Raw genomic sequence first — 57,671 nt, forward strand, 5'->3', positions numbered from 1 at the left:
GTCGTCGTAGTCGTAACGCTCGCTTTCCCCGGCGGCATTGATCGCTTCGATCAGGCGTTGTCGAGCGTCATAGCGGTAGAAAACCAGCGTCTGCTCTGTGCGCCAGGCTTCACCCAAGTCATCGTTGGGGCGAAATGACTGGTATTCGACGGCGACGAGGTGCCTGCGCTCGTAACACAACAGCAGCGAACGGCCAGCGCCGTTATCGAGGCGTTGAATGCGACCCTGACGGTCGCGAGTGACGTGGAGGCGGTTGTCGTAGGCGTCGCTGATCACCGTCAGCTGCCCGTTATGAAAGTGGTAGAACCGGCTCGTCTCACCGGCCAGCGCGAGAATCAACTCATCCGGTTCACTCCCGAGGTAAATGGCCGCCCGGGACAGGCTGTTGTGGATCGCCGGGCGCTCGCTGTTCGGCAGTGGGAAGCGGGTGCGACGGTTCTCATGGTCGATCCAGACGACCTGTTCATCGTCGAGCTCCAACCGTTGTGCCAGCGAATGACTCCAGCCCCAACCCAGCCCGCAATCGATGTCCACCGCGCTGGTGCGGTACAACCGGGTGAAGACAAACGGCAGCAGCCCATCCAGTGAACCGTCGGTGAGGGTCAGCAGTTCTTCGCCGGTGACCATCGATACCGGACAGCCGTTGGTGCAGGTCAATGCCGCGCAATCGGCGCTGTCGCCGTTGGGGTTTTTCGCCTGATCCGGTGAATCGTCGTGAGGTTCGTGACGTCCCAGGCGGGTCATGGCTTCGGACTTGTCCCGAGCAATGGCGACCGGATTGTTCACCCGCACAACCGGTGAGTTGCTGGCACTGATCTGCAGCGCAGCCGTCGGTGCAGGTTTCACTGGTGCATTGCGCGCGCTGACCATGAGCGGTTTGAGCGCGCCAGCGTGGGCTGTCAGGTCGGATTTGGCCGTCAGTCCGGCCAGTCGCAAACTGGCCGCCGCCAACCACTGCCGAGCCCGCTGGGATTTGAGCTTGTCCAGTACTTTGGCGCTCATGCCGAGCGTCAGGCCCGTAGGGCCGGTGAGACGCACCAGCAGGAAACTGATCAATATTTCCGTGCGAATTTGCGCCACGACTTCGGCGATGTACTGCGGCGGCAACATCCTCAGCCAACTGGTGAAGGCCGCGAGATGGATGAACATCAACGGCTCATCGCTCAACATCAGCAACACATTGGCGATGGTTTCAGCCGAAGCGTTCAGCAGCGTCTCAAGCTCGCCTTGGGTCAGGTATTCGAGGAGTTTTTCGCTGTTGCCTTGCAGGTCCGCCACCAGGGCGTAGACCTGTTTCACGTCATCCCACAAACCGTGCAGCGACTGTTCGAAGCCGCGCCAGTCGGCCTGTTGCAGCAGGCCGTAACGCTGGGTGAAGCCTGCTTCTGAAAAACCTGCCCATAAAGGCGCGAATTCGCTCGTCCATTCGTTGCGCAACCAGCCTTCCAGCTCGCCGATCACGCCTTGATAGGAGGCGTAAAGCGCTTTGACGTGTTCAGTGGAGACATGGGGGAAAAAGGTGATGCGATAGCGCTGGCCGCGCCAGCATTCGGGGATTTCGAGGATGCCGCTGGGGCCGATGGTTTTGTGGACGGGCTCACCGAACGTCAGTTCGCCATTTCGCTGCGAGATAACCGGTTCGAGCATCACCGGTGTATCGCCGATCGGCACGAAGCGCGCGGCTTCAAACATATGGACCAGGGTCAACGGACCACTGGCCGGGCACATGGCGAGCGTCTTACTGACAGGGGCGGTGGAATCCTTCGGCGCGCTGAGCCGGACTTCGTTGCCGACCTTGAACACCTGCTCGACATTCAGCGCCCCACCGGTCCAGAAGTTTTCCGCCCAGGCCTCGTAGTCGTTGAGGCAGAGCCGAAAATCATCGAGCAGCGCTTCGATGTCCGGCTGCTCGGGATTCATGGCCGCGACCACCAGCAGGCCGATGGCGTTGTTCAAGGCCAGGACCTTGTCAGGTTCGAACATTCGCAATCCCTCGCGCCGATCAATTTGGAGCGAGAGACTTTGCGGGGGATCAAAAAGGAAAGAAGTCGGGAAAAGAGGCGTTTTGTGTAGGGGAAATCGCTAAATCATTGCGGGCACTCGATACAGGTTTTTGCATCCGCCGGACATTGCCCGTTGCTAGCTGCCAACCACGCTCGCTATGCTGCTGAACCCTTTAATCCATCACAGACCCGGTCGGGGATGTCATGAGAAACGGATCAGATGCGATGAATGCACCCTTGGATGAGTTCGGCCCGATCAAGGCCGTGATTTTTGATATGGACGGCTTGCTGCTGGACACCGAGGGCATTTATACCGAGGTCACGTCTATCATTGCCGAGCGTTACGGCCGGACCTTCGACTGGAACGTCAAACAAAACATCATCGGCCGTGGCGCGGGTGACCTGGCACGCTATGTGGTCGAGGCGCTGGATCTGCCGATCACTGCCGAAGAGTTTCTGGTGATCCGCGAACCGCTGATGCGCGAGCGTTTTCCGACGGCGTTGGCGATGCCCGGCGCAGAAGAGCTGGTTCGGCACTTGAAGGCCAACCATATTCCTATCGCGGTGGGCACCAGTTCTTCACGGCAGTCGTTCGGCCAGAAAACCACCTTGCATCGCGACTGGTTCGCGCTGTTCGACTTCATCGTCACGGCTGACGACCCGGAAGTGGGGGCGGCAAAACCGGCACCGGATATTTTCCTGACGGCGGCACGACGCCTGGGTGTCGCGCCCCAGGATTGCCTGGTGTTCGAGGATTCACCGTTCGGCGTCACCGCAGCGAAAGCGGCGGGAATGACGGCGATTGCGATACCGGATGCGGCGATGGCCGACGAAAAATACGCACACGCCGATGGGATTCTTCGTACGTTGAAGGCGTTCAAGCCCAGTGCCTGTGGTTTACCGGCGCTTGAGTGGGCCTGACCATTCGATAATCCCTGACAGACAAATACGCCGGTAATCGATTGCCGGCGTTTCTGTCTCGGTCGAGCGGTGTATCAGGCGCCGAACCCACCGTCGATGGTCAGGCTGGCACCGGTGATGTAACCGGCTTCAGGGCCGACAAGGTAAGCGACAAAGCTGGCGATTTCTTCCGATTTGCCATAGCGACCCACGGCCATCAGGGGGATCAGGCTTTCGGCGAAGTCACTGTCGGCCGGGTTCATGTCGGTGTCGACCGGGCCCGGTTGCACGTTGTTGATGGTGATACCCCGTGGGCCGAGGTCACGGGCCAGGCCTTTGGTCAGGCCGACCAGCGCCGATTTACTCATGGCGTAAGGGCCGCCACCGGCGAAAGGCATGCGCTCGGCATTGGTGCTGCCGATGTTGATGATGCGACCGCCTTCGGTCATATGTTTGACGGCTTCCTGGGTGGCGATGAACACGCTGCGGACGTTGATGGCCAGGGTCTGGTCGAAGTCTTCGAGTTTGAAGTCTTCCAGCGGTGCGATGGCCAGGACGCCTGCGTTGTTGACCAGGATGTCCAGGCGACCGAAGGCTTGGACGGTGGCGTTGACGGCATCGCGAATGGCGGCGGCATCGGCGCTGTCGGCCTTGATGGCCAGGGCTTTGCCGCCGGCGGTGGTGATGCTGTTTTGCAGGTCTTGAGCTTTGCCGGTAGAGCTGACGTAAGTGAAGGCGACGCTAGCGCCCTCGGCGGCCAGGCGTTTGACGATGGCCGCGCCGATGCCGCGTGAGCCGCCTTGAATCAGAGCTACTTTACCGCTGAGGTGTTGAGTGGTCATGTCGATCTCCAGATGTTCAAGGCGGGCTGCCTTGTTGTTGGAGTCGAGTATCGGCTTCGCATTACCCTCCCGGTAGACCGTCATTGCTATAGTCTGTGTAAACCAGAAGTTTATAGTGGCGCTTATGGAAACCTTCAGCAGTATCGAATGCTTCGTGCGCAGCGCTGAGGTCGGCAGCTTTGCCGAAGCCGCGCGGCGCTTGAGCCTGACGCCGGCGGCGGTGGGCAAGAGCGTCGCGAAGCTGGAGGCGCGACTGGGTGTGCGGTTGTTCCAGCGCAGTACCCGTAGCCTGACGCTGACCGAGGCCGGCCAGCTGTTTCTCGGCGAAGTCAGCGCCAGCCTGCACACGATCCAGAATGCCGTGGCCAACCTGGCCAGCGCCGAAGGACGTCCGGCGGGAACGCTGAAGGTCAGCATGGGCACGGTGTTCGGGCGCTTGTACATTGTGCCGTTGCTCGGAGAGTTTCTGCGGCGCTTTCCGGCGATCAATCCGGACTGGCATTTCGACAACCGTCAGGTCGACCTGATCGGCCAGGGTTTCGATGCGGCGATTGGTGGCGGATTCGAGCTGCCCCAGGGCGTGGTGGCGCGCAAGCTGACGCCCGCCCATCGAGTATTGGTGGCTTCAGCCGAGTACCTGGCGGGGCACGAGGCGATCGTCGAGCCCGACGACCTCAAGCGCCACGATGGCATCCTGATAAGGTCGCCGCAGACGGGGCGGGTGCGTTCCTGGCAGTTGACCAGTCGCACTCGGCAACACAGCCCGTTGACACTCAAGCCGCGGATGACCATGAGCGATTCGGAAGCTGCTTGCGCCACGGCGACCCAAGGGGTGGGCATTGCGTTGGTGAGCATGCCGTTTGCCGTAGGGTATCTGGATGCCGGGACGTTGCAGCGGGTGTTACCCGATTGGTACGTCGACGATGGCAACATCTCCATCTACTACGCCGAGCACAAACTACTGCCAGGCAAGACCCGGGCGTTTGTCGATTTCATCATTGAGCAATTTGCGCAGCAGGGGTTGGGGCAGCGGTTCAGTGCGCTTTGAACCTACCAGCCCAACCGTCCCGGCCAGCCTTTAATCTTTGGATTTGCTGATGATGTTGCCCGCATGCAGCCCGCATTCTTTCTGCGTGGCTTCTTCCCACCACCAACGACCTTCACGCTCGTGCTGGTTCGGCAATACCGGGCGGGTGCAAGGTTCGCAGCCGATGCTGATGAACCCGCGCTCATGCAGGCTGTTGTACGGCAGCTCCAGCATGCGGATGTAACCCCAGATCTCTTCGCTGGTCATCTGTGCCAGCGGGTTGAACTTGTACAGGGTCCGTTCCGGGGTGGAGAAGGCGGTGTCGATTTCCAGCACCGCGACAGCGCTGCGGGTGCCAGGGCTCTGATCCCGACGCTGGCCGGTGGCCCAGGCGGTCACGCCGGACAGCTTGCGACGCAGCGGCTCGATCTTGCGAATGCCGCAGCACTCGCCATGGCCATCCTTGTAGAAGCTGAACAGACCTTTTTCTTTCACGAAAGGTTCGAGCTTGGTGTAGTCCGGCGACACCACTTCGATGTCGATTTTGTAGTGCTCGCGCACCTGTTCGATGAAGCGGTAGGTTTCGGGGTGCAAGCGGCCGGTATCGAGGCTGAACACTTTGACGTTCTTGTTCAGCTTCCAGGCCATGTCCACCAGCACCACATCCTCGGCACCGCTGAAAGATATCCACAGGTCGTCGCCGAACTCGGCGAACGCGAGTTTCAGGATGTCCTGGGCGGATTTGTTGGCATAGGTCGTGGCGAGTTCCACGACATCGAACGATGGGCTCATCAGGGCGGCTTCCTACAGGTCGGTGGCGCTGGGCGCTCTATATGCGCCGATGGTAACAAAATCCTGCGGTAACTGGCGCGCCCTCTGCATTGCACAGGTGGGGGCGAGTCGCTAGAGTTCGGCAGTCCTTTTGCTCGCTCGACTCATCAACAATACCAATGGGAGTGTCTTGTGGAAATTGCCTGTCTGGATCTTGAAGGTGTGCTGGTCCCGGAAATCTGGATCGCCTTTGCCGAAAAAACCGGGATCGAGTCCCTCCGGGCCACCACTCGGGACATTCCCGACTACGACGTGTTGATGAAGCAGCGCCTGCGGATTCTCGACGAGCACGGTCTGAAACTTTCCGATATCCAGGAAGTGATCGCCACGCTCAAGCCTCTGGAAGGTGCCAGCGAATTTGTCGACTGGCTGCGTGAGCGCTTTCAGGTGGTGATTCTGTCGGATACTTTTTACGAGTTTTCCCAACCGCTGATGCGTCAACTGGGCTTCCCGACGTTGCTCTGCCATCGTTTGATCACTGACGATGCGGGTCGGGTCACGGGCTATCAGTTGCGTCAGAAAGATCCCAAGCGGCAGTCGGTTTTGGCGTTCAAGAGCCTCTATTACCGGGTGATCGCGGCGGGGGATTCTTACAACGACACCACGATGCTGGGCGAGGCGGATGCCGGGATTCTGTTCCATGCGCCGGATAATGTGATTCGTGAGTTCCCGCAGTTCCCGGCGGTGCACAGCTTTGTCGAGCTGAAGCAGGAGTTCATCAAGGCTTCGAACCGCAATCTAAGCCTGTAAACCCGATCCCTGGAGCTGCCGCAGCCTGCGGCAGTTCCTACGGTTACAGGTTTTGCAACGTATCGAGCAGCACCTTCACCTTGGTGATCGATTCCTGATACTCGGCCTGCCAATCAGAATCCGCCACGATTCCGCCGCCACCCCAGCAGCACACCTGCCCATCCTTGACCAGCAAACTGCGGATAGCGATGGAGCTGTCCATCTCCCCGCGCACGTCCAGATACAGCAATGAACCGCAGTACAGCCCGCGACGGGTCGGTTCCAGTTCATCGATGATCTGCATGGCACGAATCTTCGGTGCGCCGGTAATCGAGCCGCCAGGGAAGCTGCCGGCGATCAAATCCAGTGCATCCTTGTCATCCGCCAGCTCACCGGTAACGCTGCTCACCAGGTGATGCACATTCGGATAACTTTCCAGGCTGAACAACTCCGGCACCCGCACCGAGCCGATGCGGCAGGTACGACCCAGATCGTTGCGCAGCAGATCGACGATCATCAGGTTTTCCGCGCGATCCTTGGGGCTGGCCAGCAGTTCGGCGGCGTTCGCCGCATCTTCGGCAGCGCTCAGACCGCGGGGGCGGGTGCCTTTGATCGGGCGGGTTTCGACGTGACGCTCGCTGACTTTGACGAAACGCTCTGGCGACAGGCTCAGCACGGCGTCGCCGTCGGGCAGGCTCTGGAAACCGGAAAAGGGTGTCGGGCACGCTGCCCGCAGCGCGCAGTAAGCGGCCCACGGATCGCCGTGGCATTGCGCGCGAAAACGCTGGGCGAAGTTGACCTGATAGCAGTCGCCGGCCTGGATGTACTGCTGAATGCGTTCAAAGGCTTGTCGATAGTCGTCAGCGCTCAGGTCGGCACTCATCGGGCCGTCCAGTTTGAAAGGCTGGATTTTCTGAGTTGCGGGTTGAGTGAACAGTTCGATCAGCCGTTGTCGTTCGCTGTCGATCAGCGTCGGGTGGAACACCAGTTGACTGGTGGCCAAGTGGTGATCGCTGATCAGCGCCCAGTCGTACAGCCCGAAACGGGCATCGGGCAATTGCAGGTCGTCCCGCGCCTGGCTCGGCAGGTTTTCCAGATGCCGGCCGAAGTCGTAGCTCAGATAGCCGATCAGACCGCCGACGAAGGGCAGGTCATAGGACACAGGCAGGGTCGCGTTGCCGAGTCGGGTCAGGTGGTCGCGAAGGCGTTGCAGGAAATGGCTGCCGCTTTCATCCGGCAACACCGCCAGTTGCTCCAGCGGCCAGGCACTGAGCAGGTCATAACGCCCACGCTCGGCACTCGGTCGGCCACTGTCGAGCAGCACGGCACCGGGGGCATGACGAATCGCCGCGAAGTACTCGGCGGGGTTGGCGCGATAGGGCAGCGGGTGTACGGAACAGGTCAACATGGGCGGGGTATATCAGCCATCGAGGCGGGGGAGCGATTGTAGTCCTCTGCAGGATTTGCTCCTAGTGGGGATGTCGGCAAGAGATACATCGGTGGCGAGGGGGCAAGCCCCCTCGCCACCGGTCAGCCCTCAACCGCTGGAATATGCCCAAACAATTCCTGAACGAACTCCACGCGTTCCTGCACGGTTTCGGTAATCCCGCGGGCCTTCAACTCTTCGAGCCGCGCTTCGACCGCGTGGGTGCGCAACGTCAGCCCACAATCGTTGGCAATCTGAATGTTCAACCCGGGCCGGGCGTTGAGTTCAAGAATCAGCGGTCCTTTCTCCTGGTCGAGCACCATGTCGACCCCGATGTAACCCAGCCCGCACAGCTCGTAACAGCCAGCGGCGAGTTTCATGAAGCCGTCCCAGTAGGGCAGTTGCACGCCGTCCACCGCGTTGGTGGTGTCCGGGTGTTTGGTGATGATGTTGTTCAGCCAGGTGCCGCGCAATGTCAGGCCAGTGGCCAGATCGACACCGACGCCAATGGCGCCCTGGTGCAGGTTGGCCTTGCCGCCGGACTGGCGCGTTGGCAGGCGCAGCATGGCCATCACCGGATAACCCATCAGCACGATGATGCGAATGTCCGGCACGCCTTCATAGCTGATGCTTTTGAAGATCTGGTCCGGGGTCACGCGGTACTCGATCAATGCACGGTCACGGTGGCCGCCCAGGGAATACAGGCCGGTCAGGATGCTGGAAATCTGGTGTTCGATTTCATCAAAACTGATGATCTTGCCCGACACCGTGCGATAGCGCCCCTCGAAGCGGTCGGCGATCACCAGAATGCCGTCGCCACCGGCGCCCTGGGCCGGTTTGACCACGAAGTCGGTGCGCCCGCCGATGATCTTGTCGAGGTTGTCGATTTCCTTCTCGGTGGAGATCACGCCATACAATTCCGGCACGTGAATGCCCGCCGCGATGGCGCGTTCCTTGGTGATGATTTTGTCATCGACGATCGGGTACAGGCTGCGCTTGTTGTACTTGAGCACGTAGTCTGCGTTACGCCGATTGATTCCCATGATGCCCCGGGCCTCCAGGGCTTTCCAGGTCTTCCAGAGACCGAACATCAGGCGTCAACCTTCTTCAGAAAAGCCTTGAAACGCACCAGTTCGGTCAGGCGGTAGCCGCGATAGCGACCCATGGCCAGCATGAAGCCCACCAGGATCAGCAGAACCGCCGGGAAGGTGAACACGAAGTACACCAGCTCCGGCACGCTCATGATCAGGTGCGCCAGGGAAGCGGCGAACAGCGTGCCGATCGCCACTTTCATGGCGTGGCCGCCGCCGCGCTCTTCCCAAGTGATCGACAGGCGTTCGATGGTCATGGTCAGAATCACCATCGGGAACAGCGCCACCGACAACCCGCGTTCCAGGCCGAGTTTGTGGCTGAACAGGCTGATCGCCGCGATCAGCACTACCACAAAGGTCAGCACCACCGACAGTCTCGGCAGCATTTGCAGTTTCAAGTGTTCAAGGTAGGAACGTAGCGACAGCCCGAGCGCCGTGATGATGGTAAACAGCACAATGCCGAACCCGAGCTGGGTTTCCCGGAAGGCGAGGGCGATCAGCACCGGGGTAAAGGTGCCGAGTGTCTGGATGCCGATCAGGTTGCGCAGGATCAGGATCACCAGCACGCCGATCGGGATCATCACCATGATCATGAAGGTCTGCTGGGTTTCCAGCGGCAGGCCGTACAGCGAGTAATCGAGGAAATTGGCGTCGGAGTTTTCGTCGGTCAGCTTGGCCAGGCGAATGGCGTTCATTTCGCTGTTGTTCAGGCTGAAGGTGACATTGGCTTTTTTGCCGCCATCGACGGTGATCAGGTTCTCGTCGCCGGTCCACCACAGCAGGCGGTCGGTGGGCAGACCCTGTTCGCCGGTTTCCGGGTTGAAGTACAGCCAGTCAGTGCCGTTGAAGCTGCGCAACCAGAGTTCAGGCATTTGCGGCTGATCGGCCACCAGGCGGATGGTGTGGACCTTTTCCACCGGCACGTGGGCGATGGACAGTACTAACTCGACGATTTTGGCTTTGTTCGCGGTGGACGGATCGCCGGCCAGCAGCAGTTTCATGTTGTCGTCGTTGAGGTTGTTGACGCGCTTGATGGCTTCGCTGATGAAGGTTTCGACGTCGGCCGAATGCTGGCGGATTGGCGCGAGCAGGGCTTCGGCGGCGATTTTTTCCGGGCCTTCGACGGCGATGCTGTCGCGGAAGGTCGGGCCTTTGACCTTGGATTTTTCGCCGCTGTAGCGCTTGGTCAGCACCAGACGGTAATAAACGGTCTGGTTGCCCTTGGCCCGACGCGCCGACCAGGTGACTTTGCGGTTGCCGTCGACACGGTTCACCGCCACGCCGTAATTATTGGAGATGAAACTCTCGTTGAGGCTCACGTAGTCGCGGCTCAGGGGCGGTACGAACATCTGGATCTTGATCGGATCCTTGGGGTTGGCGACGAACTCGACCTTGGCGTCGATGTTCCACAAGTCGTCGGTGGCGTCTTCGGTCACCGGAATACCGAGCACGAAAATCTGATAGGCCGTAACTGAAATGCCCAGCACCACCAGGATGGCGATCAGCAATTTCAGATGAAGGGTAAGAGAGCGCATTGGGATTACTCTGCGGTATGTGCGTCGGTGGCGCAGGCAGGTTTGCCAGCAGCGTATTTAAGACTGGGGTCGACCAGCGCGTCGAAACGCTTGAGCGCTTCGGAGCCGATCAGGAGCGGGTATTGGAAGGCACTGCGGTCGGTCAGGTTCACTTCGATGCTGCGCAAGGCCGAACCCATGCAGATATCCAGCTCGATGACCGGACGGGCGGTGTACTTCTTGCCTTCTTCCGGGTCGTAGTCGCCGGCCCGGCGCTTGATCTTGCTGACACGGGCCAGCGGTCGTTCGATCGGGTGCGAATGCGCGGCGTCGATGGCCAGATAGAAGCGCACCCAGGATTCGCCGTTGCGTTTGAAGCGTTTGATGTCGCGGGCGCTCAGCGAGGCGGTTTTCGCCCCGGTGTCGAGTTTGGCGGCGACTTGCAGATTGATGCCGTCCAGCGAAGCGTACTCATTGAGGCCGTACACAGTCTTTTCCCCTGCCGCGGCAAAACCTGACAGGCCGAGAAGACAAAGGAATGTGGTGAAGAGCTTGAGTCTCATAAATCCTGATGCGCAGCGGTCCGTTCTTCAATTCAAGGCCCTGGCATTGCTGCACAAGCTCCCTCGTATGCCTGTGCGCTTTTGATGACAGGCAATGCAGATGACAAGCAAATGCGGGCGGCATTCTAGCACGGTGGTTTTATGGCGCCAGCGCCGGCGGACGGCTATACCCTGAGGTGTCGCTTCGTAATGGTGCAGGCGGTTATTAGACGATTGTCGACAATATCTATTTATCCTTTGACGCGACCGGCCATATTCGCTAGTTTTTGCGGCATTGGTTTTCAAGGTGTCGACAATATGCTGGATCAACTCGATCCCCCGGTCACAGTTCAGGACGACTCGGAAACACTTTCCGAAAACGTCTTCCGACGCATTCAGGCGGCCATCGTCAAGGGCGAGATCGCCCCGGGCAGCAAGATCTCCGAGCCAGAGCTGGCGCGCACCTACGGCATCAGCCGCGGGCCGCTGCGTGAGGCCATTCACCGTCTGGAAGGCCAGCGCCTGCTGGTTCGTGTGCCGCACGTCGGGGCGCGGGTGGTGTCGCTGAGCCACGCCGAATTGCTGGAACTCTACGAAATTCGCGAATCCCTGGAAGGCATGGCGTGCCGTCTGGCGGCTGAACGCATGACCGTTGAAGAAATCGACGAACTGCGCCGGGTGCTGGAAACCCACGAGCGCGATGCGGCGTTTCAGGCAGGCGTCGGCTATTACCAGCAGGAAGGCGATTTCGACTTTCATTACCGGATCATCCAGGGCAGCGGCAACCGCACTTTGACCCAGATGCTCTGCGGCGAGCTGTATCAACTGGTGCGCATGTACCGCATCCAGTTTTCCACCACGCCCAATCGGCCGCGCCAGGCGTTTGCCGAGCACCACCGCATTCTCGACGCCATCGCCGACCGTGACGGCGAACTGGCCGAGTTGTTGATGCGCCGTCACATCGGCGCCTCCAAACGCAATATCGCCCGTCACTACCAGGACGGCGCTAACCCGACAGCCACTGAACGAGGTGAGTCATGAGTTCCAACAAGAGCACTCCAGGCCAGCGTTTCCGCGATGCGGTCGCCAGCGAGCATCCGCTGCAAGTGGTCGGCACGATCAACGCCAACCACGCGCTGCTGGCCAAGCGCGCCGGTTTCAAGGCTATTTATCTGTCGGGGGGCGGGGTGGCTGCCGGCTCCCTCGGCGTGCCGGACCTGGGCATTACCGGCCTGGATGACGTGTTGACCGACGTGCGCCGTATCACCGACGTCTGCGACCTGCCGCTGCTGGTGGACGTGGACACCGGTTTCGGCTCCTCGGCGTTCAACGTCGCCCGTACCGTCAAGTCGATGATCAAGTTCGGCGCGGCGGCGATTCACATCGAAGACCAGGTCGGCGCCAAGCGCTGCGGCCACCGTCCTAATAAAGAGATCGTCTCGCAGCAGGAAATGGTCGACCGCATCAAAGCCGCCGTCGATGCCCGCACCGACGACAGTTTCGTGATCATGGCCCGCACCGATGCCCTGGCGGTGGAAGGTCTGGAGTCTGCACTGGATCGCGCCGCCGCGTGCATCGAGGCCGGCGCCGACATGGTGTTCCCGGAAGCGATCACCGAGCTTGAAATGTACAAACTGTTCGCCAGCCGCGTGAAAGCGCCGATCCTGGCCAACATCACCGAATTCGGCGCGACGCCGCTGTACACCACCGAACAACTCGCCGCTGCCGACGTGTCGCTGGTGCTGTACCCGCTGTCGGCGTTTCGCGCGATGAACAAGGCGGCGGAAAACGTCTACACCGCGATTCGCCGCGACGGCACGCAACAGAACGTCATCGACACCATGCAGACGCGCATGGAGCTTTACGATCGCATCGACTACCACACCTTCGAGCAGAAGCTCGATGCGTTGTTTGCGGCGAAGAAATAATGAAGCACGTATTCCCGTAGCAGCTGCCGAGCCCGCGAGGCTGCGTTCGAGGCCGAAGGACTCGCCAAGTCGTGCAACCGTGTTTACAGGTTTTACGACTGCTTCGCAGCCGAACGCAGCCTCGCGCTGCTCGACAGCTGCTACGAGCGAACGCAGCCTCGCAGGCTCGGCAGCTGCTACGAAAACAAGATAACCGTGTAGAAGTTGCAGATTCCCTAACAAATTCAAGAAAACTGGAGACAGCAATGGCCGAAGCAAAAGTACTCAGTGGCGCCGGGCTCCGTGGCCAGGTTGCCGGGCAAACCGCACTGTCCACCGTGGGCCAGTCGGGCGCCGGCCTGACCTATCGCGGTTACGACGTGCGCGAACTGGCGGCTGACGCACAGTTCGAAGAAGTGGCTTACCTGCTGCTGTACGGCGAACTGCCGACCAAGGCGCAACTCGCCGCCTACACCCAGAAGCTGGGCAAGCTGCGCGACCTGCCGCAAGCGCTCAAAGAAGTGCTGGAGCGCATTCCCGCCGACGCCCATCCGATGGATGTGATGCGCACCGGCTGCTCGTTCTTGGGCAACATCGAGCCGGAGAAAGACTTCTCCGAGCAACACGACAAGACCGACCGCCTGCTGGCGGCGTTCCCGGCGATCATGTGCTACTGGTACCGCTTCAGCCACGACGGTAAACGTATCAACTGCGTGACCGATGAAGCCTGTATCGGCGGCCATTTCCTGCACTTGTTGCATGACAAGAAGCCGAGCGAATTGCACGTCAAGGTGATGAACGTTTCGCTGATTCTTTACGCGGAACACGAATTCAACGCCTCGACCTTCACCGCCCGGGTGTGCGCCTCGACCCTGTCGGACCTGTTCTCGTGCGTTACCGCCGCCATCGGTTCCCTGCGCGGCCCGCTGCACGGCGGGGCCAACGAAGCGGCGATGGAAATGATCGAGCGCTTCAGCTCGCCGGAAGAGGCGGTCGAGGGCACCCTCGAGATGCTCGCGCGCAAAGACAAGATCATGGGCTTCGGTCATGCGATCTATAAGGACAACGACCCGCGCAACGAGGTGATCAAGGGCTGGTCGAAAAAACTCGCCGACGAAGTGGGTGACACGGTGTTGTTCCCGGTTTCAGAAGCCATCGACGCAACCATGTGGGAACAGAAGAAGTTGTTCCCGAACGCCGACTTCTACCACGCCTCGACGTACCACTTCATGGGCATTCCGACCAAGTTGTTCACACCGATCTTCGTCTGCTCGCGCCTGACCGGCTGGGCGGCCCATGTGTTCGAACAACGTGCCCACAACCGCATCATCCGCCCGAGCGCCGAGTACGTCGGCGTCGAACAGCGCAAGTTCGTGCCAATCGAACAGCGCTGAATGGTGGTGGCCGGCACCGGGTGCTAAGCGAACCGGAGCCCCGTAGGAGCCGGCTTGCCGGCGAAAGCGACTGTCATCAACCTTTTCGTTGACTGACCCACCGCCTTCGCTGGCAAGCCGGCTCCTACAGGGATTCGGTTTCTATTCAAGCCCGGTGCAGCACCTCACCTTATGTAACCACCGTGACCGAGTCCTGACGATGAACACTCAATTCCGCAAACCGCTGCCCGGCAGCTCTCTGGATTATTTCGACGTCCGTGCGGCGGTCGATGCCATTGCGCCCGGCGCCTACGACACTCTGCCGTACACCTCCCGCGTGCTGGCGGAAAACCTCGTGCGTCGCTGCGACCCGGCCACGCTCACCGATTCTTTGAAGCAACTGATCGAGCGCAAACGCGACCTCGATTTCCCGTGGTTCCCGGCCCGTGTGGTGTGCCATGACATTCTCGGCCAGACCGCCCTGGTGGACCTCGCCGGCCTGCGCGACGCCATCGCCCTGCAAGGCGGCGATCCGGCGCAAGTGAACCCGGTGGTGCCAACGCAATTGATCGTCGATCACTCCCTGGCCGTCGAGTCCGGCGGTTTCGATCCCGAGGCGTTCGAGAAGAACCGCGCCATCGAAGACCGTCGCAACGAAGACCGTTTTCACTTCATCAACTGGACCAAAAAGGCTTTCAAGAACGTTGATGTGATTCCGCCGGGCAACGGGATCATGCACCAGATCAACCTGGAGAAAATGTCGCCGGTGATCCAGGTGCGTGACGGCGTGGCTTTCCCTGATACCTGCGTCGGCACCGACAGTCACACGCCTCACGTCGATGCACTGGGCGTGATCGCCATTGGCGTCGGCGGTCTGGAAGCGGAAAGCGTGATGCTTGGCCGCGCATCGTGGATGCGGCTGCCGGAAAGCGTTGGCGTCGAACTCACTGGCAAGCTGCAACCGGGCATCACCGCCACCGACATGGTGCTGGCGCTGACCGAATACCTGCGCACACAAAAAGTCGTCGGCGCATGGCTGGAATTCTTCGGTGAAGGCGCATCAAACCTGACCCTCGGCGATCGCGCGACCATTTCCAACATGGCTCCGGAATACGGCGCCACCGCGGCGATGTTCTACATCGACCAGCAGACCATCGACTACCTGAAACTCACCGGCCGTGAGGACGAACAGGTGCAGCTGGTCGAGAACTACGCCAAGCAGACCGGCCTGTGGGCCGACAGCCTCAAAGGCGCGCAATACGAGCGCGGGCTGAGCTTCGACCTGTCCTCGGTGGTGCGCAACATGGCTGGCCCGAGCAATCCGCACGCCCGTGTCGCGACCTCGGATCTGGCCGCCAAAGGCATCTCCGGGAAGTGGGAAGACGTACCGGGCCAAATGCCGGACGGCGCGGTAATCATCGCCGCCATCACCAGTTGCACCAACACCAGCAACCCGCGCAACGTCATCGCCGCCGGCCTGCTGGCGCGTAACGCCAACAAACTCGGGCTGACCCGCAAGCCGTGGGTCAAATCCTCGCTGGCGCCGGGTTCGAAAACCGTGGCGCTGTATCTGGATGAAGCCGGCCTGACCAAAGAACTGGAGCAACTGGGCTTCGGCGTCGTGGCCTTCGCCTGCACCACGTGCAACGGCATGTCCGGCGCACTGGACCCGGTGATCCAGCAAGAGATCATCGACCGCGACCTGTACGCCACCGCCGTACTCTCCGGTAACCGCAACTTCGACGGGCGGATTCATCCGTACGCCAAACAAGCGTTCCTCGCATCGCCGCCATTGGTGGTGGCTTATGCCATCGCCGGCACCATTCGTTTCGACATCGAGAAAGATGTGCTGGGCGTGGTCGATGGCCAGGAAATCCGCCTGAAAGACATCTGGCCGAGCGACGAAGAAATCGACGCGGTGGTCAAGGCCTCGGTCAAGCCGGAGCAGTTCCGTCAGGTGTACATTCCGATGTTCGCCATCCACGAAGACACCGGTCCCAAGGTTACGCCGCTGTACGACTGGCGCGAGATGAGCACCTACATCCGCCGTCCGCCGTACTGGGAAGGCGCGCTGGCCGGGGCGCGTCCGCTCAAGGGCATGCGCCCGCTGGCGGTGCTGCCGGACAACATCACCACCGATCACCTGTCGCCTTCCAACGCGATCATGCTCGACAGCGCGGCGGGCGAATACCTGGCGAAAATGGGCCTGCCGGAAGAGGACTTCAACTCCTACGCCACCCACCGCGGCGATCACTTGACCGCGCAACGCGCCACCTTCGCCAACCCGAAACTGTTCAATGAAATGGTTCAGGAAAACGGCAAGGTCAAGCAGGGCTCGCTGGCTCGCGTCGAGCCGGAAGGCAAAGTGATGCGCATGTGGGAAGCCATCGAAACCTACATGGAACGCAAGCAGCCGCTGATCATCATCGCGGGTGCCGATTACGGTCAGGGTTCGTCCCGGGACTGGGCGGCCAAGGGTGTGCGTCTGGCGGGAGTGGAAGCGATTGCCGCCGAAGGTTTCGAGCGCATTCACCGCACCAACCTGGTGGGTATGGGTGTGTTGCCGTTGGAGTTCCTGCCGGGTACCAATCGTAAAACCTTAGGGATAGATGGCAGCGAAACCTATGACGTGATCGGCGATCGCACCCCGCGCGCGACGTTGACGCTGGTGATCAACCGCAAGAACGGTGAACGCGTCGAAGTGCCGGTGACCTGCCGCCTCGACACCGCCGAAGAAGTGTCGATCTACGAGGCCGGCGGCGTGTTGCAGCGTTTCGCTCAGGACTTCCTCGAAGAGTCGGCGGTTGCCGTTTAACACGACGAGCCGCGCGGGATTTCAAGTCCCGCGCCGGCCGAAAAGGAACACTATGGCTCACTTACCTCAAGTCAAGATTCCCGCCACCTACATGCGCGGCGGCACCAGTAAAGGCGTGTTCTTCAGCCTCAAGGATTTGCCTGAAGCGGCGCAGGTTCCTGGCCCGGCTCGCGATGCTTTGTTGCTGCGGGTGATCGGCAGTCCCGATCCGTACGAAAAGCAGATCGACGGCATGGGCGGAGCGACGTCCAGCACCAGCAAAACCGTGATCCTGTCGAAAAGCATCAAGGCCGATCACGACGTCGATTACCTGTTCGGTCAGGTCTCCATCGATAAGCCCTTCGTCGATTGGAGCGGCAACTGCGGCAACCTGTCGGCGGCGGTCGGTTCGTTCGCCATCAGCAACGGTTTGGTGGACGCCAGCCGCATTCCGCACAATGGTGTGGCGGTGGTGCGCGTGTGGCAGGCCAACATTGGCAAGACCATCATCGCCCATGTACCGATCACTAATGGCGAGGTTCAGGAAACCGGCGATTTCGAACTCGACGGCGTGACCTTTCCGGCGGCCGAAGTGCAGCTCGAATTCATGGACCCGGCGGCGGAAGAGGAGGGCGGCGGTGGTTCTATGTTCCCCACCGGCAATCTGGTGGATGACCTCGAGGTGCCGGGCGTCGGTACGCTCAAGGCAACCTTGATCAACGCCGGCATTCCGACGATTTTCATTAACGCTAAAGACATCGGCTACACCGGCACCGAGTTGCAGGGCGCGATCAACAGTGACCTGGAGGCTTTGGCAATGTTCGAAACCATCCGCGCTTACGGTGCGCTGCGCATGGGCCTGATTCAACACTTGGATGAAGCCGCCAAGCGCCAGCACACGCCGAAGGTCGCGTTCGTCGCCCCACCTGCGGATTACATTGCGTCCAGCGGCAAGAAAATCGCAGCCACCGACATCGACCTGCTGGTGCGCGCCTTGTCCATGGGTAAGCTGCACCACGCCATGATGGGCACCGCAGCGGTGGCCATCGGCACGGCGGCGGCGATTTCCGGCACCCTGGTCAACCTGGCGGCGGGCGGCATCGAACGCAACGCCGTTCGCTTCGGCCACCCGTCCGGCACCCTGCGCGTGGGCGCCGAGGCTAGCCAGGTCAACGGTGAATGGACCGTGAACAAAGCCATCATGAGCCGCAGTGCGCGGGTGTTGATGGAAGGGTACGTTCGTGTGCCGGGGGATTCTTTCTAAATAACGCATATCCCCCTATAGGAGCTGGCTTGCCAGCGAAGAGGCCGTCACATTCAACATCATTGTTGCCTGTTCTACCGCCTTCGCTGGCAAGCCAGTTCCTACAGGGGATTTCATTTCAAAACACGAATTCGGTGAATCGAACATGAGCGCCAACGTCGACCTGAACACCCGCCCCGACTACGACACGGTCCTGCAGGACATCGCCGACTACGTCCTCAACTTCAAAATCGATTCCCCAGAAGCGCTTGATACCGCCCGCAATTGCCTGATGGACACCCTCGGCTGCGGTCTGCTGGCCTTGCGATTCCCCGAATGCACCAAACATCTGGGGCCGATCGTCGAAGGCACGATCGTTCCTTTCGGCGCCCGCGTGCCGGGCACCAGTTACCGTCTCGATCCGGTCAAGGCCGCGTGGGACATCGGTTGCATCGTCCGTTGGCTCGATTACAACGACACCTGGCTCGCCGCCGAATGGGGCCATCCGTCCGATAACCTCGGCGGTATTCTCGCGGTGTCTGATCACCTGTCGCAAAAACGCCTGGCCAATGGTGATGCACCGCTGACCGTTCGCGCGGTGCTGGAAGCCATGATCATGGCTCACGAAATTCAAGGCGTGATCGCCCTGGAAAACTCGTTCAACCGCGTCGGCCTCGATCATGTAATTCTGGTGAAAGTCGCCTCGACCGCCGTCACCGCCAAACTCATGGGCGCCAACCGCGAGCAACTGTTGTCGGCGTTGTCCCATGCCTTTGCCGACGGCCAGGCGCTGCGCACTTACCGCCATGCGCCGAACGCCGGGTCGCGCAAATCCTGGGCGGCGGGGGATGCGACCAGTCGAGGCGTACGGCTGGCGGACATCGCAATGCGTGGTGAAATGGGCATCCCCGGCGTACTGACCGCCAGGCAGTGGGGGTTCTACGACGTGCTGTTCAGCCACACCAACAACGACCTGGCGCTCAAGCCTGACGAAAAGCGCGCCTTCGGCTTCCCCCGGCCGTTCGGTAGCTACGTGATGGAAAACGTGCTGTTCAAGATCAGCTTTCCCGCCGAGTTTCACGCTCAAACCGCCTGCGAGGCGGCCGTCACCCTGCATCCATTGGTCAGGAACCGCCTGCACGAGATCGACAAGATTGTCATCACCACTCACGAATCGGCGATCCGCATCATTTCCAAGGTCGGTCCGCTGGCCAACGCCGCGGACCGCGATCACTGCCTCCAGTACATGACCGCCGTACCCCTGGCGTTCGGCAATCTGGTGGCCGAGCAGTACGAGGATGACTTCCATGCCGCGCACCCGATTATCGATGTGCTGCGCGACAAAATGGTCATCGTCGAAGACCCGCGCTTCACCCGTGAATACCTGGAGGCGGACAAACGCTCCATCGCCAACGCGGTGCAGGTGTTCTTCAAGGACGGTTCCAACACCGATAACGTGATGGTGGAGTACCCGATCGGCCATCGCCGTCGCCGTGCCGACGGCATCCCGTTGCTGGAGGAAAAATTCAAGGCCAATCTGGCGACGCGCTTCACGGCTCAGCGAAGCGCCGAGATCCTTGCGTTGTGCAAGGACCCGGCAGCGCTTGAGGCGATGCCGGTGAACCGGTTTGTGGATTTGTTGGTGATCTGAAAGCAGCTTCGAGCGGCCAGCTTCAAGCGGCAAGTAAAAGCACGCGTTTGACTCTGCTTGCAGCTTGAAACTTGCAGCTTGTGGCTGCTCCCCTTACTTAAATCGCCGCTCCACACCTTTCTCCACCAGAATCTTCGCCGAAATCTCTTCCACCGAGAAATGCGTGGAATTGATGTGCGGAATGTTCTCGCGGCGAAACAGATTCTCCACCTCGCGCACTTCGAATTCGCACTGCGCGTAGCTCGAATAACGGCTGTTGGGCTTGCGCTCGTTGCGGATCGCGGTGAGGCGGTCCGGGTCGATGGTCAGGCCGAACAGCTTGTGCTGGTGGGCGCGCAGGGCGCTCGGCAGTTGCAGACGCTCCATGTCGTCTTCGGTCAGCGGATAGTTGGCCGCGCGGATACCGAATTGCATCGCCATGTACAAACACGTCGGCGTTTTGCCGCATCGCGACACGCCTACTAGTATCAGGTCGGCTTTGTCGTAATAGTGCGTGCGGGCGCCATCGTCATTGTCGAGGGCGAAGTTCACCGCCTCGATGCGCTCCATGTAATTGGAGTTGTGGCCGATGGAGTGGGATTTGCCGACCGTGTAGGAAGAATGCTCGGTCAGTTCCTGTTCAAGGGGCGCCAGGAAGGTCGAGAAAATGTCGATCATGAAACCATTCGACGTTGCGAGAATCTCACGAATGTCCTGATTGACAATGGTGTCGAAAATAATCGGACGAAAACCATCGTTTTCGGCGGCTTTGTTGATTTGTTGTACCATGGCCCGCGCTTTATCTGCGTTGTCGATGTACGGCCGTATGATTTTGCTGAAGGTAATGTTTTCGAACTGCGCCAGCAGGCTTTGGCCAAGGGTTTCGGCCGTAATACCCGTGCCATCGGAGATAAAGAAAGCGGATCGTTTCATTTGCACCTTGGGCCTTAAGTGAGTGTCCTGTTGTAACGATTCTTGGATATAGTAGGCGCGATTTGTCGGCCGCCAATGGCCCGCATTCTCACTTATTTTCCAGGTCCAGGCCATACAGCCGGCAAAGGCTCCCCCGAGTCGCCGGTTTCTGAGCTTTTCCAACACAGTTAGTGGAGAGATCACCTTGGTAGAGTACGTAGTTTCCCTCGATAAGCTCGGCGTCCATGATGTAGAGCATGTGGGGGGCAAGAACGCATCCCTTGGCGAGATGATCAGTAACCTTGCAGGTGCCGGTGTATCGGTGCCCGGTGGCTTTGCCACGACAGCTCAGGCTTATCGTGATTTTCTGGAACTGAGCGGCTTGAACGATCAGATCCACGCCGCCCTCGATGCCCTGGACGTCGATGATGTCAACGCTCTCGCCAAGACCGGCGCCCAGATCCGTCAATGGATCATGGAAGCCGAGTTCCCCGAGAAGCTCAACGCCGAGATCCGCACCGCGTTCGCCACGCTGTCGGCCGGCAACCCTGACATGGCCGTGGCCGTGCGCTCTTCCGCTACCGCCGAAGACCTGCCGGACGCTTCCTTCGCCGGTCAGCAGGAAACCTTCCTGAACATCCGTGGTGTCGAAAACGTCATTCGCGCCGCCAAAGAGGTGTTCGCCTCCCTGTTCAACGACCGCGCCATTTCCTACCGCGTCCACCAGGGCTTCGACCACAAGCTGGTGGCTCTGTCGGCCGGTGTGCAGCGCATGGTCCGCTCCGAAACCGGCACCGCCGGCGTGATGTTCACCCTCGATACCGAATCGGGCTTCCGTGACGTGGTGTTCATCACCGGCGCCTACGGCCTGGGTGAAACCGTCGTACAAGGCGCGGTGAACCCGGATGAGTTCTACGTCCACAAAGGCACGCTGCAAGCCGGTCGCCCGGCCATCCTGCGTCGCAACCTGGGCAGTAAAGCCATCAAGATGATCTACGGCGACGAAGCCCGCGCCGGTAAATCGGTCAAGACCATCGACGTGGACAAGGCCGATCGTGCGCGTTTCTGCCTGACCGACGCCGAAGTCAGCGAGCTGGCCAAGCAGGCGATGATCATCGAGAAGCACTACAAGTGCCCGATGGACATCGAATGGGCCAAAGACGGCGATGACGGCAAGCTCTACATTGTGCAGGCCCGTCCGGAAACCGTGAAGAGCCGCACCCAGGCCAACGTCATGGAACGTTACCTGTTGAAAGAAACCGGCACCGTGCTGGTGGAAGGTCGCGCCATCGGCCAGCGCATCGGCGCCGGCAAGGTGCGGATCATCAAGGACGTGTCCGAGATGGACAAAGTCCAGCCGGGCGACGTTCTGGTTTCCGACATGACCGACCCGGACTGGGAACCGGTCATGAAACGCGCCAGCGCCATCGTCACCAACCGTGGCGGCCGTACCTGCCACGCGGCGATCATCGCTCGCGAGCTGGGCATCCCGGCCGTGGTCGGTTGCGGCAACGCCACCCAGCTGTTGCAGGACGGCCAGGGCGTGACCGTGTCCTGCGCTGAAGGCGACACCGGCTACATTTTCGAAGGCGAACTGGGCTTCGACATCAAGAAAAACTCCGTGGATGCCATGCCGGAGCTGCCGTTCAAGATCATGATGAACGTCGGCAACCCGGACCGCGCATTCGACTTCGCGCAACTGCCGAATGCCGGTGTGGGCCTGGCCCGTCTGGAATTCATCATCAACCGCATGATCGGCGTGCACCCTAAAGCGCTGTTGAACTACGACGGCCTGCCGCAGGAAATCAAGGACAGCGTCGACAAGCGCATCGCCGGTTACAACGACCCGGTCGGCTTCTATGTCGACAAACTGGTCGAAGGCATCAGCACCCTGGCGGCGGCGTTCTGGCCGAAAAAGGTCATCGTGCGTCTGTCGGACTTCAAGTCCAACGAATACGCGAACTTGATCGGCGGCAAGCTCTACGAGCCGGAAGAAGAGAACCCGATGCTGGGCTTCCGTGGCGCTTCGCGTTACATCAGCGAATCGTTCCGTGACTGCTTCGAACTCGAATGCCGCGCCCTCAAGCGCGTGCGTAACGACATGGGCCTGACCAACGTTGAAATCATGGTGCCGTTCGTCCGTACCCTGGGAGAAGCGAGCCAGGTGGTCGATCTGCTGGCCGAAAACGGTCTGGCCCGTGGCGACAACGGTCTGCGCGTGATCATGATGTGCGAACTGCCGTCCAACGCGATCCTGGCTGAAGAGTTCCTCGAGTTCTTCGACGGCTTCTCCATCGGCTCCAACGACCTGACCCAGCTCACCTTGGGCCTGGACCGTGACTCCGGGATCATCGCGCACCTGTTCGACGAGCGAAATCCTGCGGTCAAGAAGCTGCTGGCCAACGCCATTGCCGCGTGCAACAAGGCCGGCAAGTACATCGGCATCTGCGGTCAGGGCCCTTCGGACCACCCGGACCTGGCCAAGTGGCTGATGGAGCAGGGCATCGAAAGCGTTTCGCTGAACCCTGATTCCGTGCTGGAAACCTGGTTCTTCCTGGCTGAAGGTCAGGCTTCGGCTTGACGTGTTGAGTGAAGAGGCCGGTCGGTGAGCGGCCTCTTTAGGATTCAAGTAGGGCGGGCTCCATTTGGATGCCGCCCTTTTTTGTGCAAGAGCATTATGCAAAGCAGCAGCAACCTATTTCCTGTCGCCCTGATCAGCGCCGAGCGGCGCGGTGATCTGAGCGAAGACGTCTATCGTTTGAAACCCGGCAACAGCCCCGACGGCACCGTCGAACTGGCTGTGACGCGCCTGGGCATGGCCGATGAGCCGGCGGTGCGTGGCGTGCCGGTGATTCTGTTGCACGGCAGCTTTTCCAATCGGCGGTTCTGGTTCTCTCCCAAAGGTTTGGGCCTGGGCGCTTATCTGACGCGCCTGGGATTCGATGTGTGGATTCCGGAAATGCGCGGCCACGGCCTGTCTCAGCGCAATCAGGGCTATCGCCAGAACCGCGTCGCCGACTATGCGCGTTACGATTTGCCGGCCATTGGCGCATTCGTGCGCGAGCAAAGCGGCCAGATCCCGCACTGGATCGGTCATTCGCTGGGCGGCATTACCCTGGCCGCGGCATTGGGCGGTCAATACCTGGGCGAGCCCGTCGTGGCTTCTGCGGCGTTTTTCGGCACGCAGGTCAGCCGCACCTACTGGCCGTTGAAATTTCCGCCGGTGGAGTGGAGCGGGCGCTTCATTCTCAAGCGGTTTGCCCAACTGTCGGGTTCACGGCTCAAGCGCGGCCCGGAGGACGAGCCGATAGGCCTGGCCCTGGAAAGCATGCGCTGGTATGGGCTGTTCGGTCGTTTTGGCGATGCCGACAAAGACTGGTGGGCGGGTTTGGCTGACGTGCAACTGCCGGTACTGGCCGTGAGTGCCGCGGGCGATCATCAAGACCCGACCTGGGCCTGCCGCAAGCTGTTCGATCAAGTCGGCTCCGAGCACAAGCAGTTCATCACCCTTGGCCGCGAGCAAGGCTTTGGCGATAATTTCGGGCACGTGGAAATGCTGGTCAGCAAGGCTGCGCAGACTGAAGTCTGGCCGTTGGTGGCACGCTGGCTGGCGGATCAACAGACGCCTTTGCTGGGTGGAAAGCCGGATTTGGCTGCTGCGATTTGAGCTTGGTGCTCTAACAAGGGCATTTCGTTCGGATCGGCTTGCGGCTAAGATGTGACGCGCTGAGTGGTTCTGGTCACTTTGAGTGACTGAATCGGTCGTGATGTTCGTGCGAGCGGAGTGATTTACACCGCCCGACCCTGGCCCGAGTATGCTGCATACTCGATTGTCTTCCTTGTTACAGGAGTTTTTCGATGAACCATTACCTCACGCCTGACCTGTGCGATGCCTATCCGGAGCTGGTGCAGGTGCTGGAACCGATGTTCAGCAATTTCGGTGGCCGTGATTCGTTCGGCGGCGAAATCGTGACCATCAAATGTTTCGAAGATAACTCGTTGGTCAAGGAGCAAGTCGAGCTCAAGGGCAACGGTAAAGTGCTGGTGGTCGACGGCGGCGGCTCCCTGCGCCGCGCACTGATGGGCGACATGCTGGCCGAGAAAGCCGCGAACAACGGTTGGGAAGGGCTGGTGATCTACGGTTGCATCCGCGACGTCGATGTCATCGCGCAAACCGATCTGGGGGTTCAGGCCCTGGCCAGTCACCCGATGAAAACCGACAGGCGCGGTGTTGGCGATCTCAACGTTGCCGTGACCTTCGCGGGTGTGACGTTCCATCCGGGCCACTACATCTACGCGGACAACAACGGCGTGATCGTTTCGCCAAGCCCGCTTGCAATGCCTGAATAAAGCACCGTATCAACCAAGGGGTGAGGATGTTCGAGGAAGAAAACGCGCAATGGGGGCTGGTGCATGCCCTGGTGCTGGATGGTAAAGGCGGTGCGCGTTCGATAGCCCGGACTGAACTCGATGACTTGCAGCTGCAGGCCCATGAAAGCCTGTGGCTGCACTGGGATCGCAGTCACCCGCAAACCCAGACCTGGCTGCGAAAATCCAGCGGGCTGAGTGAATTCAGTTGCGACTTGCTGCTTGAAGAGAACACCCGACCGCGTCTTTTGCCGCTGCCGGACTCTGAACTGCTGCTGTTTCTGCGCGGGGTCAACCTGAACCCGGGCGCGGAGCCGGAAGACATGGTCTCGGTGCGGATCTTCGGTTCGGCCCAGCGGGTGATTTCCCTGCGTCTGCGGCCGTTGCGCGCCACCGAAGAGTTGCTGGTGCAGCTGGCCGACGGCAAAGGGCCGAGAACCGCCTCCGAACTGATCCTCTATATGGCGCAATACCTCACCAACAAGGTGCAGGATCTGGTCAGCTGCCTCTCGGAAATCGTCGATGAGGAAGAAGAAAAGCTGGATGCCGACGAACGGTACACGCCCGAACATGGCGCCGTTTTGCAGATCCGTCGCAGAGCCGCTGCACTGAAGCGCTTTCTGGCGCCGCAGCGAGATATTTTCGGTCAGCTGACGCGGATAAGACTGCCATGGTTCTGTGAAGACGATGGTGATTACTGGAACGAATTGAACAACAGCCTGACCCGCTATCTCGAGGAGCTGGAATTGACCCGGGAGCGTGTGGGGCTGGTCCTGGAAGCTGAAGACCGGCGTTTGAGCGTGCGCATGAACCGCACGATGTACCGCTTCGGGATCATCACCGGGATCTTTTTGCCGATGAGTTTTCTGACTGGTCTTCTGGGCATCAACGTCGGCGGTATTCCGTTCTCTGCCAGCCCTTACGGGTTCCTGATCGCTTGTCTGTTGATGGTTTCGGTGGCGCTGGGGCAGTGGTGGTTATTCCGACGTTTGCGCTGGGTCTGACAATGAGCCATGTGACCCGAGCAAATTTGACCGCGTCTTTCACAGATATCACGAGAGGTGCGTATGCACGATCCGTTTGAACAGTCTTTGCGTGACATGCTTAAAGCTTCGCCGTCCACCCGTGACGACGATGCTTGTCTGGGGCGTGTGCTGAAAACCGCCAACCGCCAGGTCGGTGCCGGCGATCTGTTCAGCCTGCTGGGCCGTTGGCTGCCCGCGCTGATGATCGCCCTGAATAACGGATCGGCCCATGTCGCGCCGGTTTCCCGTCTGCGTAAACCTACTGCTCGCACTGCTGATAAGGCTGATTGAATATGGAACTAGATCTCTGGACTCAGAGCCTCGTCACTGCAATGACTGCGTTGTGGACCAAAGTTGCGAACTTCATTCCGAACCTGTTTGGCGCACTGGTTGTACTGCTGCTGGGTTTTGTCGTGGCCAAGCTGCTGGACACGCTGCTCTCCAAATTGCTCGCCAAACTGGGCCTCGATCGCCTGATGGGGGGTACCGGGCTGACCAAATTGATGTCCCGCGCCGGCCTCCAGGTGCCTATTTCGACGCTGATCGGCAAAATCGTCTACTGGTTCGTTCTGCTGATTTTTCTGGTTTCTGCCGCAGAATCCCTTGGACTTGAGCGAGTTTCGGCTACGCTGGACATGTTGGCGCTGTATTTGCCGAAAGTATTCGGCGCGGCGCTGGTGCTGCTGGTCGGTGTCTTGCTGGCGCAACTGGCCAATGGGCTGGTGCGTGGCGCGGCAGAAGGCGTAGGGCTCGATTACGCCGCGGGTTTGGGGCGGATTGCCCAGGGCCTGGTGATCATCATCAGTATTTCGGTTGCGATCAGCCAGTTGGAGGTCAAAACTGACCTGCTTAACCATGTGATCGTGATCGTCTTGATTACCGTTGGTCTGGCGGTTGCGCTGGCGATGGGATTGGGAAGCCGGGAAATTGCCGGTCAGATTCTTGCGGGAATCTATGTGCGCGAGTTGTATCAGGTTGGGCAACAAGTGCGTGTTGGCGAGGTCGAAGGTCAGATCGAAGAGATCGGCACGGTTAAAACCACCGTGCTGACCGACGAGGGTGAGCTAGTCTCTCTTTCGAATCGGATTCTCTTGGAGCAGCATGTGAGTAGCCGCTAACCCGGCAAATCCTGCTAATGTATGCCGCCGCAAAAATGCCCTGAAGGGCTGCGGCGGACATTGACCTGACTGTCGGCCCGACTTGTTTTGAATAAAGCTCAATCGCTCTCCACGCGCTACGACCCCCGCGAGCTCTCTGATGAGGAGTTGGTCGCGCGCTCGCACACCGAGCTGTTTCACGTAACGCGCGCCTATGAAGAACTGATGCGGCGTTACCAGCGGACATTATTTAACGTTTGTGCACGGTATCTCGGGAACGATCGTGATGCAGATGATGTCTGTCAGGAGGTGATGTTGAAGGTGCTGTACGGTTTGAAGAACTTTGAGGGCAAATCGAAGTTCAAGACCTGGCTCTACAGCATCACGTACAACGAATGCATCACGCAGTATCGGAAGGAACGGCGTAAGCGTCGCTTGATGGACGCATTAAGTCTGGACCCCCTTGAGGAAGCGTCTGAAGAAAAGGCGCCGAAACCCGAGGAGAAGGGCGGGCTTGATCGCTGGCTGGTGTATGTGAATCCGATCGACCGTGAAATTCTGGTGCTACGATTTGTCGCAGAGCTAGAGTTTCAGGAGATCGCAGACATCATGCACATGGGTTTGAGCGCAACAAAAATGCGGTACAAGCGCGCTCTAGACAAATTGCGTGAGAAATTTGCAGGCATCGCCGAAACTTAGTTCGGCGCAAATATCTCTTACGTGTAGGCAAGTTCTGATAGACTTGCCGCCGAGTTGTCCCCCGGTTTGCGGGACTGCTTCACAATCACCAGATGGGGATTTAACGGATGAAACTGAAAAACACCTTGGGCTTGGCCATTGGTTCTCTTATTGCCGCTACTTCGTTCGGCGCTCTGGCACAAGGCCAAGGCGCAGTTGAAATCGAAGGCTTCGCCAAGAAAGAACAATTCGACAGCGCTCGTAACTTCAAGAACAACGGCAACCTGTTCGGCGGTTCGATCGGTTACTTCCTGACCGACGACGTTGAACTGCGTCTGGCCTACGACGAAGTGCACAACGTACGTGCCGAAGACGGCCGTAACATCAAGGGCTCCAACACCGCTCTGGATGCTCTGTACCACTTCAACAACCCGGGCGACATGCTGCGTCCGTACGTATCGGCTGGTTTCTCCGATCAAAGCATCGGTCAGAACGGCAAAAGCGGTCGTAACGGTTCCACCTTCGCCAACGTTGGCGGCGGTGCCAAGCTGTACTTCACTGAAAACTTCTACGCCCGTGCTGGCGTTGAAGCTCAGTACAACATCGACCAGGGCGACACCGAGTGGGCTCCAAGCGTTGGTATCGGTGTGAACTTCGGTGGCGGCTCCAAGCCTGCTGCTGCTCCAGTTCCAGCACCAGCTGAAGTGTGCGCCGACAGCGACAACGATGGCGTTTGCGACAACGTTGACAAGTGCCCTGACACCCCAGCCAACGTAACTGTTGACGCTGATGGCTGCCCGGCAGTTGCTGAAGTTGTTCGTGTTGAGCTGGACGTGAAATTCGACTTCAACAAGTCGGTAGTCAAGCCTAACAGCTACGGCGACATCAAAAACCTGGCTGACTTCATGAAGCAGTACCCATCCACCACTACTGTTGTTGAAGGTCACACTGACAACGTCGGTCCTGACGCTTACAACCAGAAACTGTCCGAGCGTCGTGCAAACGCCGTTAAGCAAGTTCTGACCAACCAGTACGGTGTTCAGTCGTCCCGCGTTCAGTCTGTTGGCTACGGCGAATCCCGCCCAGTTGCTGACAACGCCACTGAAGCTGGCCGCGCTGTAAACCGTCGCGTAGAAGCGAAGGTTGAAGCTCAAGCTAAGTAATTAGCTCGCAGCTCTGGAAAAGCCCGGCTCAGGCCGGGCTTTTCTTTGTCTGCGATTTGATGATGAGGGGTTGGATCAGGCAGGTTCAGGCTGATTGATTGGCCGTCATCGCGGGCAAGCCAGGCTCCCACAGCGATGACGTTGCACGGGCTGCCACGGTTCCGATCACTAAGATGGCTGGGCTTTTCAATTCAAAGGCGCAGGCATCGTCTTCCATCGCCGTCAGGTTGCTCCGGCATTCCCGTTGGTGCGGCAGTGAAGCATTTTCGATCATCGCCACGGGTGTATCAGCTGCCATTGCGCCGGCCAGCAGTTGCTCGCGAATTTCACTGAGCTTCGCCACGCCCATGTAGATCACCAGCGTGGTGCCGCCTTGAGCCAGGGCCTGCCAGTTCAGGCTGCTGTCATCCTGAGTGTGCGCCGTCACCAGTGTCACGCCTCGCGCGACGCCCCGGAGCGTCAGCGGAATATCGCATTGGGTCGCGCCGGCAAGGCCAGCGGTGATGCCATTGACCAGCTCAACCTCGACGCCACGTTCACGCAACCACTGCGCCTCTTCACCGCCGCGGCCGAAGATGCACGGGTCGCCGCCCTTGAGCCGCACCACGCATTTGCCGTGGCGGGTATAACGCAGCATCAGGCGATGAATGAACGCTTGAGGCGTGGAGCGACAGCCGCCGCGCTTGCCCACAGGAATGATTCGCGCGCCAGGGCAATGCTCAAGCACCGCAGGATTGACCAGATCGTCGATCAACACCACGTCCGCTTCGCGCAACGCGCGAACCGCCTTGAGGGTCAGCAATTCAGGGTCGCCGGGACCCGCACCCACCAGCCAGACTTTTGCGCTCATAGTGTTTTCCTCACGAGGTGACGGCGACTGGCTGCGCGGTGGCGGCCAGCAAACGCTTGATTTCCGGGACGCAGGAGCCGCATTGCGTACCGCAGCCCAATTCTTGTTTCAAGCCCTGCAAGTCCAGGCCACGGCTGATGCCGGCACAGACCGCGTTTTGACTGACGTTCATGCAGTTGCACAGGGTTTTGGTGCCGGATGCCGGGACGCCAACGTTGCCTGGTGGCGCACTCAACGGTGCCAGCAGCCAACGGCGCAGCTGTTCGTCGGCGCGACCTTCGAGCCACAGGCTTTGCAGCCAATGTTGAGCGAGTGTTTCGCCAGCCAGGCGAATGGCGGTAATCCGGCCGTTCTCGATCCGTACCCGTTTGCCGATCGAGCGCCGAGGATCGTCATAGGCCAGCACCGGGCCGTCGTTGAGTTCCAGGCATTGATCGATATCACGCAACAGTTGCGGATCTGGCGCGGTGGCGTTGGCGGCGCGTATCAGCAGCGCAGGACGGTCACGGCCGGCCAGGCTGAGGCTGGCGTAGGAAAAAGCCTCACAGAGTGGTCGCAGCGTCTCCAGGTGCTGTTGAACATCGCCCTCGATCAGGGCGAAAAGCTGCCAGGGCAATTGCACAGGCTCGAGGCGCACACCGCTGTGTTTGAGTTCCGGTTGTTTCGACAATGGATCGAAGGCGGGAAGGGTAAGGGAATTCACGCCGCCCTTGAGAAAACGATCGCCCCAATGCATTGGCAGAAAGGCCTGGCCCGGACGCACGTTGTCGTCGCTGCTGACCGGCAGGATCACCGAGCCTCGACGGCTTTTCAGATTGATCAGATCGCCAGGTTGCAGACGATGCCGGCGCAGTTCATCCGGGTGCAGGCTCAACACGGCTTCGCTGACATGGCCGAACAGCTGCGCGGCGGTGCCGGTGCGGCTCATGCCGTGCCATTGATCACGCAGGCGGCCGGTGATCAGGGTCAGCGGGAAACGCGCATCACGTTGCTCCTTGGCGGCGCGATACGGGTCGGTCACGAACTGTGCACGCCCGCTGGCGGTCGGGAAAACCCCATCGAGGTACAACCGCGCCGTGCCTTCGCGGGCACCGGCGGGGAAGGGCCATTGCTGTGGACCGAGCTGGTCGATTAACTCATGACTGATTCCGGACAGATCGAGGTCGCGACCACGAGTCAGTTGTTTGTATTCGTCAAAGACCTGCGCCGCGGTTTCAAAGGCAAACAGGCTGGTGGCGCCGGGACGCAGATGTTTTTCCAGGCGCTGTGCGAAATCCACCGTGATTGCCCAGTCGGACCGTGCTTCACCGGGTGCGCCGATGGCCCGGCGGACGTGGGAAATGCGCCGCTCGGAGTTGGTGACCGTACCGTCCTTTTCGCCCCAGCTGGCGGCAGGCAGCAGCAGGTCGGCGAACGCGGCGGTTTCGGTGGTATGGAAGGCTTCCTGCAACACCACGAACGGGCAGGCTTGCAGTGCCTCGCGCACAGCGGTCTGGTCTGGCATCGACTGCGCCGGATTGGTGCAGGCGATCCACAGGGCTTTGATCTTGCCGCTGCGCATTTGCTCGAACAGTTCGATGGCCGTGAGCCCGGTGTTCTCGGGCAGTTGATCAACGCCCCAGTAGGCGGCCACTTGTTCGCGGTGTTCGGCGTTGGCCGCTTCGCGATGACCTGGCAGCAGGTTCGACAAACTCCCGGTTTCCCGGCCGCCCATGGCATTCGGCTGACCGGTCAGTGAGAAAGGTCCTGCACCGGGACGGCCGATTTGCCCGGTGGCCAGGTGCAGGTTGATCAGCGCGCTGTTCTTCGCGCTGCCGGCGGTGGACTGATTCAGGCCCATGCACCACAGCGACAGAAAACTCGGTGACGTGCCGACCCATTGCGCGCATTGCTGCAGCTGCTCGACGGTGATGCCACAGAGTTGCGAAACCATTGCCGGGGTGTAATCGCGTACCAGTTTTTTCAGCTCGGCCAGGCCTTCGGTGTGGGCCTTGATGAAGTCGCGGTCGATCCAGTCTTCCCACAACAACAGATGCAAAATCCCATGGAACAAGGCGACATCGGTGCCGGGCAGAATTGCCAGGTGCAGGTCAGCCAGATCGCAAGTGTCAGTGCGTCGTGGGTCGATGACGATGACTTTCATCTGTGGCCGGCGGGATTTGGCTTCTTCCAGGCGACGAAACAGGATCGGGTGGGCGTAGGCCATGTTACTGCCGACGATCATCACGCAGTCGCTCAGTTCCAGGTCTTCGTAGTTGCAGGGCGGAGCGTCGGCGCCGAGGCTGCGCTTGTAGCCGACCACCGCTGAAGACATGCACAGCCGTGAATTGCTGTCGATGTTGTTGGTGCCCACCAGCGCCCGCGCCAGTTTGTTGAAGGCGTAGTAATCCTCGGTCAGCAATTGCCCGGAGATATAGAACGCGACGCTGTCCGGGCCGTGCTCGGCAATAGTCTTGGCAAAGACGCTGGCGGCGTGATCGAGGGCGCTGTCCCAATCGGTGCGGCTGCGGGCCAAGCCCTTGCCCAGGCGCAGTTGTGGGTACAAGGCCCGGGCCGCCAAGTCGCCGGTCAGGTGCAGGGTCGAACCTTTACTGCACAATTTGCCGAAGTTGGCCGGGTGCGCCGGATCGCCGCTGACGCCGAGTATGCGCTCGCCGTCGTGCTCGATCAGCACGCCGCAGCCGACCCCGCAGTAGCAGCAGGTGGAGGCGGTGATTTGACGGTCCATCAGCTTGCTTCCCGCAGGGCCAAGAGCACCCGGCCATTCTCGACCCGTGCCGAGTGATGGTGGGCGCAGCCGATATCGGGGGCCTGGGCCTCGCCGGTTTCCAGGTCGATCTGCCAGTTGTGCAGCGGGCAGGCCACACGTTTGCCGTAAATCAAACCCTGGGACAGCGGCCCGCCCTTGTGCGGGCAGCGGTCGTCGAGGGCGAAAACCTCATCGTCGCTCGTACGAAAAATCGCGATGTCGCCTTTCGGGCCCGCGATGATTCGCGAGCCAAGGGTATTGATTTCTTCCAGTGCGCAGATATCCAGCCAGTTCATGCCGACACCTCCAGGTTCTTCACGGGAATGACCTCGAATTCTTTTTTCAGCAGCGGCTGTTCGAGGCGTTCCTTCCACGGGTCCTGTTCGAACGACAGGGAAAATTGCAGGCGATCGTTCAAGGCCTTGCGCCGCTCCGGGTCTTCCAGCACCGCTTTCTTGATGTGTTCCATGCCGACCCGTTGCAGGTAGTGCACGGTGCGTTCGAGGTAGAAGGCTTCTTCGCGGTACAGCTGCAGGAAGGCGCCGTTGTATTCGCGAACTTCTTCGGCGGTTTTCAGCTTGACGAAGAACTCCGCGACTTCGGTTTTGATCCCGCCGTTGCCACCGATGTACATCTCCCAGCCGGAATCCACGCCGATAATGCCGACGTCCTTGATCCCTGCTTCCGAGCAGTTGCGTGGGCAACCGGAGACGGCCAGTTTCACTTTGTGCGGCGACCACATGTTGAACAGGTCGTGCTCCAGCTCAATGCCCAATTGCGTGGAGTTCTGAGTGCCGAAGCGGCAGAACTCGCTGCCGACGCAAGTCTTCACGGTGCGGATGGATTTGCCGTAGGCGTGGCCGGACGGCATGTCCAGGTCTTTCCAGACGCCTGGCAGGTCCTGTTTTTTGATCCCCAGCAAGTCGATGCGCTGGCCGCCGGTGACCTTGACCATCGGCACGTTGTATTTGTCGGCCACGTCGGCAATGCGCCGCAGCTCTGAAGGATTGGTCACACCGCCCCACATCCGCGGGACTACAGAGTAAGTGCCGTCTTTCTGAATGTTGGCGTGTGCGCGTTCGTTGATCAGGCGCGATTGCGGATCGTCCTTGGCCTCGCCCGGCCAGGTGGAAATCAGGTAGTAGTTGAGCGCCGGGCGGCACGTGGCACAGCCGTTCGGGGTGCGCCAGTTCAGGTAACTCATGGTACCGGCGATGGTCAGCAGGTGCTGGTCGCAGATGGCCTGGCGGATTTGCCCGTGGTTGAGGTCGCTGCAACCGCAGATGGCTTTTTCGCTTTTCGGTTTGACGTCTGCCGCACCGCCCACGGTGTTGATCAGGATCTGTTCGACGAGGCCGGCGCAGGAGCCGCAGGAGCTGGCAGCCTTGGTGTGTTTCTTCACGTCGTCGACACTGAACAGCCCATGTTCCTGAATGGCTTTGACGATGGTGCCTTTGCACACGCCGTTACAGCCGCAGACTTCGGCGGTGTCGGCCATGCTCATGGCTTTGTCCTGACCTTGATGTCCTACATCGCCCAAGGCGTTTTCGCCGAACATCAAATGATCGCGGATCTCGCCGATGGCATGGTTCTCACGGATCTGCCGGAAATACCAACCGCCATCTGCCGTATCTCCGTACAGACAGGCGCCGACCAGCACGTCATCCTTGATCACCAGTTTTTTGTAAACGCCGCCGATCGGGTCGGAGAGGGTGATGGTCTCGGTGCCTTCGCCGCCCATGAAGTCGCCGGCGGAGAACAGGTCGATACCGGTGACTTTCAATTTGGTCGACGTCACCGAGCCCTTGTAAGTGGCGAAGCCCAGTTGGGCGAGGTGGTTGGCGCACACCTTGGCCTGTTCGAACAGCGGCGCGACCAAGCCGTAGGCGGTGCCGCGGTGGCTGGCGCATTCGCCGATGGCATAGACCCGAGGGTCGTAGGTTTGCATCGTGTCGTTGACCAGAATTCCACGGCTGCAAGGGATGCCGGCTTTTTCCGCCAGTTCGGTGTTGGGGCGAATGCCGGCGGCCATCACCACCAGGTCGGCTGGGATAATGTCGCCGTTCTTGAACTGCACCGAGCCGACCCGGCCATTGCCGGCGTCGTGCAGGGCTTGGGTCTGTTCGCACAGGCGGAAATGCAGGCCGCGGGCTTCCAGGGCGGTTTGCAGGAGTTGGCCGCTGGTTTTGTCCAGTTGGCGCTCCAGCAGCCATTCGCCGATGTGCACCACGGTGACGTGCATGCCCCGCAGCATCAGGCCGTTGGCGGCTTCAAGGCCCAGCAGGCCGCCGCCGATGACCACGGCGTGCTTGTGGGTCTTGGCGGTGTCGATCATCACTTGGGTGTCGGCAATGTCGCGGTAGCCGATCACGCCCTGCAAGGTATTGCCGGGGATCGGCAGGATGAACGGGGTCGAGCCGGTGGCAATCAGCAGGCGGTCGTATTCGGCCTCGGTGCCGTCTTCGGCAATGACCCGGCGTTTGACCCGGTCGATCTCCACCACTTTGCGGTTGAGCAGCAGCTTGATGTTGTTTTCCAGGTACCAGTCCAGATCGTTGAGCACGATCTCTTCGAACGTCTGTTCGCCGGCCAGCACGGGGGACAGCAGGATGCGGTTGTAGTTGGTATGGGGTTCGGCGCCGAAGACCGTGATGTCGTACAGCTCGTTACTCAGCTTGAGCAGTTCTTCCAGGGTACGAACCCCGGCCATGCCGTTGCCGATCATCACCAGTTTTAGTTTTTTCATCAGGTTCTCCGGGGAGCTCGGGCCTGCCTCATCAGGGCATTCAGGCCTTGCTCGACAAAATTTTGCGCAAACAAAAAAAGGCGTCCCGCTAGCTAACTAGCGAGGACGCCTTTGTCCTTGTCCCGTTCTCTCGGGCAGCGCAGCCTTCTACGTTGAAGGCTGGGCTTTATGTCTGTTGGGAAAGGTAATGCAGTGGTTGTGCCAAGTCTGGCAAGGGCCGGATTTATGGGCTCTCGTCATGGGTGGAGGGTGTTTTCGTGCACCGGTTCAAGGCGCAGTGCCCGGTTTTGAAGCAGAAAATCAAAAGATCGCAGCCTGCGGCAGTTCCTGCAGGAGATCGTGGGCACCCATAGGCGCTGGCGCAGGCTGCGATCTTTTGATCTTTTGATCTTTTGGGTGCAGTGAATAACTCAGCCATGAAACAACAAAAACAGCAGCACCAGATTCACCAGCAACGACACCAGTGCCAAGGTCCGCCAAACCTTCAACGGTTCACGCTCCAGCAACGGTCTGGGGCGTACGCTCAAACTGCGTCGTTCTCCTTGTTCCAGCACTAGCAACCATTCTTCCGCCGTTTCAAAACGCTGATCCGCAGCCGCCGCCACCGCGCGCTCCAGACTTTGCGCGATCCATTCCGGCAGGTCGGGTCGATAGCGACTGGCGCTGACCGGCACACCAAACCGTGGACGCTGAAACGCTTCGATTTCGCCGTAGGGATAATGCCCGGTGAGCAGGTAATACAAGGTCACGCCCACCGCATACAAATCCTGCTGGGGTGTCGGCGGGTCACCGCGAAAGGCTTCCGGCGCGATATAGCTGGGCGTTCCGGGCAGGGCGAACGCTTGATCTTCGGACAGCCCGGGACAGTAGGCGAGGCCGAAATCCAGCAGGCGCAATTCGCCGTCGTCTCCCAGCAGCAGGTTTTCCGGTTTGATATCGCGGTGCAGAATCTGCCGTCGATGCAGGATGCCGACGGCCCGCAGCAGGCGTTCGGCCAGGTCCTGCCATTGCGCCAGGGGCAGCGTTCCGACACGCTCATACAGCTCCGCCAGAGTAGACCCGGAATATTCACGCATCACGTAGTACAAATGCTGACGCTGACTGGCGGCATGGACTTCAGGGAAATGCCGACCGGCCACGCGCTTGAGAAACCATTCCTCCGACAACAAGGCCTGTCCGGCCTGGTGATCGTCTCGTAGCGCGCCGGGCAAGGTTTTCAGTAGCCAGGGCTGTTGTTGTGCGTCGCGCACCCGGTAGAGCAGCGATTGCTGGCTCTGGCCGAGGATCCCTTCGACCTGCCAGCCTTCGAAGGTCTGGCCCGGTTTCAGCGCAGGCGGAAGTGGCCATTGCTGCAGATGAATCAGTGCATCGCCAATGCTGGTCTCACCCAAGGCATCGACCCGCACCAGCAGGGCGCTGGCATTGTCCTGGCTGCCGGCCAGGTGCGCAGCGCTGACCAAGGTCTGCGCGGCACTGTTCAGGTCGGGTTGATCGCGCAGAATCGCCGCAATGGCGGTGTCGCCCAGCACGGCCCAGATGCCGTCGCTGAGCAGCACGAAACTCTCGTTCAGGCGCAGTTCGCCATCCAGAAAATCCAGCACCAGATGTTGATCCAGCCCCAGGGCCCGCTTGAGCACATGCTGCATGCCCGGTTGGTCCCAGACGTGATCCTCGCTCACCCGTTGCAAGGTGTCGGCGTGCCAGCGGTAAACCCGGCAATCGCCGACATGCGCCAGGGTGAAACGCCTGCCGCGCATCACCAAGGCACTGACCGTGGTCAGCAGCGGTTGCCCGCCGCCATTGGCCTGCAGCCAGCGATTTTGCGCCATGAGCAGGCGATCGAGTGCCTGGGCGACACCCCAGGTCTCCGGGGTGGCGTAGTAGTCCAGCGCCAGGGCCTGCAAGGTCGAACGGGCCGCGAGACCGCCATCGGCGCATTGGCTGACACCGTCGGCGATGGCGAACAGGTAACCCTTGCTCGCCGCCAGTGCCGGGGCCGGAGTGACCAGGCGCAGAGCGTCCTGGTTCTCTTCGCGAGGCCCGATGGCACTGGCTTCGGCAAAACTCAGTTGCAGGCTCATTCAGCCCTCACACTCGAGCAGCGGTGACGGCTGCCGAACCCCAAGTGGTTCTCCAGCGACGCTTCACGCCATGCAGGCCGAACCAGGCGAGGACGCCGAGGCTGGCGAACAACCACAAGGCCATTTGGTAGCTGCCGGTGCTTTGCTTGATCGCGCCCATGCCGGCCGCCAGTGCGAAGCCACCGATGCCGCCGGCCATGCCGATCAAACCGGTCATCACACCGATCTCCCGACGAAAACGCTGCGGCACCAACTGGAATACGGCGCCGTTGCCTGCACCTAAACCGAGCATAGTGCAGACGAAAAGCGCCAATGCTGCGTAGGAACTTGGCAGATTGAAACCCACGGTCGCAATGCAGATCGCTGCCACGGTGTACATCGCCAGCAGGGTACGAATCCCGCCGAAGCGATCCGCCAGTGCGCCGCCCAACGGACGCATGAGGCTGCCACCGAACACGCACGCCGCAGTGTAGTAGCCGGCAGTCACCGGGCTCAGGCCGTATTGGTCGTTGAAGTAGCCGGGCAGGGCGCTGGCCAGACCGATGAAACCGCCGAAGGTCACGCTGTAGAAAAACATGAACCACCAGCTGTCGCGATCACCCAAGGCCTTGAAGTAGTCGGCCATGGACTTGGCTTTCGGCCGCTCAGGGGCGTTTTTGGCCAGCCACGCGAAGACGATCAGGGTCAGGATCAGCGGGATCAGGGCGAAGCCGAACACGTTGCTCCAGCCAAACGCGGCGGCCATCACCGGGGCGATCAGGGCAGCGAGCACGGTGCCCGAGTTACCGGCGCCGGCGATGCCCATGGCTTTGCCTTGATGCTGTGGCGGATACCATTGCGAGGCCAGCGGCAGGGCGACGGCGAACGACGCACCGGCCATGCCGAGGAACAGGCCCAGTACCAGGGCCTGCTCGTAACTGTGGATGCCGACTTTCCAGGCGACGAACAGGGCGCAGATGACGATCACCTGGCCGATCATGCCGGCGGTTTTTGGCGACAGGCGATCAGCCAGCAGGCCCATCGCAAAGCGCAACACGGCCCCGGCCAGAATCGGCGTGGCCACCATCAGCCCGCGCTGTTGGGTGGTCAGGTGCAGGTCAGCGGCGATCTGCACCGCCAGAGGGCCGAGCAGGTACCAGACCATGAAGCTCAGATCGAAATAGAGGAAGGCCGCGAACAGTGTCGGGGTATGGCCGGATTTCCAGAAGCTTGAATTCATCGCGCACCTCAGCTGTCAGGCGTATCAAGAAGGAGTCGTGAGCTTGCAGGTGGGGCGCCACAACGGCCGCACCACCGGCCCCGGTCTCTGGGGCCAAAACGAAAAAACGCCGCTACCCGATCCGCCAGGAGGCGAATGAGATGAGCGACGTCTTTGTCGTAGGTGGGGCAACCGCCGTTGGTTACCTTGCAGGGATTACTTAGCGAGATTTGTGCCAACACGCGAGATCGCGTTGTGACCATTCGCGGGCAAGCCTCGCTCCTACAGGTTTTGTGTCGTTTACAACATGTGCATTCACCACAAAACCTGTAGGAGCGAGGCTTGCCCGCGAAGGCGTCTGCAAAGGCTCCGCAAGGCTTCAGCCAAGCAACTCACTCATGGCAATGATCTGCTCCGCCACCTGTATCAGCTTCTGCTGGCGGCTCATGGCCTGGCGGCGCATCAGGGTGTAGGCCTCTTCCTCGTTGCAGTCCTTCATCTTCATCAGCAGCCCCTTGGCCAGCTCGATGCGCTTGCGCTCGGCCAGTTGCTGGTCGCGGGCGTGCAGTTGCGCGCGCAGGGCCTGGTCGCTTTCAAAGCGCGCCATGGCCACGTCGAGAATCGGCTGCAAGCGTTGTGCGTGAATGCCTTCGACGATGTAGGCACTGACGCCGGACTTGATCGCCCGGCGCATCACGCCGGGGTCGTGCTCGTCAGTGAACATCACAATTGGCCGTGGTTGGTCACGGGTCACCAGCACCACTTGCTCCATCACATCGCGGCTCGGTGACTCGGTATCGATCAGGATCACGTCCGGACGCACCGTTTCGACGCGCGCGGGCAGGTCAATGGTCAGGCCGGATTCGTCGATAACCTCGAACCCGGCTTCGGTCAGGGCCGCTTTCAGACGCCCGACTTTTTTCGCGGTGTCATTGATCAGCAGGATACGCAACATATTCGCAGGCTCCTGTCAGCGGCTGGCGAGAAGAGGAGAGCTGTCGCTCATGGCGTGCAGCGCGAAGCTGCGGGCATAGCCGGCCGGGTCCGAACCGTCCCAGACTTTGCCGTCGATCAGTTGACTGCTGCGCATTTCCTGACTCCGGGCGGGCACACCGACAGCGGTGGCGGCCTCACGGTATAAGTCTAGTTGCTGGACATGACGGGCCACGCCGAGGTAATCCGGGTCGTCACGCAGCAAGCCCCAGCGACGGAACTGGGTCATGAACCACATACCGTCGGACAAATACGGAAAATTGACCTCGCCACCACCGTGGAAACGCATGGCGTGCGGGTCTTGCCAGCGATTGCCCAGGCCGTCGGTGTAGTCACCGAGCAAGCGCGGTTCGATGCAATCGAGCGGGGCATCCAGGTATTGGGTGGCGCTCAACAGTTGCGCGGTGCTGCGGCGATTTTCGTGGCTGGCTTCGATGAAGCGGCTGGCTTCGAGGATCGCCATCACCAAGGCCCGGGCGGTATTGGGGTATTGCTCGACAAAGGCCCGGGTGCAGCCGAGGACTTTTTCCGGGTGATCGGGCCAAATCGTCTGGGTGGTGGCCATGGTGAACCCCAGATTCTGCTGCACCGCGCTGGCGGCCCACGGTTCGCCGACGCATAAACCGTCGATGCGCCCGGCTTGCAGGTGCGCGATCATTTGTGGCGGCGGTACCACCACGCTGTCGACATCCTGCAACGGATGAAGGCCCTGACTCGCCAGCCAGTAGTACAGCCACATGGCGTGGGTGCCCGTGGGAAATGTCTGGGCGAAGGTCAGTTTTGGGCGACTTTGGTGCACGTGCAGGTGAAGTGCTTCAGGACTGGTCACGCCCAGGGCTTGCAAGCCGTGGGAGAGGTTGATGCTCTGGCCGTTCTGGTTCAGGCCCATGAGCACGGCCATGTCGGTGGAGGCTACGCCGCCGATGCCCAGGTGCACGGCGTAAATCAGGCCGTACAGGCTGTGGGCGGCGTCGAGTTCGCCGCTGACCAGTTTGTCTCGCAGGTTGGCCCAGGATGACTGGCGCTTGAGGCTCAGGGTCAGGCCGTAGGGTTGGGCGAAGCCCTGGGTGGCGGCGACTACCACGGAGGCGCAGTCGCTCAGGGCCATGAAGCCGAGGTTGATTTCGGTTTTTTCCGGGGCATCGCTGCCGTTGACCCAGGCCAGTGGGCCGGCTGATGGTTCATTCATCATTTGCACCTTCCAAAAAAAACGTCGTCCCATGGCCTCCGCGCGAGCAGAGCCGGTGACGACGCCATTGTCCGTGCACCCATCCCGTCGTTGGCATGAGTGCTGATGCCCATGTTGGTGCAAGGCATATGCCATCGCTGGCTGATTTTGCCGCGCGCCTCGCGTGAAGCGCTGATGCGCGGCTATAATCGCCGCCTCTCATCGCCAACCGAGTCAAGCCTGCCCATGTACACCCTGGCCCGTCAGCTGCTGTTCAAACTTTCCCCGGAAACCTCCCACGATCTGTCCCTGGACCTGATCGGCGCGGGCGGACGTTTGGGCCTCAACGGCTTGTTGTGCAAGGCGCCGGCGAAAATGCCGGTGACCGTCATGGGCCTGGAATTCCCGAACCCGGTGGGTCTGGCGGCCGGTCTGGACAAGAACGGCGCGGCGATCGACGGTTTTGCCCAACTGGGGTTCGGTTTCGTCGAAATTGGCACCGTTACCCCGCGTCCGCAACCGGGTAATCCGAAACCACGGATATTCCGCTTGCCAGAGGCCGAGGCGATCATCAACCGCATGGGCTTCAACAATCTTGGCGTCGATCACCTGCTCGCTCGCGTAGCGGCGGCCAAGTACAAGGGCGTGCTGGGGATCAACATCGGCAAGAACTTCGATACACCGGTCGAGCGTGCGGTCGACGACTACCTGATCTGCCTGGACAAGGTTTACGCCCACGCCAGCTACGTGACGGTCAACGTCAGTTCGCCGAACACCCCGGGCCTGCGCAGCCTGCAATTCGGCGATTCGCTCAAGCAATTGCTCGCCGACCTGGCCACGCGCCGGGCGGAACTGGCCCAGCGCCACGGCAAACAGGTACCGCTGGCGATCAAGATCGCGCCGGACATGACCGACGAAGAAACCGTTCAGGTCGCCCAGGCGTTGATCGAAACCGGGATGGATGCGGTGATCGCCACCAACACCACCCTGAGCCGCGTCGGTGTCGAAGGCCTGGAGCATGGTGACGAGGCGGGTGGTCTGTCCGGCGCACCGGTGCGCGAAAAGAGCACTCACACCGTGAAGGTGCTGGCGGCGGAACTGGCCGGTCGTTTGCCGATCATCGCCGTGGGCGGCATCACCGAAGGCAAGCACGCGGCTGAGAAAATCGCCGCGGGTGCGAGCCTGGTGCAGATCTACTCCGGCTTTATCTATAAAGGTCCGGCGCTGATTCGTGAATCGGTGGATGCCATCGCTGCGTTGCGCTAGTTCAGCCTGCAATGCAAGCATAAAAAAGGGCTCCTCGAAGGAGCCCCTGGGCCGAAGCCCGCCGTCCGGATGGGACGTGCGTGGTTAAGTCATTGCGTAATCAGATTGTCGTGTCGGAGTGTGTGCCCTGTATTAGCCGACGGCGTGAAGTTCGTTGAGTCTGTGGATTCCCGCAGTGCCGGTCATACCGTCCCAGTTGTCGCCGCGTCCTTCTCGCCAGCCATTGATCCAGGCTTGGCGTACCGACGGTAGAGTAAAAGGGCAAAGCTCACGGGATTTACCACCAACGCCATATTGATATCCGCGCAAAAATGCTCTTTCCAACGGATCACGCTTAAGTCTTCTCATAGGGTGTTTCCCTCACTTGTTGACTGTATGTATCGCGTCGACCTCAATCGAGGTCAGGCAGAAAAATTCTGCCGTTGGCGGCTCGCTGCCGGCGTCGCGAGCCAAGGTGTTGACGCCGTTGCGACGTCAACCTGAGTTGAGTTCTAACCAATGCGTCACATCGAGGGAATGATCGTTTTGTCATAAGAACGTAACCATAAAGATGGTATGGCCATAAGTAACACGATATTTGCTCCGTATTTATTGGCCAAAGCCCGTATGATCGGCCCTGCGCTGGATGCCGGGGTTGAGCCCTTAACGAGAATGACACCCGTTGCACTTGGGGATTATTCGACGAAGGGTCGACTTATGACATTTTGTTGCATCAACTTTTTTATCTGCCCTGGCATCTAAGCTCTTTTAACCTGAGCAGCAAGGGTGGAACGGCACACCTTCGTGCCACGCGGGCGTTCTGTTAGAAAAGCGCCTGATTGAAAACCGGATCGGCAATGCGTTGCCGGTTCACTTAGCTAAAGGCTCTGGAATTACCATGTCCGATCGTTTCGAACTCTTCCTCACTTGCCCCAAAGGCCTTGAAGGCCTGCTCATCGAGGAAGCCGTCGGGCTTGGCCTTGAGGACGCACGTGAGCACACCTCGGCTGTGCGCGGCATGGCCACCATGGAAACCGCTTATCGCCTGTGCCTGTGGTCGCGTCTGGCGAACCGCGTGCTGCTGGTGCTCAAGCGTTTCCCGATGAAGGATGCCGAAGACCTGTATCACGGCGTGCTGGATATCGAGTGGCAAGACCACATGCTCAACGACGGCACCCTGGCCGTCGAATTCAGCGGCCATGGATCGGGCATCGACAACACGCATTTCGGCGCCTTGAAGGTTAAGGATGCGATCGTCGACAAACTGCGCACCCCGCAGGGCGATCGCCCGTCCATCGACAAGCTCAACCCGGACCTGCGCATTCACCTGCGCCTGGACCGTGGCGAAGCGATTCTGTCCCTCGACCTGTCCGGTCACAGCCTGCACCAGCGTGGTTACCGCTTGCAGCAAGGCGCGGCGCCGCTGAAGGAAAACCTCGCGGCGGCGATTCTGATCCGTTCCGGCTGGCCACGGATTGCCGCCGAGGGCGGCGCGCTGGCTGACCCGATGTGTGGTGTCGGTACGTTCCTGGTGGAAGCCGCGATGATCGCCGCCGACATGGCGCCGAACCTGCGTCGCGAGCAATGGGGCTTCACCGCCTGGCTCGGTCACGTGCCGGCATTGTGGAAAAAGCTTCACGAAGAAGCCACCGAACGCGCCGCGGCCGGCCTGGCCAAGCCACCGCTGTGGATTCGCGGTTACGAAGCCGACCCGCGCCTGATTCAACCGGGCCGTAATAACGTCGAACGTGCCGGCCTGAGCGAGTGGATCAAGATCTACCAGGGCGAAGTCGCGACGTTCGAGCCACGCCCGGACCAGAACCAGAAAGGTCTGGTGATCTGCAACCCTCCCTACGGCGAGCGTCTGGGCGATGAGGCGAGCCTGCTCTACCTCTACCAGAACCTCGGCGAGCGTCTGCGTCAGGCCTGCCTGAACTGGGAAGCGGCGGTGTTCACCGGCGCCCCGGACCTGGGCAAGCGCATGGGCATCCGCAGTCACAAGCAGTATTCGTTCTGGAACGGCGCCTTGCCGTGCAAATTGCTGCTGATCAAGGTTACACCGGACCAGTTCGTCACCGGCGAACGGCGCACCCCGGAACAGCGTCAGGCCGAGCGTGAACAGGCAGCCTACGATCAGGCGCCGACCGAACCGCAAGAACGCCAGTACAACAAAAACGGCAATCCGATCAAACCGGCTCCGGCACCCGCCCCGGTGATCGAGCAGCCGCGCCTGAGCGAAGGCGGGCAGATGTTTGCCAACCGTCTGCAGAAAAACCTCAAGGCACTGGGCAAGTGGGTCAAGCGTGAAGGCATCGACTGCTATCGCGTTTACGATGCCGACATGCCGGAATATTCCATGGCGATCGACCTGTATCACGACTGGGTCCATGTTCAGGAATATGCCGCGCCGAAATCTGTCGACCCGGAAAAAGCCTCGGCGCGAATGTTCGATGCCCTGGCGGCGATCCCGCAAGCGTTGAACATCGACAAGAGCCGCGTGGTGGTCAAGCGTCGCGAGCGTCAGAGCGGCACCAAGCAGTACGAGCGTCAGAGTGCCCAGGGCAAGTTCAACGAGGTCAACGAAGGCGGCGTGAAGCTGCTGGTGAACCTCACCGACTACCTCGACACCGGGCTGTTCCTCGACCACCGGCCGATGCGCATGCGGATTCAGAAAGAGGCGGCCGGCAAACGCTTCCTCAACCTGTATTGCTACACCGCGACCGCCAGCGTGCATGCGGCCAAGGGTGGCGCGCGCAGCACCACCAGCGTCGATCTGTCGAAAACCTACCTGGACTGGGCCCGTCGCAACCTGTCGCTGAACGGTTTCTCGGACAAGAACCGTCTGGAGCAGGGCGATGTGATGGCCTGGCTCGAGGCCTGCCGCGACGAGTACGACTTGATCTTCATCGACCCACCGACCTTCTCCAACTCCAAGCGCATGGAAGGGATCTTCGACGTGCAGCGTGATCAGGTGCAGTTGATCGACTTGGCCATGGCACGTCTGGCGCCGGGCGGGGTGTTGTACTTCTCCAACAACTTCCGCAAGTTCCAGCTCGAGGAAAACCTCACCGAGCGTTATGCCGTTGAAGAAATCACGGCCCAGACCATCGATCCGGATTTCGCCCGTAATGGCAAGATCCACCGTGCCTGGAAGATCACTGCTCGCTAACACTTGAGCCTGATTGGATCCACAGGGCCTTGATTTTTAAAGGCTCTTGGGTCCTTTCAGTGCTGGTCAAATTAGTGGCTAATAGCTATAACTCAACCCATGGCCAATGGGCTTTTCCGGCACCTGGCGTTTTGAGTTGCCTTTATGTCGTTGCACGCCGTGCGCCCCAAGATCCTGGGTTTTATCAGTGAAGATGTTTCGGCCTGGCTGGTCGCGCTGCTGGCATTGCTCGTCGGCGGGATTCTTACGGGATTGCTGGCCTGGGCAACGCTCAATCAATTTCATCAGCAAATACGGCAACGTTTCCAACTGCTCGCCAGTGAACGTTACAGCCGTATCGAAGAACGTTTCGAAGACCAGGAGCAGCGCCTCGATAGTCTGCGCCGGTTCTTCGTCAATTCCGAGTCGGTGTCCCGCGAGGAATTCGACGGATACACCAAGCCTCTTTTGCGTCGCACCCAGGCCTATTCCTGGGCTCCACGGGTGTCCCACAGCGAACGCCCCCTGCTTGAACGCTTCGTGCATGAAGAAGGTTTGAGCCATTTCACCTTTCGCGAACTCACCGCTGACGGCCAGTTGCAACGGGCCGCAGAACGGGACGAGTACGTGCCGGTGCTCTATACCCAAACCCAGAGCCGACTGCCCACGCCACTGGGTTACGACTTGCTGGCTCAACCCTTACGCCGTTCGACCCTGGAGCGGGCCGACCGCAATGGCCGCATGGCCGTGTCGCAACCGTTGCACCTGGTAGGCATCGAGCCCGCCTATTCGCGGGGTGTGTTGCTGGTGGCGCCGGTTCGCCGCCAGCACCTGCCGAGCGCCGCGCCCGCCGGGTATGTGATGGCGGTGATCAGCATGCGCCAGCTGCTGGCGGACGGGCTGCCGGAAGAGAATCATGACTCGCTTTCGGTGCGTATCCTCGACTTATCCACCGACGATCAGCGCGAAGTGTTGTACGAGTCGACCAACCCGGCGGGGGCCAGTGACTTGTCGTCCACGCGCTTGCTGCGTCTGGCCGACCACGATTATCAAGTGGATATGCGCCCCAGCGTCGCGTTCCTGCAAGCCAACCATTCCTCGGTGACCAGCCTGGTGGTGCTCGGCGGCTTACTCAGTCTGCTGCTCAGTGTGTTGCTTTATGTGTTGGTCAGCCAGCGCCAACGGGCGCTGAAAATGGTCGAGCAACGGACTCAGGAACTGCACGACCGCGAACAAGAGTTGCGGGGCACTCATGGTCAGTTGCGCGGCGTGCTGGATGCCGCGACTCAGGTGGCGATCATCGCCACCGACCTGCGCGGGATCATCAGCACCTTCAACGCCGGTGCAGAGCAGATGCTCGGCTACTCCAGCGCGCAGGCCATGGGCCACATGACCCTGGAAAACCTGCACCTGCCCCGGGAACTCGAGGCGCGCTCGGTGGAGTTGAGCGCGCGTTATGGCAAGCCGATCCCGACCTGTCAGGCGATGCTGGTCGAAGACGCAGAAGAGGGCGGTCACGAAGCCCGGGAGTGGACGCTGGTGCGCTGCGACGGCAGCCATTTGACGGTGAACATGCTGGCAACCCCGGTCCTCGATGAGCAAGGTTTGTGGGTCGGGCACCTGGCGATCTGTATCGACATCACCGAGCGCAAGCGCGTCCACGAAGCCTTGGCGGCACGGGACCTGTTGCTGAAGAAACTCAGCGCCCATGTGCCCGGCGGGATTTACCAGTTCAAGATGGAGTTCGATGGCCGCTTCAGCGTGATCTACGCCAGCGACGGGATCCGCGAGATCTACGAACTCGAGCCGCACGTGCTGATGCTCAATGCCGAAGCCGTCTTTTCACGGATTCATCCCAAGGACTCAGGCCGGGTCCGCGCTTCGATCCGGGCGTCGGCAGACACCCTCAGCCCCTGGCGCGAAGAATACCGCGTGCAATTGCCCGAGCGTGGTCTGCGCTGGGTCCGCGGCGAAGCGACGCCGGAGGAGCTGCCGGGTGGCGGTGTGCTGTGGCATGGCTACATTTCGGACATCTCCGACCTCAAGCGAGTGGAAGAAGAATTGCGCGCGCTGTCGGTGACCGACGCCCTGACCGGGATCCATAACCGCCGCTACTTCCAGGAGCGCCTGAGCACCGAAATGGCCCGGGTCGAGCGCGGCGGTGGCGAGTTATCAGTGATCATGCTCGACATCGATCACTTCAAGCGCATCAATGACCAGCACGGCCATGCCGTGGGCGATCGGGTATTGCAGGCCGTGTGCGGGCGCATTAGCGGCAGGCTGCGGCGCACCGATGTGTTCTGTCGCCTGGGGGGTGAAGAATTCATGGTGCTCTGTCCAGACATCGACGGCGAGCAGGCTCATGTGTTGGCCGTGGAATTGTGGCAAGGATTGCGCAGTTCGCCGATCGATGAGGTCGGGATCGTTACCGCGAGTTTCGGGATTGCCAGCTGGCGGGCCGCAGAGGGCGCGGATGCGTTGCTGTTGCGGGCAGACTCGGGGGTTTATGCGGCGAAGCAGGCGGGACGGGATCGGGTTGAAAGGCAGATGAGCTAAGGCCGCGTGCGGGCCCTCTGTAGGAGCGGGCTTGCCCGCGAATGCGGTGTTTCAGTCGACATTAATGTTGAATGACCCACCGCATTCGCGGGCAAGCCCGCTCCTACATCTCCAGCATTCTGGACGATCCGGTTACAACACCGAAGCCGTGGTCGGCAGTTTTGGTTGGCGGTACAGGTCCAGCAGCACCTGATCCAGCACCGAGGAAGCGCCAAACGGAGCCTTGTCGTTGAGGATCGCCACCACCGCCCAGGTATTGCCATTGACGTCGCGGCTGTAGCCGGAGATGGCGCGTACGGTGTTCAGGGTGCCGGTCTTGACGTGGGCTTCACCGGCCATGGCCGTGCGTTTCAGGCGTTTGCGCATGGTGCCGTCGGTGCCGGCAATCGGCATTGAGCTGATGAACTCGGCGGCATACGGGCTGTGCCAGGCAGCTTGCAGCATTGCGGCCATTTCACGGGCGCTCACCCGTTCGGCGCGGGACAGTCCAGAGCCATTCTCCATGACCAGGTGCGGTGCGGTGATGCCTTTTTGCGCCAGCCATTGGCGCACCACCCGCTGGGCTGCCTTGGCGTCATCACTGTCGGCATCGGTGCGGAATTTCTGGCCCAGGCTCAGGAACAACTGCTGAGCCATGGTGTTGTTACTGTATTTGTTGATGTCGCGAATGATTTCCGCCAGGTCCGGCGAGTAGGCCCGGGCCAGGACCTTGGCGCTGCTCGGCGTCGGCGCCAGACGATCCTGGCCCTGGATGCTGCCGCCCAGTTCCTTCCAGATCGCCCGTACGGCGCCGGCGGTGTAAGTGGCGTGGTCGAGCAGCGACAGGTAGGTCTGGGAGCTGCAACCTTCGCCCAACTGACCACCGACGGTCACGGTGACACTTCCATCAGCCTGGGCTACCGGGTTGTAGCGCACGCCCCCGGTGCATTGCTTGGAATTGAGCGCCTTGACCTGATTGTCGATGCGGATGCTGGCAATTGGCGGCTCGACCGACACCAGAACCTTGCCCGAGTCGTTACGGGCCACGAAGCGCAGGGCCTTGAGGTTGACCAGCAGCGCGTCGGGCTTGACCAGAAACGGTTTGTTCTCGTCATTGCCGTCGTCGTTGAACTCGGGCAGTTGCGGTTGCGTAAAGAAGCCGCGGTCCAGCACCAGGTCGCCGGTGACCTGGGTCACGCCGTTGGCGCGCAAGTCGCGCATCAGCAGCCAGAGTTTTTCCATGTTCAGCTTCGGATCGCCGCCACCCTTGAGGTAGAGGTTACCGTTGAGAATGCCGCCGCTGAGGGTGCCGTCGGTGTAGAACTCGGTTTTCCACTGGTGGTTCGGGCCGAGCATTTCCAGCGCGGCATAGGTGGTGACCAGTTTCATGGTCGAGGCCGGATTGACCGAAACGTCAGCGTTATAAATGGTGGGGGTGCCCGGGCCGTTGAGCGGGATCATCACCAGCGACAGGGCACTGTCCGGCAGCTTGCTGGCCTTGAGGGCCTTTTCGACATTGGGTGTCAGGGCGGTGTTGACCGGCGCGGCGCAAACGGGGAGGGCCAGAGGCAGAAGAAGGCTGGCCAGCAGCAATGGACGCAAAGATTTGATCATTTGAAATAAAACCCTACAGCCGAGGGGAAAAAGACGAGGGCATGGCGATAAATTCCCTCAGCGGTCATGAAAGTGTCGGCATTATGCCCCAAGGTGTGAAGGCTTGTGCCGCACCTTGGTCGTCTAATCCGCTATTTTTTTACCGACGGTAGGCGTGGCACCGTTCTGAGGCGGGCAATCGGCGCCTTAAACTGCTAAAGTGCCGCCCGTTATTACTTATGAGGATTGTTCCAATGGCGACTAACCGTTCCCAGCGTCTGCGCAAAAAACTGTGCGTCGATGAATTTCAAGAGCTGGGTTTCGAACTGAACCTGGATTTCAAAGAAGATTTGGCTGAAGAAGCCATTGATGCTTTCCTCGACGCGTTCCTGAAAGAAGCCATGGAAGCTAATGGCCTGGGCTATGTGGGCGGCGACGACTTCGGTCTGGTTTGCCTGCAGAAGCGTGGCTCGGTGACCGAAGCTCAACGTGCCGCTGTTGAAGCCTGGCTCAAGGGCCGCAGCGAGCTGACCAGCGCTGAAGTCAGCCCGCTGATCGACGTCTGGTACCCGGAAAAGCCGATCAATCCGGTAGTTTGATGTTCAAAAAAACGGCGACCCCAAGGGGCGCCGTTTTTTTTGAAGATCATCTTTTAGCTCCTGCGCCAGTTCAGAATCACCAGCGTCAACACCCCCGCCACAATCCCCCAGAACGCCGAACCGATGGAAAACAGCGTCAGCCCCGATGCCGTCACCATAAAGGTAATCAGCGCCGCTTCCCGTTCCTGCACTTGTGCCATGGCAATGCTCAAGCCATTGATGATCGAGCCGAACAGCGCCAGCGCGGCAATCGACAGCACCAGTTCTTTAGGCAATGCGGCAAACAGTGCCGCCAATGTTGCGCCGAACACCCCGGCAATCCCGTAGAAAATCCCGCACCAGACCGCTGCGGTGTAGCGTTTGTTGCGATCTTCATGGGCATGCGGCCCGGTGCAGATTGCCGCGCTGATGGCGGCCAGGTTGATGCCGTGGGAACCGAACGGTGCCAACAGTAACGAGGCAATGCCGGTGGTGGTGATCAGTGGCGAGGCCGGCACGTTGTAACCATCGGCGCGCAATACGGCGATGCCCGGCATGTTCTGCGAGGTCATCGCCACCACGAACAGCGGGATGCCGATACTGATGGTCGCGGCCAGGGAGAAATGCGGCGTGGTCCAGACCGGCGTCGCGACTTCGAGATGGAAACCACTGAAATCCAGCAACCCCATCAAACCTGCCAGCGCGGTGCCGATCAACAGCGCGGCCAGCACGGCATAGCGGGGGGAAAGTCGCTTGACCAGCAGATACGTGAAGAACATCCCCAGCACCAGCGCGGTACGGTGCTGGGCGGCGACGAAAATCTCGCTGCCGATCTTGAACAAAATCCCCGCCAGCAACGCCGCCGCCAATGAGGCCGGAATCTTTTTCATCAGTCGTTCGAAACTGCCGGTCAAGCCACAAAGGGTCACCAGTACCGCGCAAGTGATGTAGGCGCCGATGGCCTCGCCGTAGCTGACACCGCCCAGGCTGGTGATCAGCAACGCCGCGCCGGGGGTCGACCAGGCAATGGTGATCGGGGTACGATAGCGCAGGGACAGGCCGATCGAGCACACCGCCATGCCGATCGAAATCGCCCAGATCCACGACGAAATCTGCCCGCTGCTCAGGCCCGCTGCTTGCCCGGCCTGGAACATCAGCACCAGTGAGCTGGTGTAACCGGTCATCATGGCGATGAACCCGGCGACGAAGGCCGAAGGTGACGTATCGCTCAGGGGGCGAAGCTGCGTGTGCGTGGCGTCGGTCATGACAGCGGTGTTCCTTGTTCTGATAAAGATGTCCGTAGTAACACCATCCCCCTTGTAGGGCTCGCGGTCAGGCTGCGGATTCTGCGTTCAAGCCTAAACTCAAATGTAATGGACCGTTGCGATACAGCCGAGGCGACAAACAGCCGTACAGTCGTGTTGCCACCCGCCATTGTGTACAATCGCGGTGTTTTTTACGCGATACTTGCCAGCGACCCACTGTGCCGTATTACAGTCACGGTCAATTCGCCGCAGTTCTCCCGACTCGAGTGCCCATGAACGAACAGTTGCAACCCCTCAAGAAACAACCGCGAGCAGGCAAAGCCGGCCGCAGCGGTACCCAGGACGATATTGTCTATGCGCATATCTTCGAGGCTATCCTCGAACAGCGTCTGGCGCCCGGCACCAAGTTGAGCGAAGAAGCGCTGGGGGAAATTTTCGGGGTCAGCCGCACCATCATTCGCCGCGCGCTGTCGCGTCTGGCCCATGAAGGCGTGGTGTTGCTGCGACCCAATCGCGGTGCTGTCGTGGCCAGCCCGAGTGTCGAAGAGGCTCGTCAGGTGTTCATGGCGCGGCGTCTGGTGGAGCGGGCGATCACTGAACTGGCGGTACAGCACGCCACCGCCGAGCAGATTGCCGACTTGCGGCAGATGGTCAACGACGAGCGCGACAGCTTCTCCCGTGGCGATCGTGGTGCGGGTATCCGTCTGTCGGGCGAGTTCCACTTGAAACTGGCCGAGGCGGCGAAAAACGCGCCATTGATCAGCTTCCAGCGCAGTCTGGTATCCCAGACCTCATTAATCATCGCCCAATACGAGAGCGGCAACCGCTCCCATTGTTCCTACGATGAACACACCCAGTTGATCGATGCCATCGAAGCGCGAGACGCGACGCTGGCGGTGGACCTTATGATGCATCACATGGACCACATCGACAGCAAGCTCAACCTCGACGAAGAAAGTGCGTCGGATGATTTGCATGCGGTGTTCTCGCATCTGTTGCAGACCAAGAAACCGGGGCGCCCGACTGCCAAGCTGTAAGTCAGACCGGGATTGATCGCTCCCACGCTCTGCGTGGTAATGCCTCTAGGGACGCTCCGCGTCCAGTGACGCGGAGCGTCACGGGCTGCATTCCCACGCAGAGCGTGGGAACGATCAGCCCGGAAGATCTTAACGCTGATGCACCAGATTCCCCGCCGCATACGTCTGCAGAACAGTGCGGTCATCCCCCAGCGTCATCAATACAAACAACGTCTCGGCAATGTTATTGGCCTGCTTCAGGCGATAGCCGAGCAACGGCGTGGCGTTGTAGTCCAGCACCAGGAAGTCCGCGTCGGTGCCCGGTTGCAGGGTGCCGATCTTGTCTTCAAGGCGCAGGGCGCGGGCGCCACCGAGGGTGGCCAGGTACAGCGACTTGAACGGGCTTAGTCGCGCGCCTTGCAGCTGCATGACCTTGTACGCTTCGTTCAACGTTTGCAGCAGCGAGAAACTGGTGCCGCCACCGACGTCGGTCCCGAGGCCGACGTTCAGTTTGTGCTTCTCGGCCATCGGCAGATTGAACAGGCCGCTGCCGAGGAAGAAGTTCGAGGTCGGGCAGAACGCAATCGCTGACCCCGTCTGCGCCAGGCGTGCGCATTCGTCGTCGCACAGGTGCACGCCGTGGGCGAACACCGAGCGCTCGCCGAGCAATTGATAGTGATCGTAGACGTCCAGGTAGCCCTTGCGCTCCGGGAACAGCTCCTTGACCCACTCGACTTCCTTGAGGTTTTCGCTGATGTGGGTCTGCATGTACAGATCCGGGTATTCGCTGAGCAACTGCCCCGCCAGTGCAAGCTGTTCCGGGGTGCTGGTCGGGGCGAAGCGCGGCGTGACGGCGTAATGCAAGCGGCCCTTACCGTGCCAGCGTTCGATCAGCGCCTTGCTTTCGACATAGCTCGATTCGGCGGTGTCGGTCAGGTAATCCGGCGCGTTGCGGTCCATCATCACCTTGCCGGCAATCATCCGCAGGTCCAGCTGTTCGGCAGCTTCGAAAAACGAGTTCACCGATTGCGGATGCACGCTGCCGAACACCAGCGCGGTGGTGGTGCCGTTGCGCAGCAGTTCCTTGATGAAAATATCCGCGACTTCATCGGCGTGAACCTTGTCGGCGAACTGGCTTTCGCACGGGAAGGTGTAGGTGTTCAGCCAGTCCAGCAGTTGCTCGCCGTAGGCGCCGACCATGCCGGTTTGCGGCAGGTGAATGTGGGTGTCGATGAAGCCGGGGGTGATCAGCGCGTCCTGATAATGGGTGATCTCGACGTCGGCCGGCAGCGTGGGCAGCCATTCGCTGGCGTGGCCGATGGCACTGATCTGGCCGTTCTCGACCACCAGCAAGCCGTCTTCGAAATATTCGTAGGAGGCTTCGATACCCACTTCGGCAGGGTCGGCGATGCTGTGCAGAATGGCGGCGCGGTAGGCTTTGCGAGTCATTGGCTTGGGTTCTCAATTAGTTCGAAGCTTTTCAATTCGAGGCTTTCAGTTAGAAGCTTGGCTGCGGCGTGAAGCAGGCAGCAGCTTGGCGATCGATGATCCGGCGCTGGCGGTGTGCTGGCCGAAATTCGCGTTATAGGTGGCGATGATTTCGCCGGCGATGGAGATGGCGATTTCCACAGGCAACTTGCCTTTGACTTCGCCAATGCCCATCGGACAGCGCATGCGTTGCAGCACGGCGCTGTCGAAGCCTCGATCGCGCAGGCGGTGTTCGAACTTCACCCGTTTGGTCTTCGAACCGATCAGGCCGAAGTAGGCGAAGTCGTTGCGCTTGAGGATCGCGGCGGTGAGTTCAAGGTCGAGCTGGTGGTTGTGGGTCATGACGATGCAGTAGCTGCCGGCGGGCAGGTCATCGACTTCATCCAGCGGGTCTTCGGTGACGATTTTGCGCACGCCGTGGGGGATCTGTTCGGGGAACTCGGCTTGCCGCGAGTCGATCCAGCGCACCCGGCAGGGCAGGCTGGCGAGCAGCGGCACCAGCGCCCGACCGACGTGGCCGGCGCCGAACACGGCAATCTGCGCCTGCACCTGGCCCATCGGTTCGAACAGCAACACGGTCACGCCGCCGCAGCACTGGCCCAGGCTGGCGCCGAGGCTGAAGCGCTCCAGATGGGTGTCCTGCCGGCCACTGGCAAGCATTTCGCGGCCGATCTGCATGGCCTTGTATTCCAGATGCCCGCCACCGATGGTGTCGAACGTTTGCGTGGCGCTGATCACCATCTTCGAGCCGGCATTGCGCGGCGTCGAGCCGAGCTCTTCGATGATGGTTACCAACACACAGGGCTCGCCCCGGTTTTGCAGGTCGGCGAGGGCGTCGATCCAGTTGTACATGTTCACCTCTGAAGATCGTTCCCACGCTCGGCGTGGGAATGCATCTCTGGACGCTCCGCGTCCGCTGTTCACAATGCGACGCAGAGCGTCGCGGGCTGCATTCCCACGCCAAGCGTGGGAACGATCAAACCACCACCTCGGATTCGGCATCCACGGTTTTCACCGCCTTCAACCGCCGCATCTGCTCACAGCCCCACAACACCCGCTCCGGCGTCGCCGGCGCGTCGATTTTCGGTTGATGCCTGTAGTCGCCCAGGCTCGCCACGGCGTCCTTGATCGCGCACCACGCGGCGATGCCGAGCATGAACGGCGGCTCACCTACGGCCTTGGAATGGAACACCGTGTCTTCCGGATTCTTGCGGTTTTCCACCAGCTTCACCCGCAGGTCCAGCGGCATGTCCGCCACCGCCGGGATCTTGTAGCTGGCCGGGCCGTTGGTCATCAGTTTGCCTTTGTCGTTCCACACCAGTTCTTCCATGGTCAGCCAGCCCATGCCCTGGATGAAACCGCCCTCGACCTGGCCGATGTCGATCGCCGGGTTCAGCGAGTCACCGACGTCGTGGAGGATGTCGGTGCGCAGCATCTTGTACTCGCCGGTCAGGGTGTCGACGATCACCTCGGCGCAGGCTGCACCGAAGGCGTAGTAGTAGAACGGCCGGCCCCGGGCCTGGCTGCGGTCGTAGTAGATTTTCGGGGTCTTGTAGAACCCGGTGCTCGACAAGGAAACTTGAGCGAAATACGCCTGCTGGATCAGCGCCTCGAACGTCAGGATGTGATCGCGAACCCGCACATGACCATTGTGGAATTCCACGTCTTCTTCGCTGACCTTATATTGCCGCGCAGCAAACTCCACCAGGCGTTTCTTGATGATTTCTGCTGCGTTCTGCGCGGCTTTACCGTTGAGGTCGGCGCCGCTCGAAGCCGCGGTCGGTGAGGTGTTCGGTACTTTGTCGGTGTTGGTCGCGGTGATCTGCACCCGATCCATTTCCACCTGGAACACTTCAGCCACCACTTGCGCAACCTTGGTGTTCAGGCCCTGGCCCATTTCGGTGCCGCCATGGTTCAGGTGGATGCTGCCGTCGGTGTAGACATGCACCAGCGCACCGGCCTGGTTGAGGAAGCTGGCGGTGAAGGAAATGCCGAATTTCACCGGGGTCAGCGCCAGGCCTTTTTTCAGGACCGGGCTGTTGGCGTTGTAGCGACGGATCGCTTCGCGACGCTCGGCGTACTGGCTGCTGGCTTCCAGTTCGGCGGTCATTTCCTCGAGCATGTTGTGCTCGACGGTCTGGTAGTAATGGGTGACGTTGCGCTCGGTCTTGCCGTAGTAGTTGGCCTTGCGCACCGCCAGCGGATCGAGGCCCAAATGGCGGGCAATCGCATCCATCACTTCTTCGATGGCGACCATGCCTTGGGGGCCACCGAAGCCACGGTAAGCGGTGTTCGACGCGGTGTTGGTCTTGCAGCGGTGACCATTGATGGTCGCATCGCCCAGGTAGTACGAGTTGTCGGCATGGAACATCGCACGGTCGACAATCGACGCCGACAAATCCGGCGAGCAACCGCAGTTGCCGGCCAGTTCCAGGGCGATGCCGTGCAGACGGCCGGTGCTGTCGAAGCCCACGTCGTACTCGACGTAGAACGGGTGACGTTTGCCGGTCATCAGCATGTCTTCGACCCGTGGCAGGCGCATTTTGGTCGGCTGACCGGTCAGGTGCGCAACCACCGCGCACAGGCACGCCGGGCTGGCCGCCTGGGTTTCCTTGCCGCCGAAACCACCGCCCATGCGGCGCATGTCGACGACGATTTTGTTCATCGACACGTCCAGCACTTCGGCCACCAGTTTCTGCACTTCAGTGGGGTTCTGGGTCGAGCAGTAAACGATCATCCCGCCGTCTTCGGTCGGCATCACCGAAGAGATTTGGGTTTCCAGATAAAAGTGTTCCTGGCCGCCGATGTGCAGCGTGCCTTGAATGCGATGCTCAGCGGTGGCCAGCGCAGTGGCCGAATCGCCACGCTGATGGGTGTGGCTATCGAGTACGAAATGGCGTTTGCGCAGGGCTTCGACCACGTCCAGCACGGGTTCGAGGTCTTCGTATTCGATGATCGCCGCCATGGCCGCTTTGCGCGCGGTTTCCAGGTCTTTCGCCGCGACGGCGAGCACCGGTTGACCGACGAACTGCACGTCATCGATGGCCAGCAATGGATCGCCCGGCAACAGCGGGCCGATGTCTTTCAGGCCCGGCACGTCTTCGTGGGTGATGGCGATGCGCACGCCTTCGAAGGCGTAGCAGGGTTGGGTGTCGATGCGGATGATTTTCGCGTGGGCGCGGTCCGACAGGCGTGCGTAAACGTGCAGCTGATTGGGGAACTCCAGCCGATCGTCGATGTACTGCGCTTCACCGGACACGTGCTTGTCGGCGCTGTCATGCTTGACGCTGCGGCCGACTCCGGTGGTCAGGTCCTTGGCGAACAATTCAGCCAGTTCGGCTTGGGTCTTCTCTACGGCGTGATGATTAGACATAAGCGGTCACCCGAGTCTCGATGTGCGGTGTTTGCAGTTCGATGAAGTATTTGCGCAGCAGGTTCTGCGCGCTGAGCAGGCGGTATTCCTTGCTGGCGCGGAAGTCCGAGAGCGGTGTGAAATCTTCGGCCAGTGCGGCACAGGCGCGTTCGATGGTGGCGTTATTGAACGGTGCGCCAACCAGCGCGGCTTCGCAGTTTTTCGCGCGTTTGGGGATGGCCGCCATGCCGCCGAAAGCAACGCGGGCGTCGGCGATCACGCCATTGTCGATACGCAGGTTGAAGGCGGCGCAGACCGCGGAAATGTCATCGTCCAGACGCTTCGACACCTTGTAGGCACGGAACAGCTGCTCGGCGCTGGCGCGCGGCACGATGATCTTCTCGATGAACTCGCTTTCCTGGCGCGCGGTCACCCGGTAATCGATGAAGTAATCTTCCAGCGCCAGGGTGCGGCGGGTTTCGCCTTTGCACAGGACAATCTGCGCGCCGAGGGCGATCAGCAGCGGTGGTGAGTCACCGATCGGCGAGGCGTTGCCGATGTTGCCGCCGAG

45 protein-coding genes (1 of these 45 running past the window's edge) are annotated in these 57,671 nt (G+C 60.5%); 22 read left to right on the forward strand and 23 right to left on the reverse strand.

The genetic code is table 11. From position 1 onward, the window contains the following. On the reverse strand, positions 1 to 1,983 hold a 1,983-nt coding region (locus HCU66_RS14680), incomplete at its 3' end, for a DUF6531 domain-containing protein (RefSeq protein WP_241015500.1). A 245-nt stretch (positions 1,984 to 2,228) separates the two neighbouring features. Here HCU66_RS14680 and HCU66_RS14685 point away from each other — a divergent pair. Then, positions 2,229 to 2,924 (forward strand): HAD-IA family hydrolase, encoded by a 696-nt coding sequence (locus HCU66_RS14685; RefSeq protein WP_205889161.1) that lies wholly within the window; start codon positions 2,229 to 2,231, stop codon positions 2,922 to 2,924. 74 nt (positions 2,925 to 2,998) lie between these two features. Here the strand turns inward: HCU66_RS14685 and HCU66_RS14690 are convergent, their stop codons facing one another. Then, a complete protein-coding gene (locus HCU66_RS14690; protein ID WP_205889162.1) occupies positions 2,999 to 3,745 on the reverse strand; it encodes a 3-oxoacyl-ACP reductase family protein in 747 nt (248 codons plus the stop codon). Positions 3,746 to 3,869: 124 nt separating this feature from the next. On the opposite strand from HCU66_RS14690, the gene HCU66_RS14695 reads away from it, so the two are divergent. Continuing rightward, a complete protein-coding gene (locus tag HCU66_RS14695) occupies positions 3,870 to 4,793 on the forward strand; it encodes a LysR family transcriptional regulator (RefSeq protein WP_205889163.1) in 924 nt (307 codons plus the stop codon). Between the two features lie 30 nt (positions 4,794 to 4,823). Here HCU66_RS14695 and HCU66_RS14700 read toward each other — a convergent pair whose 3' ends face one another. Further along, a complete protein-coding gene (locus HCU66_RS14700; protein WP_205889164.1) occupies positions 4,824 to 5,564 on the reverse strand; it encodes a phosphoadenylyl-sulfate reductase in 741 nt (246 codons plus the stop codon). Positions 5,565 to 5,735: 171 nt separating this feature from the next. Here HCU66_RS14700 and thrH point away from each other — a divergent pair, with 171 nt between their 5' ends. Then, a complete protein-coding gene (gene thrH / locus HCU66_RS14705; RefSeq protein WP_205889165.1) occupies positions 5,736 to 6,353 on the forward strand; it encodes a bifunctional phosphoserine phosphatase/homoserine phosphotransferase ThrH in 618 nt (205 codons plus the stop codon). Positions 6,354 to 6,396: 43 nt separating this feature from the next. On the opposite strand, the gene pabB is transcribed toward thrH, so the two are convergent. From pabB to rloA, 4 genes are all read right to left on the reverse strand, one after another. Next, a complete protein-coding gene (pabB, locus tag HCU66_RS14710; protein WP_205889166.1) occupies positions 6,397 to 7,740 on the reverse strand; it encodes an aminodeoxychorismate synthase component I in 1,344 nt (447 codons plus the stop codon). 122 nt (positions 7,741 to 7,862) lie between these two features. Next, complete coding sequence (locus HCU66_RS14715) at positions 7,863 to 8,849, reverse strand: alpha-L-glutamate ligase-like protein (protein ID WP_205889167.1); 987 nt, start codon at positions 8,847 to 8,849, stop codon at positions 7,863 to 7,865. After that, positions 8,849 to 10,384: an osmotic stress tolerance membrane protein RloB gene (gene rloB / locus HCU66_RS14720; RefSeq protein ID WP_205889168.1), complete on the reverse strand. Its 1,536-nt coding sequence runs from the start codon at positions 10,382 to 10,384 to the stop codon at positions 8,849 to 8,851. Before rloB ends, HCU66_RS14715 begins: the two co-directional genes overlap by 1 nt. A 5-nt stretch (positions 10,385 to 10,389) precedes the next feature. Continuing rightward, positions 10,390 to 10,926 (reverse strand): retropepsin-like aspartic peptidase RloA, encoded by a 537-nt coding sequence (gene rloA, locus HCU66_RS14725; RefSeq protein WP_205889169.1) that lies wholly within the window; start codon positions 10,924 to 10,926, stop codon positions 10,390 to 10,392. Between the two features lie 297 nt (positions 10,927 to 11,223). Between rloA and HCU66_RS14730 the strand changes: the two genes are divergently transcribed. From HCU66_RS14730 to prpD, 6 genes are all read left to right on the forward strand, one after another. Continuing rightward, positions 11,224 to 11,946 (forward strand): GntR family transcriptional regulator, encoded by a 723-nt coding sequence (locus HCU66_RS14730; protein ID WP_007902102.1) that lies wholly within the window; start codon positions 11,224 to 11,226, stop codon positions 11,944 to 11,946. Then, complete coding sequence (gene prpB, locus HCU66_RS14735) at positions 11,943 to 12,833, forward strand: methylisocitrate lyase (RefSeq protein WP_007902093.1); 891 nt, start codon at positions 11,943 to 11,945, stop codon at positions 12,831 to 12,833. The genes HCU66_RS14730 and prpB overlap by 4 nt, the downstream gene beginning before the upstream one ends. 245 nt (positions 12,834 to 13,078) lie before the next feature. Further along, positions 13,079 to 14,206 (forward strand): bifunctional 2-methylcitrate synthase/citrate synthase, encoded by a 1,128-nt coding sequence (prpC, locus tag HCU66_RS14740; protein ID WP_205889170.1) that lies wholly within the window; start codon positions 13,079 to 13,081, stop codon positions 14,204 to 14,206. Between the two features lie 199 nt (positions 14,207 to 14,405). Continuing rightward, on the forward strand, positions 14,406 to 17,000 hold the full coding sequence (gene acnD, locus HCU66_RS14745; RefSeq protein WP_205889171.1) for a Fe/S-dependent 2-methylisocitrate dehydratase AcnD: 2,595 nt from the start codon (positions 14,406 to 14,408) through the stop codon (positions 16,998 to 17,000). Between the two features lie 52 nt (positions 17,001 to 17,052). Continuing rightward, complete coding sequence (gene prpF, locus HCU66_RS14750) at positions 17,053 to 18,243, forward strand: 2-methylaconitate cis-trans isomerase PrpF (RefSeq protein ID WP_205889172.1); 1,191 nt, start codon at positions 17,053 to 17,055, stop codon at positions 18,241 to 18,243. Positions 18,244 to 18,388: 145 nt separating this feature from the next. Beyond that, positions 18,389 to 19,873 (forward strand): 2-methylcitrate dehydratase, encoded by a 1,485-nt coding sequence (prpD, locus tag HCU66_RS14755; protein ID WP_205889173.1) that lies wholly within the window; start codon positions 18,389 to 18,391, stop codon positions 19,871 to 19,873. A 93-nt stretch (positions 19,874 to 19,966) separates the two neighbouring features. Here the strand turns inward: prpD and ppsR are convergent, their stop codons facing one another. Then, positions 19,967 to 20,785: a posphoenolpyruvate synthetase regulatory kinase/phosphorylase PpsR gene (gene ppsR / locus HCU66_RS14760; RefSeq protein ID WP_205889174.1), complete on the reverse strand. Its 819-nt coding sequence runs from the start codon at positions 20,783 to 20,785 to the stop codon at positions 19,967 to 19,969. Positions 20,786 to 20,969: 184 nt separating this feature from the next. Here ppsR and ppsA point away from each other — a divergent pair, with 184 nt between their 5' ends. The 8 genes from ppsA (at position 20,970) to HCU66_RS14800 (ending at position 29,095) form a co-directional block, all read left to right on the forward strand. Then, a complete protein-coding gene (gene ppsA, locus HCU66_RS14765) occupies positions 20,970 to 23,345 on the forward strand; it encodes a phosphoenolpyruvate synthase (protein WP_205889175.1) in 2,376 nt (791 codons plus the stop codon). A gap of 96 nt (positions 23,346 to 23,441) precedes the next feature. Beyond that, a complete protein-coding gene (locus HCU66_RS14770; protein WP_205889176.1) occupies positions 23,442 to 24,431 on the forward strand; it encodes an alpha/beta fold hydrolase in 990 nt (329 codons plus the stop codon). Between the two features lie 191 nt (positions 24,432 to 24,622). Then, on the forward strand, positions 24,623 to 25,114 hold the full coding sequence (gene rraA / locus HCU66_RS14775; RefSeq protein WP_205889177.1) for a ribonuclease E activity regulator RraA: 492 nt from the start codon (positions 24,623 to 24,625) through the stop codon (positions 25,112 to 25,114). A 26-nt stretch (positions 25,115 to 25,140) separates the two neighbouring features. Beyond that, complete coding sequence (locus HCU66_RS14780) at positions 25,141 to 26,136, forward strand: zinc transporter ZntB (RefSeq protein ID WP_205889178.1); 996 nt, start codon at positions 25,141 to 25,143, stop codon at positions 26,134 to 26,136. 63 nt (positions 26,137 to 26,199) lie between these two features. Further along, positions 26,200 to 26,448 (forward strand): hypothetical protein, encoded by a 249-nt coding sequence (locus HCU66_RS14785; protein ID WP_020801096.1) that lies wholly within the window; start codon positions 26,200 to 26,202, stop codon positions 26,446 to 26,448. 2 nt (positions 26,449 to 26,450) lie between these two features. Beyond that, complete coding sequence (locus tag HCU66_RS14790; RefSeq protein ID WP_205889179.1) at positions 26,451 to 27,275, forward strand: mechanosensitive ion channel family protein; 825 nt, start codon at positions 26,451 to 26,453, stop codon at positions 27,273 to 27,275. 87 nt (positions 27,276 to 27,362) lie between these two features. Beyond that, positions 27,363 to 27,953: an RNA polymerase sigma factor SigX gene (gene sigX / locus HCU66_RS14795; RefSeq protein WP_017337463.1), complete on the forward strand. Its 591-nt coding sequence runs from the start codon at positions 27,363 to 27,365 to the stop codon at positions 27,951 to 27,953. 107 nt (positions 27,954 to 28,060) lie between these two features. Beyond that, positions 28,061 to 29,095, forward strand: a complete 1,035-nt coding sequence (locus tag HCU66_RS14800; RefSeq protein ID WP_205889180.1) for an OmpA family protein — start codon at positions 28,061 to 28,063, stop codon at positions 29,093 to 29,095. An 85-nt stretch (positions 29,096 to 29,180) separates the two neighbouring features. Here the strand turns inward: HCU66_RS14800 and cobA are convergent, their stop codons facing one another. The 8 genes from cobA to HCU66_RS14840 all read right to left on the reverse strand — a co-directional run bounded on the left by cobA (position 29,181) and on the right by HCU66_RS14840 (position 40,901). Then, positions 29,181 to 29,945: a uroporphyrinogen-III C-methyltransferase gene (gene cobA / locus HCU66_RS14805; protein WP_205889181.1), complete on the reverse strand. Its 765-nt coding sequence runs from the start codon at positions 29,943 to 29,945 to the stop codon at positions 29,181 to 29,183. 10 nt (positions 29,946 to 29,955) lie between these two features. Continuing rightward, positions 29,956 to 32,673: a nitrate reductase gene (locus HCU66_RS14810; protein WP_205889182.1), complete on the reverse strand. Its 2,718-nt coding sequence runs from the start codon at positions 32,671 to 32,673 to the stop codon at positions 29,956 to 29,958. Beyond that, positions 32,673 to 32,990 (reverse strand): nitrite reductase small subunit NirD, encoded by a 318-nt coding sequence (gene nirD / locus HCU66_RS14815; RefSeq protein ID WP_007902067.1) that lies wholly within the window; start codon positions 32,988 to 32,990, stop codon positions 32,673 to 32,675. The genes HCU66_RS14810 and nirD overlap by 1 nt, the downstream gene beginning before the upstream one ends. Continuing rightward, positions 32,987 to 35,440: a nitrite reductase large subunit NirB gene (nirB, locus tag HCU66_RS14820; RefSeq protein WP_205889183.1), complete on the reverse strand. Its 2,454-nt coding sequence runs from the start codon at positions 35,438 to 35,440 to the stop codon at positions 32,987 to 32,989. The genes nirD and nirB overlap by 4 nt, the downstream gene beginning before the upstream one ends. A gap of 410 nt (positions 35,441 to 35,850) precedes the next feature. After that, the gene (locus HCU66_RS14825) at positions 35,851 to 37,521 is read right to left on the reverse strand and encodes a bifunctional protein-serine/threonine kinase/phosphatase (protein WP_205889184.1); all 1,671 of its coding nucleotides are present in this window, start codon (positions 37,519 to 37,521) and stop codon (positions 35,851 to 35,853) included. A 7-nt stretch (positions 37,522 to 37,528) separates the two neighbouring features. Continuing rightward, entirely contained in the window at positions 37,529 to 38,740 is a 1,212-nt protein-coding gene (locus HCU66_RS14830) for a nitrate/nitrite transporter (protein ID WP_205889185.1), read from the reverse strand. Between the two features lie 358 nt (positions 38,741 to 39,098). Further along, the gene (locus HCU66_RS14835) at positions 39,099 to 39,674 is read right to left on the reverse strand and encodes an ANTAR domain-containing response regulator (RefSeq protein ID WP_030127923.1); all 576 of its coding nucleotides are present in this window, start codon (positions 39,672 to 39,674) and stop codon (positions 39,099 to 39,101) included. Between the two features lie 15 nt (positions 39,675 to 39,689). After that, on the reverse strand, positions 39,690 to 40,901 hold the full coding sequence (locus HCU66_RS14840; protein ID WP_205889186.1) for a CmpA/NrtA family ABC transporter substrate-binding protein: 1,212 nt from the start codon (positions 40,899 to 40,901) through the stop codon (positions 39,690 to 39,692). Positions 40,902 to 41,126: 225 nt separating this feature from the next. On the opposite strand from HCU66_RS14840, the gene HCU66_RS14845 reads away from it, so the two are divergent. Next, a complete protein-coding gene (locus HCU66_RS14845; protein WP_205889224.1) occupies positions 41,127 to 42,146 on the forward strand; it encodes a quinone-dependent dihydroorotate dehydrogenase in 1,020 nt (339 codons plus the stop codon). A 132-nt stretch (positions 42,147 to 42,278) separates the two neighbouring features. On the opposite strand, the gene rmf is transcribed toward HCU66_RS14845, so the two are convergent. Beyond that, positions 42,279 to 42,494: a ribosome modulation factor gene (gene rmf / locus HCU66_RS14850; protein WP_003223300.1), complete on the reverse strand. Its 216-nt coding sequence runs from the start codon at positions 42,492 to 42,494 to the stop codon at positions 42,279 to 42,281. Positions 42,495 to 43,023: 529 nt separating this feature from the next. Between rmf and rlmKL the strand changes: the two genes are divergently transcribed. Together rlmKL and HCU66_RS14860 are read left to right on the forward strand one after the other, a co-directional pair. Beyond that, positions 43,024 to 45,294, forward strand: a complete 2,271-nt coding sequence (gene rlmKL / locus HCU66_RS14855) for a bifunctional 23S rRNA (guanine(2069)-N(7))-methyltransferase RlmK/23S rRNA (guanine(2445)-N(2))-methyltransferase RlmL (RefSeq protein WP_205889187.1) — start codon at positions 43,024 to 43,026, stop codon at positions 45,292 to 45,294. A gap of 144 nt (positions 45,295 to 45,438) precedes the next feature. Beyond that, positions 45,439 to 47,829, forward strand: coding sequence for a sensor domain-containing diguanylate cyclase (locus HCU66_RS14860; protein ID WP_205889188.1), 2,391 nt, complete (start codon positions 45,439 to 45,441; stop codon positions 47,827 to 47,829). 132 nt (positions 47,830 to 47,961) lie between these two features. On the opposite strand, the gene dacB is transcribed toward HCU66_RS14860, so the two are convergent. Next, entirely contained in the window at positions 47,962 to 49,422 is a 1,461-nt protein-coding gene (gene dacB, locus HCU66_RS14865) for a D-alanyl-D-alanine carboxypeptidase/D-alanyl-D-alanine endopeptidase (RefSeq protein WP_205889189.1), read from the reverse strand. A 233-nt stretch (positions 49,423 to 49,655) separates the two neighbouring features. On the opposite strand from dacB, the gene HCU66_RS14870 reads away from it, so the two are divergent. Next, a complete protein-coding gene (locus HCU66_RS14870; RefSeq protein WP_205889190.1) occupies positions 49,656 to 50,000 on the forward strand; it encodes a YggL family protein in 345 nt (114 codons plus the stop codon). A 53-nt stretch (positions 50,001 to 50,053) separates the two neighbouring features. Here the strand turns inward: HCU66_RS14870 and HCU66_RS14875 are convergent, their stop codons facing one another. Continuing rightward, positions 50,054 to 51,244, reverse strand: coding sequence for a benzoate/H(+) symporter BenE family transporter (locus tag HCU66_RS14875; protein WP_205889191.1), 1,191 nt, complete (start codon positions 51,242 to 51,244; stop codon positions 50,054 to 50,056). A gap of 272 nt (positions 51,245 to 51,516) precedes the next feature. On the opposite strand from HCU66_RS14875, the gene HCU66_RS14880 reads away from it, so the two are divergent. Then, positions 51,517 to 52,281 (forward strand): GntR family transcriptional regulator, encoded by a 765-nt coding sequence (locus HCU66_RS14880; RefSeq protein WP_205889192.1) that lies wholly within the window; start codon positions 51,517 to 51,519, stop codon positions 52,279 to 52,281. Between the two features lie 129 nt (positions 52,282 to 52,410). Here the strand turns inward: HCU66_RS14880 and guaD are convergent, their stop codons facing one another. The 4 genes from guaD to xdhA form a co-directional block, all read right to left on the reverse strand. Next, on the reverse strand, positions 52,411 to 53,709 hold the full coding sequence (guaD, locus tag HCU66_RS14885) for a guanine deaminase (protein ID WP_205889193.1): 1,299 nt from the start codon (positions 53,707 to 53,709) through the stop codon (positions 52,411 to 52,413). Positions 53,710 to 53,754: 45 nt separating this feature from the next. Next, positions 53,755 to 54,600, reverse strand: coding sequence for a xanthine dehydrogenase accessory protein XdhC (gene xdhC / locus HCU66_RS14890; protein WP_205889194.1), 846 nt, complete (start codon positions 54,598 to 54,600; stop codon positions 53,755 to 53,757). A gap of 124 nt (positions 54,601 to 54,724) precedes the next feature. Beyond that, positions 54,725 to 57,121 (reverse strand): xanthine dehydrogenase molybdopterin binding subunit, encoded by a 2,397-nt coding sequence (xdhB, locus tag HCU66_RS14895; RefSeq protein ID WP_205889195.1) that lies wholly within the window; start codon positions 57,119 to 57,121, stop codon positions 54,725 to 54,727. After that, positions 57,114 to 57,671 carry the 3' portion of a xanthine dehydrogenase small subunit gene (xdhA, locus tag HCU66_RS14900; protein WP_205889196.1) on the reverse strand. The gene runs 897 nt beyond the window's last position, so only the last 558 of its 1,455 coding nucleotides appear in the window; the start codon falls outside the window, past its right edge; its stop codon occupies positions 57,114 to 57,116. The genes xdhB and xdhA overlap by 8 nt, the downstream gene beginning before the upstream one ends.

This window comes from Pseudomonas frederiksbergensis (genome assembly GCF_017114915.1).
GTDB lineage: Bacteria > Pseudomonadota > Gammaproteobacteria > Pseudomonadales > Pseudomonadaceae > Aquipseudomonas > Aquipseudomonas frederiksbergensis_I.

Coding starts and splice junctions, on each gene's coding strand:
- HCU66_RS14685 (WP_205889161.1), top strand. CDS start 2,229: ATGAATGCACCCTTGGATGAGTTCGGCCCGATCAAGGCCGTGATTTTT.
- HCU66_RS14690 (WP_205889162.1), bottom strand. CDS start 3,745: ATGACCACTCAACACCTCAGCGGTAAAGTAGCTCTGATTCAAGGCGGC.
- HCU66_RS14695 (WP_205889163.1), top strand. CDS start 3,870: ATGGAAACCTTCAGCAGTATCGAATGCTTCGTGCGCAGCGCTGAGGTC.
- HCU66_RS14700 (WP_205889164.1), bottom strand. CDS start 5,564: ATGAGCCCATCGTTCGATGTCGTGGAACTCGCCACGACCTATGCCAAC.
- pabB (WP_205889166.1), bottom strand. CDS start 7,740: ATGTTGACCTGTTCCGTACACCCGCTGCCCTATCGCGCCAACCCCGCC.
- HCU66_RS14715 (WP_205889167.1), bottom strand. CDS start 8,849: ATGTTCGGTCTCTGGAAGACCTGGAAAGCCCTGGAGGCCCGGGGCATC.
- rloB (WP_205889168.1), bottom strand. CDS start 10,384: ATGCGCTCTCTTACCCTTCATCTGAAATTGCTGATCGCCATCCTGGTG.
- rloA (WP_205889169.1), bottom strand. CDS start 10,926: ATGAGACTCAAGCTCTTCACCACATTCCTTTGTCTTCTCGGCCTGTCA.
- HCU66_RS14730 (WP_007902102.1), top strand. CDS start 11,224: ATGCTGGATCAACTCGATCCCCCGGTCACAGTTCAGGACGACTCGGAA.
- prpB (WP_007902093.1), top strand. CDS start 11,943: ATGAGTTCCAACAAGAGCACTCCAGGCCAGCGTTTCCGCGATGCGGTC.
- prpC (WP_205889170.1), top strand. CDS start 13,079: ATGGCCGAAGCAAAAGTACTCAGTGGCGCCGGGCTCCGTGGCCAGGTT.
- acnD (WP_205889171.1), top strand. CDS start 14,406: ATGAACACTCAATTCCGCAAACCGCTGCCCGGCAGCTCTCTGGATTAT.
- prpF (WP_205889172.1), top strand. CDS start 17,053: ATGGCTCACTTACCTCAAGTCAAGATTCCCGCCACCTACATGCGCGGC.
- prpD (WP_205889173.1), top strand. CDS start 18,389: ATGAGCGCCAACGTCGACCTGAACACCCGCCCCGACTACGACACGGTC.
- ppsR (WP_205889174.1), bottom strand. CDS start 20,785: ATGAAACGATCCGCTTTCTTTATCTCCGATGGCACGGGTATTACGGCC.
- HCU66_RS14770 (WP_205889176.1), top strand. CDS start 23,442: ATGCAAAGCAGCAGCAACCTATTTCCTGTCGCCCTGATCAGCGCCGAG.
- rraA (WP_205889177.1), top strand. CDS start 24,623: ATGAACCATTACCTCACGCCTGACCTGTGCGATGCCTATCCGGAGCTG.
- HCU66_RS14780 (WP_205889178.1), top strand. CDS start 25,141: ATGTTCGAGGAAGAAAACGCGCAATGGGGGCTGGTGCATGCCCTGGTG.
- HCU66_RS14785 (WP_020801096.1), top strand. CDS start 26,200: ATGCACGATCCGTTTGAACAGTCTTTGCGTGACATGCTTAAAGCTTCG.
- HCU66_RS14790 (WP_205889179.1), top strand. CDS start 26,451: ATGGAACTAGATCTCTGGACTCAGAGCCTCGTCACTGCAATGACTGCG.
- HCU66_RS14800 (WP_205889180.1), top strand. CDS start 28,061: ATGAAACTGAAAAACACCTTGGGCTTGGCCATTGGTTCTCTTATTGCC.
- cobA (WP_205889181.1), bottom strand. CDS start 29,945: ATGAGCGCAAAAGTCTGGCTGGTGGGTGCGGGTCCCGGCGACCCTGAA.
- HCU66_RS14810 (WP_205889182.1), bottom strand. CDS start 32,673: ATGGACCGTCAAATCACCGCCTCCACCTGCTGCTACTGCGGGGTCGGC.
- nirD (WP_007902067.1), bottom strand. CDS start 32,990: ATGAACTGGCTGGATATCTGCGCACTGGAAGAAATCAATACCCTTGGC.
- nirB (WP_205889183.1), bottom strand. CDS start 35,440: ATGAAAAAACTAAAACTGGTGATGATCGGCAACGGCATGGCCGGGGTT.
- HCU66_RS14825 (WP_205889184.1), bottom strand. CDS start 37,521: ATGAGCCTGCAACTGAGTTTTGCCGAAGCCAGTGCCATCGGGCCTCGC.
- HCU66_RS14830 (WP_205889185.1), bottom strand. CDS start 38,740: ATGAATTCAAGCTTCTGGAAATCCGGCCATACCCCGACACTGTTCGCG.
- HCU66_RS14835 (WP_030127923.1), bottom strand. CDS start 39,674: ATGTTGCGTATCCTGCTGATCAATGACACCGCGAAAAAAGTCGGGCGT.
- HCU66_RS14840 (WP_205889186.1), bottom strand. CDS start 40,901: ATGAATGAACCATCAGCCGGCCCACTGGCCTGGGTCAACGGCAGCGAT.
- HCU66_RS14845 (WP_205889224.1), top strand. CDS start 41,127: ATGTACACCCTGGCCCGTCAGCTGCTGTTCAAACTTTCCCCGGAAACC.
- rmf (WP_003223300.1), bottom strand. CDS start 42,494: ATGAGAAGACTTAAGCGTGATCCGTTGGAAAGAGCATTTTTGCGCGGA.
- rlmKL (WP_205889187.1), top strand. CDS start 43,024: ATGTCCGATCGTTTCGAACTCTTCCTCACTTGCCCCAAAGGCCTTGAA.
- HCU66_RS14860 (WP_205889188.1), top strand. CDS start 45,439: ATGTCGTTGCACGCCGTGCGCCCCAAGATCCTGGGTTTTATCAGTGAA.
- dacB (WP_205889189.1), bottom strand. CDS start 49,422: ATGATCAAATCTTTGCGTCCATTGCTGCTGGCCAGCCTTCTTCTGCCT.
- HCU66_RS14870 (WP_205889190.1), top strand. CDS start 49,656: ATGGCGACTAACCGTTCCCAGCGTCTGCGCAAAAAACTGTGCGTCGAT.
- HCU66_RS14875 (WP_205889191.1), bottom strand. CDS start 51,244: ATGACCGACGCCACGCACACGCAGCTTCGCCCCCTGAGCGATACGTCA.
- HCU66_RS14880 (WP_205889192.1), top strand. CDS start 51,517: ATGAACGAACAGTTGCAACCCCTCAAGAAACAACCGCGAGCAGGCAAA.
- guaD (WP_205889193.1), bottom strand. CDS start 53,709: ATGACTCGCAAAGCCTACCGCGCCGCCATTCTGCACAGCATCGCCGAC.
- xdhC (WP_205889194.1), bottom strand. CDS start 54,600: ATGTACAACTGGATCGACGCCCTCGCCGACCTGCAAAACCGGGGCGAG.
- xdhB (WP_205889195.1), bottom strand. CDS start 57,121: ATGTCTAATCATCACGCCGTAGAGAAGACCCAAGCCGAACTGGCTGAA.